This is a genomic window from Longimicrobium terrae, assembly GCF_014202995.1.
Taxonomy (GTDB): Bacteria; Gemmatimonadota; Gemmatimonadetes; order Longimicrobiales; family Longimicrobiaceae; genus Longimicrobium; species Longimicrobium terrae.
In genome coordinates, this window is sequence record NZ_JACHIA010000009.1 from 173015 (window position 1) to 220278 (window position 47264).

At 70.2% G+C, this 47264-nt stretch carries 43 protein-coding genes, 1 tRNA gene, 2 rRNA genes and 1 pseudogene (1 of these 47 cut by a window edge); 17 read left to right on the plus strand and 30 right to left on the minus strand.

What is annotated here, in order from left to right:
• Together HNQ61_RS15860 and HNQ61_RS15865 are read right to left on the minus strand one after the other, a co-directional pair.
• Positions 1-96, minus strand: the start of a protein-coding gene (locus tag HNQ61_RS15860; protein WP_170034896.1) for a manganese catalase family protein. The gene continues 801 nt to the left of window position 1, outside the view; only the first 96 of its 897 coding nucleotides appear in the window; the start codon lies at positions 94-96; its stop codon lies beyond the left edge, outside the window.
• 176 nt (positions 97-272) lie between these two features.
• Positions 273-746: a hypothetical protein gene (locus tag HNQ61_RS15865; RefSeq protein WP_170034895.1), complete on the minus strand. Its 474-nt coding sequence runs from the start codon at positions 744-746 to the stop codon at positions 273-275.
• Positions 747-1062: 316 nt separating this feature from the next.
• On the opposite strand from HNQ61_RS15865, the gene HNQ61_RS15870 reads away from it, so the two are divergent.
• From HNQ61_RS15870 to HNQ61_RS15880, 3 genes are all read left to right on the plus strand, one after another.
• A tRNA-Gln gene (locus HNQ61_RS15870) sits at positions 1063-1135 on the plus strand.
• Positions 1136-1496: 361 nt separating this feature from the next.
• A complete protein-coding gene (locus HNQ61_RS15875; RefSeq protein WP_170034894.1) occupies positions 1497-3743 on the plus strand; it encodes an Ig-like domain-containing protein in 2247 nt (748 codons plus the stop codon).
• A gap of 323 nt (positions 3744-4066) precedes the next feature.
• Positions 4067-4546, plus strand: a complete 480-nt coding sequence (locus tag HNQ61_RS15880) for a hypothetical protein (RefSeq protein WP_170034893.1) — start codon at positions 4067-4069, stop codon at positions 4544-4546.
• A 222-nt stretch (positions 4547-4768) separates the two neighbouring features.
• Here HNQ61_RS15880 and HNQ61_RS15885 read toward each other — a convergent pair whose 3' ends face one another.
• The 3 genes from HNQ61_RS15885 to HNQ61_RS15895 all read right to left on the minus strand — a co-directional run bounded on the left by HNQ61_RS15885 (position 4769) and on the right by HNQ61_RS15895 (position 6336).
• On the minus strand, positions 4769-5293 hold the full coding sequence (locus HNQ61_RS15885; RefSeq protein ID WP_205761534.1) for a DUF1003 domain-containing protein: 525 nt from the start codon (positions 5291-5293) through the stop codon (positions 4769-4771).
• 131 nt (positions 5294-5424) lie between these two features.
• Positions 5425-5679, minus strand: coding sequence for a hypothetical protein (locus tag HNQ61_RS15890; RefSeq protein WP_170034891.1), 255 nt, complete (start codon positions 5677-5679; stop codon positions 5425-5427).
• A gap of 3 nt (positions 5680-5682) precedes the next feature.
• Positions 5683-6336: a MarC family protein gene (locus tag HNQ61_RS15895; RefSeq protein WP_170034890.1), complete on the minus strand. Its 654-nt coding sequence runs from the start codon at positions 6334-6336 to the stop codon at positions 5683-5685.
• A gap of 129 nt (positions 6337-6465) precedes the next feature.
• Between HNQ61_RS15895 and HNQ61_RS15900 the strand changes: the two genes are divergently transcribed.
• Positions 6466-7176: a hypothetical protein gene (locus tag HNQ61_RS15900; protein ID WP_170034889.1), complete on the plus strand. Its 711-nt coding sequence runs from the start codon at positions 6466-6468 to the stop codon at positions 7174-7176.
• 240 nt (positions 7177-7416) lie between these two features.
• On the opposite strand, the gene HNQ61_RS15905 is transcribed toward HNQ61_RS15900, so the two are convergent.
• Both HNQ61_RS15905 and HNQ61_RS15910 read right to left on the minus strand, forming a co-directional pair.
• The gene (locus HNQ61_RS15905; RefSeq protein ID WP_170034888.1) at positions 7417-7842 is read right to left on the minus strand and encodes an FKBP-type peptidyl-prolyl cis-trans isomerase; all 426 of its coding nucleotides are present in this window, start codon (positions 7840-7842) and stop codon (positions 7417-7419) included.
• Positions 7843-7935: 93 nt separating this feature from the next.
• Positions 7936-8319 (minus strand): hypothetical protein, encoded by a 384-nt coding sequence (locus tag HNQ61_RS15910; protein WP_170034887.1) that lies wholly within the window; start codon positions 8317-8319, stop codon positions 7936-7938.
• Positions 8320-8586: 267 nt separating this feature from the next.
• On the opposite strand from HNQ61_RS15910, the gene HNQ61_RS15915 reads away from it, so the two are divergent.
• Positions 8587-9438 (plus strand): aldo/keto reductase, encoded by an 852-nt coding sequence (locus tag HNQ61_RS15915; RefSeq protein ID WP_170034886.1) that lies wholly within the window; start codon positions 8587-8589, stop codon positions 9436-9438.
• A 386-nt stretch (positions 9439-9824) separates the two neighbouring features.
• Here HNQ61_RS15915 and HNQ61_RS28300 read toward each other — a convergent pair whose 3' ends face one another.
• A complete protein-coding gene (locus tag HNQ61_RS28300) occupies positions 9825-10307 on the minus strand; it encodes an FKBP-type peptidyl-prolyl cis-trans isomerase (RefSeq protein WP_205761533.1) in 483 nt (160 codons plus the stop codon).
• 233 nt (positions 10308-10540) lie between these two features.
• Here HNQ61_RS28300 and HNQ61_RS15925 point away from each other — a divergent pair, with 233 nt between their 5' ends.
• The gene (locus HNQ61_RS15925; protein ID WP_170034885.1) at positions 10541-11011 is read left to right on the plus strand and encodes a YaiI/YqxD family protein; all 471 of its coding nucleotides are present in this window, start codon (positions 10541-10543) and stop codon (positions 11009-11011) included.
• 72 nt (positions 11012-11083) lie between these two features.
• Here HNQ61_RS15925 and HNQ61_RS15930 read toward each other — a convergent pair whose 3' ends face one another.
• From HNQ61_RS15930 to HNQ61_RS15960, 7 genes are all read right to left on the minus strand, one after another.
• Complete coding sequence (locus HNQ61_RS15930) at positions 11084-11287, minus strand: hypothetical protein (protein WP_170034884.1); 204 nt, start codon at positions 11285-11287, stop codon at positions 11084-11086.
• Between the two features lie 564 nt (positions 11288-11851).
• Positions 11852-13906 (minus strand): NAD(+) synthase, encoded by a 2055-nt coding sequence (locus HNQ61_RS15935; protein ID WP_170034883.1) that lies wholly within the window; start codon positions 13904-13906, stop codon positions 11852-11854.
• Between the two features lie 144 nt (positions 13907-14050).
• Positions 14051-14458 carry a hypothetical protein gene (locus tag HNQ61_RS15940; protein ID WP_170034882.1) on the minus strand — a complete coding sequence of 136 codons (408 nt, stop codon included), beginning with the start codon at positions 14456-14458 and terminating at the stop codon, positions 14051-14053.
• A 167-nt stretch (positions 14459-14625) separates the two neighbouring features.
• Positions 14626-15084 (minus strand): c-type cytochrome, encoded by a 459-nt coding sequence (locus tag HNQ61_RS15945; RefSeq protein WP_170034881.1) that lies wholly within the window; start codon positions 15082-15084, stop codon positions 14626-14628.
• Positions 15085-15152: 68 nt separating this feature from the next.
• Positions 15153-15824 carry a double zinc ribbon domain-containing protein gene (locus tag HNQ61_RS29625; RefSeq protein WP_170034880.1) on the minus strand — a complete coding sequence of 224 codons (672 nt, stop codon included), beginning with the start codon at positions 15822-15824 and terminating at the stop codon, positions 15153-15155.
• 40 nt (positions 15825-15864) lie between these two features.
• A complete protein-coding gene (locus tag HNQ61_RS29630; protein WP_170034879.1) occupies positions 15865-16911 on the minus strand; it encodes a tetratricopeptide repeat protein in 1047 nt (348 codons plus the stop codon).
• A 31-nt stretch (positions 16912-16942) separates the two neighbouring features.
• On the minus strand, positions 16943-18079 hold the full coding sequence (locus HNQ61_RS15960) for a tetratricopeptide repeat protein (RefSeq protein ID WP_170034878.1): 1137 nt from the start codon (positions 18077-18079) through the stop codon (positions 16943-16945).
• A gap of 211 nt (positions 18080-18290) precedes the next feature.
• Between HNQ61_RS15960 and HNQ61_RS15965 the strand changes: the two genes are divergently transcribed.
• Complete coding sequence (locus HNQ61_RS15965; RefSeq protein ID WP_170034877.1) at positions 18291-18596, plus strand: hypothetical protein; 306 nt, start codon at positions 18291-18293, stop codon at positions 18594-18596.
• 764 nt (positions 18597-19360) lie between these two features.
• Here the strand turns inward: HNQ61_RS15965 and HNQ61_RS15970 are convergent.
• Both HNQ61_RS15970 and HNQ61_RS15975 read right to left on the minus strand, forming a co-directional pair.
• Positions 19361-20746, minus strand: a complete 1386-nt coding sequence (locus HNQ61_RS15970) for a hemolysin family protein (protein WP_170034876.1) — start codon at positions 20744-20746, stop codon at positions 19361-19363.
• A 102-nt stretch (positions 20747-20848) separates the two neighbouring features.
• Positions 20849-21169: a hypothetical protein gene (locus tag HNQ61_RS15975; protein WP_170034875.1), complete on the minus strand. Its 321-nt coding sequence runs from the start codon at positions 21167-21169 to the stop codon at positions 20849-20851.
• Between the two features lie 165 nt (positions 21170-21334).
• Here HNQ61_RS15975 and HNQ61_RS15980 point away from each other — a divergent pair, with 165 nt between their 5' ends.
• Positions 21335-22204, plus strand: a complete 870-nt coding sequence (locus HNQ61_RS15980) for an alpha/beta fold hydrolase (protein WP_183685703.1) — start codon at positions 21335-21337, stop codon at positions 22202-22204.
• A complete protein-coding gene (locus tag HNQ61_RS15985; protein WP_170034873.1) occupies positions 22201-22995 on the plus strand; it encodes an alpha/beta fold hydrolase in 795 nt (264 codons plus the stop codon). The genes HNQ61_RS15980 and HNQ61_RS15985 overlap by 4 nt, the downstream gene beginning before the upstream one ends.
• 435 nt (positions 22996-23430) lie before the next feature.
• On the opposite strand, the gene HNQ61_RS15990 is transcribed toward HNQ61_RS15985, so the two are convergent.
• The 8 genes from HNQ61_RS15990 to HNQ61_RS16025 all read right to left on the minus strand — a co-directional run bounded on the left by HNQ61_RS15990 (position 23431) and on the right by HNQ61_RS16025 (position 34492).
• On the minus strand, positions 23431-24189 hold the full coding sequence (locus HNQ61_RS15990) for a DUF3108 domain-containing protein (protein ID WP_170034872.1): 759 nt from the start codon (positions 24187-24189) through the stop codon (positions 23431-23433).
• Between the two features lie 2 nt (positions 24190-24191).
• Complete coding sequence (locus HNQ61_RS15995) at positions 24192-25601, minus strand: glycosyltransferase family 2 protein (protein WP_170034871.1); 1410 nt, start codon at positions 25599-25601, stop codon at positions 24192-24194.
• A 3-nt stretch (positions 25602-25604) separates the two neighbouring features.
• On the minus strand, positions 25605-26576 hold the full coding sequence (locus HNQ61_RS16000; RefSeq protein WP_170034870.1) for a lysophospholipid acyltransferase family protein: 972 nt from the start codon (positions 26574-26576) through the stop codon (positions 25605-25607).
• Between the two features lie 96 nt (positions 26577-26672).
• Positions 26673-27800, minus strand: coding sequence for a 3-dehydroquinate synthase (aroB, locus tag HNQ61_RS16005; protein ID WP_170034869.1), 1128 nt, complete (start codon positions 27798-27800; stop codon positions 26673-26675).
• Positions 27797-28948, minus strand: a complete 1152-nt coding sequence (locus HNQ61_RS16010; RefSeq protein WP_170034868.1) for a carboxylate-amine ligase — start codon at positions 28946-28948, stop codon at positions 27797-27799. The genes aroB and HNQ61_RS16010 overlap by 4 nt, the downstream gene beginning before the upstream one ends.
• Before the next feature lie 37 nt (positions 28949-28985).
• Complete coding sequence (gene folK / locus HNQ61_RS16015) at positions 28986-29522, minus strand: 2-amino-4-hydroxy-6-hydroxymethyldihydropteridine diphosphokinase (RefSeq protein WP_170034867.1); 537 nt, start codon at positions 29520-29522, stop codon at positions 28986-28988.
• Between the two features lie 453 nt (positions 29523-29975).
• On the minus strand, positions 29976-31337 hold the full coding sequence (locus tag HNQ61_RS16020) for a RagB/SusD family nutrient uptake outer membrane protein (RefSeq protein ID WP_170034866.1): 1362 nt from the start codon (positions 31335-31337) through the stop codon (positions 29976-29978).
• A gap of 17 nt (positions 31338-31354) precedes the next feature.
• Entirely contained in the window at positions 31355-34492 is a 3138-nt protein-coding gene (locus HNQ61_RS16025; protein ID WP_170034865.1) for a SusC/RagA family TonB-linked outer membrane protein, read from the minus strand.
• A 464-nt stretch (positions 34493-34956) separates the two neighbouring features.
• Here HNQ61_RS16025 and HNQ61_RS16030 point away from each other — a divergent pair, with 464 nt between their 5' ends.
• Positions 34957-35175 (plus strand): putative Se/S carrier protein, encoded by a 219-nt coding sequence (locus HNQ61_RS16030; RefSeq protein ID WP_170034864.1) that lies wholly within the window; start codon positions 34957-34959, stop codon positions 35173-35175.
• Positions 35176-35579: 404 nt separating this feature from the next.
• Here the strand turns inward: HNQ61_RS16030 and HNQ61_RS16035 are convergent, their stop codons facing one another.
• Together HNQ61_RS16035 and HNQ61_RS16040 are read right to left on the minus strand one after the other, a co-directional pair.
• Entirely contained in the window at positions 35580-37148 is a 1569-nt protein-coding gene (locus HNQ61_RS16035; RefSeq protein WP_170034863.1) for an alpha,alpha-trehalose-phosphate synthase (UDP-forming), read from the minus strand.
• Positions 37149-37219: 71 nt separating this feature from the next.
• Positions 37220-37453, minus strand: a complete 234-nt coding sequence (locus HNQ61_RS16040; RefSeq protein WP_170034862.1) for a hypothetical protein — start codon at positions 37451-37453, stop codon at positions 37220-37222.
• A gap of 194 nt (positions 37454-37647) precedes the next feature.
• Between HNQ61_RS16040 and HNQ61_RS16045 the strand changes: the two genes are divergently transcribed.
• The 7 genes and pseudogenes from HNQ61_RS16045 (at position 37648) to thiE (ending at position 44201) form a co-directional block, all read left to right on the plus strand.
• Entirely contained in the window at positions 37648-38043 is a 396-nt protein-coding gene (locus HNQ61_RS16045) for a response regulator (RefSeq protein WP_170034861.1), read from the plus strand.
• Complete coding sequence (locus HNQ61_RS16050) at positions 38040-39053, plus strand: diguanylate cyclase (protein ID WP_170034860.1); 1014 nt, start codon at positions 38040-38042, stop codon at positions 39051-39053. The genes HNQ61_RS16045 and HNQ61_RS16050 overlap by 4 nt, the downstream gene beginning before the upstream one ends.
• Positions 39050-41155 (plus strand): annotated as a pseudogene (ligA, locus tag HNQ61_RS16055) (NAD-dependent DNA ligase LigA); the annotation flags it as partial. The gene HNQ61_RS16050 and the pseudogene ligA, both read left to right, overlap by 4 nt.
• Before the next feature lie 281 nt (positions 41156-41436).
• Entirely contained in the window at positions 41437-41982 is a 546-nt protein-coding gene (locus HNQ61_RS16060) for a hypothetical protein (protein WP_170034858.1), read from the plus strand.
• Positions 41983-42127: 145 nt separating this feature from the next.
• Entirely contained in the window at positions 42128-42583 is a 456-nt protein-coding gene (ruvX, locus tag HNQ61_RS16065; protein ID WP_170034857.1) for a Holliday junction resolvase RuvX, read from the plus strand.
• Positions 42580-43581 carry an endolytic transglycosylase MltG gene (gene mltG / locus HNQ61_RS16070; RefSeq protein WP_170034856.1) on the plus strand — a complete coding sequence of 334 codons (1002 nt, stop codon included), beginning with the start codon at positions 42580-42582 and terminating at the stop codon, positions 43579-43581. The genes ruvX and mltG overlap by 4 nt, the downstream gene beginning before the upstream one ends.
• Entirely contained in the window at positions 43578-44201 is a 624-nt protein-coding gene (gene thiE, locus HNQ61_RS16075) for a thiamine phosphate synthase (protein ID WP_170034855.1), read from the plus strand. Before mltG ends, thiE begins: the two co-directional genes overlap by 4 nt.
• A gap of 410 nt (positions 44202-44611) precedes the next feature.
• On the opposite strand, the gene HNQ61_RS16080 is transcribed toward thiE, so the two are convergent.
• The 3 genes from HNQ61_RS16080 to HNQ61_RS16090 form a co-directional block, all read right to left on the minus strand.
• Entirely contained in the window at positions 44612-46033 is a 1422-nt protein-coding gene (locus HNQ61_RS16080) for a sigma-54-dependent transcriptional regulator (RefSeq protein WP_170034854.1), read from the minus strand.
• A 796-nt stretch (positions 46034-46829) separates the two neighbouring features.
• Positions 46830-46946, minus strand: a 5S ribosomal RNA gene (gene rrf, locus HNQ61_RS16085).
• Positions 46947-47058: 112 nt separating this feature from the next.
• Positions 47059-47264: ribosomal RNA gene (locus tag HNQ61_RS16090) — 23S ribosomal RNA — on the minus strand; the annotation flags it as partial.

The window sequence follows — 47264 nt, forward strand, 5'->3', positions numbered from 1 at the left end:
GCCTCCCAGCAGCTCCTGCACCGCCGCGGCGGCGTTGGGCGAAGCATGCTCCGGATTGGGCAGTTCCAGCGCGAGCTTGTCGATCCGAGTGATCATGGAGAGTCCTTCCCTTGGCGGATGTACGCGGGCCGGTGTGGCCGCGGCGAAAGGAGGGTGCACGTTTGCGGCCATGCCCGGCGCAGCGCCGCGCGGAACGCAACCGCTGATTCTGCTTCTACTTGCAGTGCAGGAGCCCGATCCGGCGCCGTCCAGCCGCGCCGGACCGGTTGCGTTCAGAAGGTGAGGCGCATGGAAACCGCGGTTCCGCCGGCGGGCGCCCGGGACACGGCCACAGGCGCCCGGCTCGACTTCCCACCCGTCGCGATCGCCACGATGCCGCCGATGACCGCGCCCACCCCGGCGCCCGCGACCGCGCCCATCGCCATCCGGTCGTCGGCGTTGAAGTCCAGGAGGCAGTCTTGGCAATCTTCATCGTCGTCGGTCACCGCGAACCGGCCCAGCAGCCCTCCCGCCACCGCCCCGGCGCCGGCCCCGATCAGCACGCCGCCCACCACCCGGCCGGCCCTCACCCGCGACCGTCCCGATTCCCACGCCGCGTCCGTCGCCCGGGCCCCGGACGATACCGCGGGCTGAAGGCTGGCGGAGATCACGGCCGGGGGCGTGTCCATGCGCGTCTGGGCGCCGGCGGGCACCGCGGATGCGGCGCACACGGCAAAGGCGCACGCGGAAAGCAGATAGCGTTTCATGCAGCGAACTCCCGTTTGTGCTCGCTCGCCCGCCGGAAATCGGAGGGCGCTGGCGAATCCCGGTATTCAGGGACGGGGTAAACCTCGGCATCCTTAGTTCCTCCGGCCATCGGTCGATCGGCCTAGTCCGCTTCTCTTGCCGCGCCGAAACGCCGTCCTGGCGGGGCGGGGACGATCCGGAGAAGATGCGAAGTATTGGAATTTCATCCGGAGTCAAACACCATGGCAGCCCCCACTTGCGCACCGGAGCGGAGGATATTACTTTTGGTTGTGAGCCGCCGGGACGGGTTGCTGAACACGAAAACCCGGCGCTTTCTGCCCTCTGGTGTAATTGGCAACACGCCTGACTCTGACTCAGGAAAGTCCAGGTTCGATCCCTGGGGGGGCAACTGGCGAAAGGCCCGGACCGCACACGCGGTCCGGGCCTTTCTGCATTCCCTCTGCATCCGCCGCGCCTCTGGAAAGCAGCGGCCGGTACAAATGACGTCGCGAGCTGCGAGGGCGGAAATCCGTCCCGCGAAATCGTTCGCCTGCAACGTGGACCAGTGGTAGGTTCACTGCGCAGAACCCGGTTCGCCGCATCTTGTTTCATCTTCCCGCGACTCCGGACGCGGCGGATCAAAGCGTATTCCCCTGATCCGCCGGGAACGCCCGCTTCTCCGCGGGCTGCAGCCATCCACCCGTCATCCCGCCCGCCAGGCCATCTCCGGCCCGGCACGGCTTGGTCACCGCATCCGCACAGAAAACGCCATGTCCCCATTCGCCCGACTGTCCCTGCTGGCGGCCTGCCTGTCGCTGGCGGCGTGCGCGGACCAGACGCCGACCGCCTCGCCCGAGACGGACGAGGCCGTAACGCTCGCCGGCGTACGGTGCACCCTGAGCGCGGACCAGTCCAGCGCCACCTGCGGCGCCCCCGCCGGCCGCGGCGATGTGATCCTGGACGGCGACGGGCCGTACGTGCAGATCGCCATGACGGAAGTCACCCGCCAGAACGGCGTGCTGACGGCCAACGTCACCCTGAAGAACCTGACCAACAAGGTCCTGGGCTTCGACGGCACGGAGCACAAGGGCGTCTACGTGTACATGCGCACCCCGCCCACCAACGGCGTGGTGTGGATCGACCCGCGCGGCACCGCCACCTTCGGCTCCGACGTGGCGCGCCCGTACGAGAAGTTCACGAGCGATCTGGCTCCCGGCGCCACCTCGCGCGCGCAGGAGTGGAGCTTCGCGCTGAACGGGGCCACCACCTTTACGCTGGACCTGATGGTGGCCACGCGCGTTCCGCAGGAGTTCGGAAGCATCGCGGCCGACCTGGACAGCATCTTTACCGCCGTGGGGCGCGCGGACGTGCTCACGGCGCAGGGGCTGAACCCCTACGGCTTCCCGGTGGCGGCGCCGCTGCGCTGGACCAGCCGCAACCCGGCCGTGCTGCGGGTGGACGCGGCCACGGGCACGCTCCAGCCCGTGACCCCGGGGCTCACCTGGGTCGTCGTGCAGCACGCGGCTGACCGCGGATTTGCCGCCGACTCCGTGCGGGTGCGCGCCAACCCCGCGGGTCCGTTCACCACCGCCGTCACCTCGGGTGACAACCAGGCCGGCGCGCCGGGCCAGCCGCTGGCCAGCCCGCTGCGCGTGCGCATCACCGACGCCAACGGGGCGCCCATCCCGGGCGTGGTGGCGCGCTGGCGCATTCTGGGCAGCACCGGCGGAAGCCTGTTGAACGTCACCACGGTGACCAACGCCAATGGTGAGGTGGAGGCGTCGTGGACCCTGGGCAGCGGTGCCGACTCAGTGGAAGTGATCGCCCCGTCCGCCGCCTCGCAGAACCGCGTGGTCTTTCACGCGCAGATCATTACCGCCACCCGCGGCTTTACCCGCGTGTGGACCGGCGCCGTTTCCGACGTGTGGGAAACGGCCGGCAACTGGGCCCCGGCGGGCGTCCCCACCGTGCTGGACAGTGTGGTGGTGCCGGTGACGGCGCGCTCCCCCCGGGCCTCGGTGGTCACGCAGGTGCGCCGCCTGGTAGTGAACACCGGTGCCACGCTGGAGCTGAACACCCGCATGTCGGTGCGCTCGGACGCCCTGGTGAGCGGGCAGGTGACGGGCACCGGCGTCGTGCGGATGAACGCCGACACCAGTTCCGTGCGCTACCAATCCTCGGTCGGCTACGTGGCCCGGATCTCGGGGCGCTTTCCCGAACTGGAGGTCGCGACCAGCGTCGCGCAACCCAGGCTGTCGGGCAACGTGCTGGTCGCGCGCGACATCCGGCTCGTGAGCGCGCGGCTGATTCTGGGCGGAAACGACCTGCGGGTGGCGGGCGACGCCTACATCCAGGGCGGTTTCGTGGGCGGGCCGGGGTCCACGGGCGCGGACTCACTCGACGTACGGGGCAACGTTTTCGTGAGCGCGGGCGGGATCGGCGGCGAGCTCGGAGTGCTGCTCGTGGGCGGCGACATTCTGCAGACGGGCGGAAGCGTCCGTCCCCTGAACGCCCACGTGACGGTTCTGAACGGGCCGGCGCAGCAGCGCGTGAACCTGATCGACTCGCGCGAAGGCGACGGCAACCGGCTGGTGAACCTGCGTATTGAAAACACGGGCGGGCTGCGGGTGGACCAGAACCTTCACGTCATCATCGTGGACGTGCTCAACGGCGCGCCCATCACCGGGTCGGATACGCTGTCCACGCGCAACCGGCTCAAGACCAACGGGCTGGTGAACCTGCCCGGCCTGGTGATCGGCACCACCGGCGGCGCCACGCTGACCGTTTTCCCCGGATCGTACCAGGTGCTCCGGACCCACTTCGGGGGCGGCATCATCCCCGCGCTCCCGTACCAGAACCTCACGGTGGGCAACACGACGGCGGGCGCTAATCTGCGCATCATGGGCGACTTCCGCGTGGAGGGGACGTTCAACACCAACGGGTACTCCGTGGTGGTGGACGGCACCTACACCGTGGCGCCGGGCGGCAGCGTCGTGGGCACCGTCACCCACAACTGACGGCGCTCCGGGGCCGGGGAGGGTGCCGCCCCCCATGACGCCGGATCAGCAGTCTGAATGACGAAAAGGGCCCGGGCCGCGTCTGCGGTCCGGGCCTTTTTTCCTCCCCCGCTCTGGTGAGACCGGGCGTGCGGGGACGCACCCGCATCGCCGAAGCCGCCGCCGCTTCCGTTCAGCCCTGGCGGGTGGTCATCGCGTCCCCGGGCGCATCCGCTCCATCCCGCGCCGCACGTCCCCCGCGGCCCGGCAGACGCGCGCCCGGTGGAACGGTCCTCGCAAGAGCCGCCCGCCCACGCATGGCGGGGGAGGACGCGATGGGATGGATGGCGAGATACATCGACGCGCTGCCGGTGAGCGCGAGAGACCGGCTGATCCAGGCGCAGGAGTGGTGTCTGGCCTCGGTGGTGCAGCCTGACGGCTCGCGGTGCCTGGTGGGCCACGCCGAAGACTGGCGCGCGCTCGCCGTGCAGCCCGGCGACTGGCGCCGGTGGATGGACGACGAGGCGGGTGGCGCGGAATGCGCCCCGGCGAACGATGCGCGGGCGCGCGAACTGGAGGAGGTGTGCAGCCCGTACTTCTTTGCCTTCCGCCGCGCGCACCCGGCGGACATGCCGGTGTACCGCGACCGCGTGGCGCGCTGGGGCCTCGCCTCCGAGGCGCGCATCGGCGCGCGCTTCGACCGGCTGTGCGCGCGCCGCGGGCTGGCTTGTGCCATCCGCATGGTCAAGCGGCGCGCGGCCGCCGGTGTCCCCATCCACGCGCCGCCGCCCGCGTCCCCGCGCGGCGTTCCGGCCGCGCACTGACCGGTCGTGCGCCCGTCTGGATGCGGATCGTCGGGCTGGGCAGGATGATCGACGCCGGCGTGGAGAATCGGCGCCCGGAGAAACGTGGTGCCGAGCGAAACGTCACGGTTGCGCGGCTTCGCGGATGCCGCGGTGGATGATCCGCGGACGCGCCTCTCCGGATGCAGAACGGCCCCTCCTCCGCGGCGCGGGAGAGGGGCCGTTTTCCATCCGCCGCGCGGGTCAGGGCAGCCGCGGGCCGCCGTGGCGCGCAAAGTACTGCGCGTTCTTTTCGATGCTGTCCATCACGCGGTTGGGGTGCACGTCGCGCGAAAGCTCGTCCAGTTCCGGATCGACTGCATCCTCAATCCCCATCTTTTCCGCCATCGCGGCGACCAGCGCCAGCGTGCGGGTGATCTCGTGCTCCGCCAGCAGGCTTACCTGAAGGTCCAGGTCGGCGCGCTTGTCGGCCAGCTCCGCCATCCGGTTCTGGCTGATAAGCACGAAGGTGCTGATGAAGATGGCTTCGACGGACGCCACCATCGCCAGAATCACGAAGCTGGGGTCGAACTTGGGCAGCCCGGGAATCCACCCCGTGTTCGCCAGGATCCACGAGCCGAAGATGGCCAGGTGCATGTAGACGAACGGCATGCTCCCGGCGAAGCGCGTAAATCCGTCCGCGATGCGCTCCGAGCGGGTCTTGGCCCGCTCCTCCTCCGCGCGGCGCTCCAGCAGCGCGCGGACGTTGCGCTCCACCACGCGCGCCATGGACCGGCGTCCGCGCGGCGGATACGTGGGGGTGTCCGGAGAGGACGGTTCGGGTTGGTTCAGGTACTCTGCCATGGCACCCCGCACGGGCAAGAGGCAAGCCACGCCCGCCGCAACCCGCTGGCGCCGCGCTACTTCGGCGCGTCTCCGCCGGGCATGCGCGCGCGCAGGTAGCTGTCCAGCTGCGCGTCGGGCACGCCGTACACCTGCTCGCTCAGAAAGCGGCGCGTCTCCACCTCGTTGTGCGTCACCTGCCGCAGCATGTGGCTCAGGCTTTCCAGCGAAAAGCCCACGCGGCGCGCGGCATCCGCCAGCCGGCGGTAGGCATCCCGCCGCGCGGCCTGCTCTTCGGGCGTTTCCGCCTCGTCCCACGGTTCACGCATCATCCGTCATCCTCCCCGCGATCGAACCACCAGGTCCAGCACCACCGCGCGCACCCCGTCCACCACGAACTGCGTGCCGATCACCATCACCAGAAGCCCCATGATGCGCTCGATCACGTTGATCCCCGTGGTGCCCAGCCGCCGCACCAGCAGCGGCGCCAAGCCCAGCACCACCCAGGCAATCAGCAGCACCACCACGATGGCGGCGTAGACGATCAGCCGCTTGGGCATCGTGTCCGCCTGGGCCAGCAGGGTGATGACGGTGGTGATGGCGCCCGGCCCGGCCAGCAGCGGAATGCCGAGCGGGATGATCCCCACGTCCTCCTTCTGCCCGCCCTCTTCCTCTTCCTCCTCCGTGGTGCGCGTGCGCGACCGGCGGGCCTGCAGCATCTCCAGCCCGATGCCGAACAGGATGATGCCGCCGGTGATGCGGAACGCCTCGGTGGTGATGCCGAACAGGCGGAAGATGGCCGTGCCCAGCAGCCCGAAGACGGTCAGGACGACGAGCGCCGTCACCAGCGCGCGGCGCAGCACGGCGGCGCGGTGGGCCGGCTCGTAGTGCGCGGTGTTGCTGATGTAGATGGGGATGGCCGCGACGGGGTCCACCATCACCAGGATGGAGCTTACCGCCAGCAGGGTAAAACCGAACAGTTCCGGCATGCCGCTCCGCGTGGTTGGGGCCCGAACGCCAATCTTCGCTTCCGCGCGGCGGAGAGCAAGACTGTTGGCGGTACGGACGAGTCGCGAGGCCGTTGCCACCTTCCCCGTGCCCGCGATAGCTTCGCCGCCATGCACGATTCCGCACTCGCCGCCCGCTACGACGCGCTCTGGAACGCCGCCGCCCCGGAGGTGCGCGCGGGCCGCGCCGCGCTCGATGCGTGGGCGGCGCGCAAGGACGATGACCATCGCCGCGGCGTCACGCTCCTGGCCCGCCCCTCGGATTCCGTCACGCGCGAACTTTGCGCGCTGATGGATGAACTGCGCGCGCTGGAGCCGGACCAGTACTACCATCCGCCCGCGGACCTGCACATCACCGTGCTTTCCCTGATCTCCGCGACGGTGGACTACGAGGAGCGGATGCATCAGGTGGATGGATTCCGCGCCGCCGTCGCCGAGGCGGTCGGCCGCGCGGCGCACTTCACCATCGACGCCGCGGGCGTGACGCTTTCCCCCGCCGCGGTGCTGGCCCGGGGCTTTCCGCGTGACGACGCGCTGGAGCGCCTGCGCGCGGGGCTGCGGGAGTCGCTGGCCGCGCGCGGGCTGGCCGGCGGGCTGGACGCGCGCTACCGCCTGCGGACCGCGCACACCACGATGGTACGCTTCACTGCCCCCCTGCGCGATCCCGCCCGCTTCGTCGACGCGCTCCAGTCCGCCCGCCAGCGCCCGTTCGGCGCGACGATCGTGGCCACGCTGGAACTGACGCTCAGCGACTGGTACCAGTCCGCCGGCCGCACCCGCCTGCTCGCCGCCTTCCCCCTCCCCGCCGCGCCGCCAGCCTGACCGCCATCGCGCGGCGACGAGCACAATCCGCCGCCCTCCGCACCGGACTGGGGTGTGCTCCCTCTCCCACGTCCGTTTGTGGGAGAGGGTCGTCGCGCGGAGCGCGCGGGGTGAGGGCCCCCGCCGGCGGCCACCCCCACTGCCCGTTCCGCACCATCGTTCTCCCATCCGCTCGTCGTCAAAACGAAAAAACGCATCCGGCGTACCGGATGCGCTTCCGTTTCCCATCCACCCGCCCGCTCAGCCGATGTCCACCAGCGTGAGCCGAAAGGTGAGCTGCTTGCCCGCAAGGTCGTGGTTGGCGTCCAGCAGCACCACGTCGTCGCGCACCTCCGCCACGGTCACCACAAAGGTGTTCTGCCCGTCGCTCATCTGCAGCTTGCGGCCGATTTCCGGGATCACGCCCTCCGGAAACTGCGACCGCGGCACCTGCAGAACCAGCTCTTCGCGGGCCTCGCCGTACGCGTCCGCCGCGGGGATCACCACCGTGCGCTCGTCGCCCGGCTGCATTCCCGTCACGCCGTGGTCAAAGCCGGCGATCACCTGCCCCGTGCCCAGCGTAAACTCCAGCGGCTCGCGCCCTTCGGAGCTGTCGAACACGGTTCCGTCATCCAGCGTCCCCGTGTAGTGCACGCGGACGGTATCTCCCGATTTGGCTTCCGCCATTCTCCTGACTCCTGCCGGGCCGGGTACCGGACCCCTCCCCCGCGGAGGCGTCACGCGGGCGGCGTACGCAAGACAAACGCCCGCCGGTCCGCCCTACGACTGCTTCGCCAGCCACTCCTTGGCGGGCTCCAGATCATCGAACGACTCCATCACCCGGCGGCTGAACAGCAGCACGGCGCGGAACAGCACCTTGTGCACGCCCGCCATCCCCACGACGGCGGCGGCGGTCACGTACGGCTTGTTGTGCACCGTGAGCTTCTTGAGCGCGTCCATCACGGGCGGCGAGTAGCGCGCCCCCGTCACGTTGCTCAGCGTGCGCACCGAGGCGGGCGGCTGCCGCGCGACCAGTTCACGCACGCGCTCAATCTGCTCCAGGATGTCGGCCTCGTTCTGCAGGTGCGACAGGTCGATGAGCAGAATGCGGGCACCGGCGTGCTCGATGAAGCGAACGCGGGGCGGCGTTTCCGCGAGCGGCATGATGGGCGGGGAGCGAGGATGAAAGGGATGCGCGAAAAGAACGTTTCGGGCGTGAACTGAGCGGGACGCAACCTAGTGGCCGGGAAACATCCTTTCAAGGCCCGCGCGCTCCGGCCGCGCCTCCCTGCAACGTCCATCCGGTTCGGTGGATGACGGGCGCGGTTATCGCAGGGATTCGCGGCTTGTTCCGGGCACCCGGCGGCGTTCGCGCAAAGGTGCGGTGCGCGGCCCCGGGCGCATCAACCCCGTGATGATCATCCGCGAGACATGACCAGCATTCCCCGCGTCACGCTCAACAACGGCGTCCAGATTCCGCAGGTGGGCTACGGCGTGTTCGAGATCGAGCCGGCGCGCACGGCGGAGTACGTGCGCATGGCGCTGGACGCCGGCTACCGCCACATCGACACGGCGCAGATGTACGGCAACGAGGCCGAGGTCGGCGAGGCGGTGCAGGCGTCCGGAGTACCGCGCGCCGACGTCTTCATCACCACCAAGCTGGACAACGGGCGCCACGGCCGCGCGGAAGCCGTCCGGGCGCTGGACGAGAGCCTGCGGCGGCTGCGGACGGACTACGTGGACCTGTTCCTGATTCACTGGCCCATCCCGCCGGAAGACCGCTACGTGGAAACGTGGGAAGCGCTTGGGGAGCTGATGGCGGGCGAAAAGACGCGCGCCATCGGCGTATCCAACATGACCGGGGCGCAGCTTGCGCGGCTGGCGGAGCGCTCGGACATCGTCCCCGCCGTGAACCAAGTGGAGCTGAACCCGTTCCACCCGCGGCGCGAACTGGTGGCCTACCACCGCGAGCACGGCATCGCCACGGAAGCGTGGCGCCCCATCGCCAAGGGCCAGGGGCTGGATCATCCCACGCTGGTGAACCTGGCGGAGCGGTATGGCAGGACGCCCGCGCAGGTGATGCTGCGGTGGCAGATTCAGGAAGGGAACATCGTGTTTCCCAAGTCCGTCACCCCGTCGCGCATCCGAGAAAACCTGGACGTATTCGGCTTCCGGCTGGCGGATGACGAGATGGCGTCCGTCGCCGCGCTTGCCGGCGATCCCCACGCCCCCGCGGACCGCACCCCCGAGGCGCTCAAGATCATCGACACCTGGTCCGCCTGATTCGCGTGCTGATCGGAATGTCCCGCGGCGCGGGCACGTCCGTGCGAGCAGGTGACCGCCTGGAGCCTCACCGATGCGGTGCGTCACCGGAGACAACGACGGCGGAACGACCCGCTGCCCGCCCGCGCGCTGAGGTCTCCCCCTCTCCCGCTTGCGGGAGAGGGGGCCGGGGGGTGAGGGCTGCCTGCGGCCGCGCCGGACCGTCCGAAACGTGAGGACGTTGCAGTTCTCCCCTCTCCGTGCGCAGTTTGCACGGGGAGGGGCCGGGGGAGGGGCCTCACAGTCCGGCGATGAGCAGACCCATCAGAACAGCACATCCGCCTGAATGATGAAGAAGGGGCGCGGAGATGATTCTCCGCGCCCCTTCGTTCATCCGGCGAGACCGCTTACTTGACCGAATCCACCAGAACGTTGAAGACCAGGATGGAGTTGCCGGGAATGCCGGGACGCGACGAACGCCCGTAGCCCAGCGAAGGCGGAATGATCAGCTGGCGCTGCCCGCCCTTCTTCATCCCCGCCACGCCCTCGTCAAAGCCCTGAATCACCATGCCGCGGCCCAGGATGAAGGGGAACACCGGCCCGCCCACGTTGGTGTCCACCTGCTGCCCGCTGGCCAGCCACAGGGTGTAGTGCACGTACGCCGTGTCGTTCGCCGCCGCGGCCACACCGGTGCCGGCGGTGATGTCGCGGTAGTACATGCCGCTGCCCGTGCGCGTGCTGGCCGCCAGGTTCACGCCCAGCGACGAAGCGAACTGGGTTTCTTCGATGACGGGAGACGAGTAGGTCACGTCGCCGTCGCAGGCCGCGGCCGCGGCGATCGGAAGCGCGCACGCCAGCAGGGCCAGGGAGCGGCGGATCAGCTTGTTCATGGGAATCGTACTCGGGTCGGGTTCATCAACGGCGCCGCGCGCCGCGGGGGAACGCGCGCGGACGGCGTTCCGGGAACCCCCAACGATAGCACCGCGCACGCCGATCCGTCTACGGTGCACCTGACCGATGTCCGCGCGCCGCGCGGGCTTGCGCCCCCGCACGGGCGGCGGCGCCCCGGCCGCGGTATCTTGCGGCTCGCGCGCGAGGACGGACCTGTGGAACGGGAGATGTCGTGAAGCTGTGGATTGACGCGGACGCGGCGCCGCGGGACGTAAAGGAGATCGTGTTCCGCGCGGCGCGGCGGCTGGAGCTGCAGACGGTGCTCGTCGCCAACCAGCGGCTGCCGCTTCCGCCGGGCAACCCGTTCATCAGCGCGGTACGCGTGGAGGGCGGCCCCGACGTGGCCGACCGCCACATCGCCGATTCGGCGGAGCCGGGCGACGTCGCCGTCACCGCCGACATTCCGCTGGCCGCGGCGCTGGTGGAGAAGCAGGTATTCGTCATCGACCCGCGCGGCGACGAGTACTCGCCCGACAGCATCGGCGAGCGCCTGGCCGTGCGCGACTTCATGGACGGGCTGCGGGGCGCCGGGGTGGAAACCGGCGGCGCCCGTCCCTACGGCGAGCGGGAAAAAAAGGCCTTTGCCGCCGCGCTGGACCGCGTGCTCACCCGCGCCATGCGGGGCGGGCGGCCGGGGCGCTGACGGACTTTGGGGGCGTGCGGAAGAAGGGGCCGCGGCGTGAACCCGCGGCCCCGCTCCGCCCTTCCGTGATGGTCAGGCCTGGGGCGTGCCTGCCGCGGGCTGCCCCGCCAGGCTCTCACGGGCGGCGAGCCCGTCGCGCGTTCCCTGCTCGCGCGATTCGCGGCTGTAGTGGTCCTCGAACAGCCCGGTGAGCAGCGTTCCGATGGACCGGCCGGACTTGCCTTCTACCGCGCGCTGGTACGCCTCCTGGTACGCGGCCTTGTTCTTTACCGACATCAGTTCCTCCTCGTAACGGGTCCAGTCTGCGACCGGCATGGCCGCGCAATCACAAGGTAATGCGGTGGCGCGCGAAATCCTCGAACTTTTTCAGAGTAGTCACTGAATCCTAGCGGAAAGGTTGTGCCCCGCCTCTGCAAACAAACATGCGATTTCGGCCGGTATTTCGTTTGCCAAAGGACGGCGACCCAACGCGGGTCCTCCCACGAGAACGGCGGTGCCGGTCGCGGCCTTGGCTCCGCGGAGAGCAGATCTCTCGGTCGCGCACAGTCCAGCGCGGCGGAAGGGGCGGCGCACGCTCTCTCAGGATGACGCCTGCGGCGTGGTAACTGGCATCCCCGCAACTACATGTCATCCTGAGGAGGCGCCGGACGCACCTGCGTGCACACCGAACCGTGGCGCCGACGAAGGATCTACCTTCCCGCCGAGCCAACGTCGCGACACGCACGACCGTTTCCGCCGGCCCGTTCAGCTTTTCATCCATGCCAAATCACGCGCGACGCTCCTCCTGGACTACAGACAAAAGGCGGGGCCAACCCGTGGCCCCGCCTTTCGCAACCGCATTCAGGGAACCGCGTTCCGCAGTTCATCCAGCCACACCGTCGCCTCCGAGTCGCTGGGCGCCCGCCAGTCGCCGCGCGGGCTCAGCGATCCGCCGCTGCCCACCTTGGGCCCGTTGGGCACCGCGCTGCGCTTGAACTGGCTGATCTTGAAGAAGCGCCACAGAAACACCTCCATCCACCGCTTGATGGTGGCCAAGTCGTACTGGTTGCGGCGCTCCGCGGGAAGCAGTTCCGGCCATCCCCCGCTCTCCCGGTCGCCCCAGGCGTGCAGCTCCAGAAACGCGATCTTGCTGGGCCGGAAGCCGAAGCGCGTCACGTAGAACAGCGTAAAATCCTGCAGCTCGTACGGGCCGATCTTTTCCTGCGTGCTCTGCGCCGGCTGCGCGCTTTCGCCTTCGCCGCCTGGCACCAGCTCCGGCGAAATCTCCGTATCCAGAATGCGCTGCAGCACCTGGCCGGTTTCCGCGTTGAACTGGCCGCTGTGAATGACCCAGCGGATCAGGTACTGGATCATCGTCTTGGGCACGGACGCGTTCACGTTGTAGTGCGACATGTGGTCGCCCACGCCGTACGTGGCCCATCCCAGCGCCAGTTCGCTCAGGTCGCCCGTCCCCAGCACCAGCCCGTCGTGCAGGTTCGCCAGGCGGAAAAGGTGCGACGTGCGCTCCCCCGCCTGCACGTTCTCGAACGTCACGTCGTACACCGGCTCCCCGCTGGCGAACGGGTGCCCGATATCGCGCAGCATCTGCAGGCACGACGGGCGGATGTCGATTTCCGCCGCCGTAATCCCCAGCCCGCGCATCAGATCCCACGCGTTGCCCTTGGTGGATGAACTGGTGGCGAAGCCGGGCATGGTGTAGCCCAGGATGTTTTCGCGCGGCAGCCCCAGCCGGTCCATGGTGCGCGCCGCCACGATCAGCGCCTGCGTGCTGTCCAGCCCGCCCGACACGCCGATGACGATCTTCTTGATCCCGGTGGCCGCCAGGCGCTTCATCAGCCCGTGCACCTGGATGTTGTACGCCTCGTAGCACCGCGCGTCGCGCACGGCCGCGTCGTCCGGCACGTACGGAAAGCGGCCGACCGTGCGCTGAAGCGCGATGTCACCCGCCGGCACCGGAAAGTGGAACGGGATGCGGCGCATGGCCCGCACCCGGTCCGCGTGGTCCCCGGCGGAGTCCTGAAAGGTGTTCATCCGCGAGCGCTCCTGAAGCAGCCGCTCCAGGTCCACGTCCGCGGCGATCATGTGCTCCTCGTCCGCGAAGCGGGGCGATTCCGCCAGCAGGTCGTTCTGCTCGTAGATGAGCGCGTGGCCGTCCCACGCCAGGTCCGTCGTGCTTTCGCCCGGGCCGGCGGCGGAGTACAGGTAGGCGCAGATGCAGCGGCCAGACTGCGTGGCGCACAGGTCGCGGCGGTACTCGGCCTTGCCCACGGTGATGTTGCTGGCGGACAGGTTGGCGATCACCGTGGCCCCCGCCAGCGCCGCGTACGTGCTGGGCGGGATGGGCGTCCACACGTCCTCGCACACCTCCGTGTGCAGCACGAAGCCGGGTACGTTTTCCGCCTCGAACAGGATGTCCGCGCCGAACGGCACCGTCTGCCCCGCCACCGTCACCTGGTCCCACGCGGCGTCGCGCCCGCGGGTGAACCAGCGCGTCTCGTAGAACTCGCGGTACGTGGGCAGGTAGCTCTTGGGGACGATGCCCAGGATGCGGCCGCGGTGGATGGCGACCGCGCAGTTGAACAGACGTCCCTGAAAGCGCAGCGGCGCGCCCACGAGCAGCACCGGCGTCAGCTCCGCGCTTTCCGCCACCAGCCGCTCGATCCCCGCCAGCACCGCCTCCTGCAGCGCGTCCTGCTGAAACAGGTCTTCGCACGTGTAGCTGGAGATGCCGAGCTCCGGAAACAGCGCCACGGCTGCCTTCTGCTCCGACGCGCGGCGCGCCAGGCCAAGGGTATGTTCCACGTTGTACGCGGGGTCCGCCACGCGTACGCTGGGAATGCACACGGCCACGCGAACGAAGCCGTGAGAGTAGATGGAATGGAACGGTGCGCGCATCAGCCTTTTTTCCGCCGGCGGGAGAATGGGTGCACCTCACCATACAAGCAACGTTCCCGCCCGGCCAGCAGATGGCTGCTCCGGTCGATGAAAGACGCCCCGCGCGGAGTTCAGCGCGGGGCGTCTTTCGATCCATTCTCACGATCAGCGCAGGCGCGCCACCAGCCAGCCAATCCCTCCGCCGACCACCGCGCCCGCCGGAACGAAGACGACCGCCGCCAGCCCGCACATGGAGCCCGTTTCGGAGCATCCCGGCTGCGCGAACGTCGCCACCAGCCCCAGCGCGGCGCCTGCCAGGGCGCCGACCCCCACGTGTGTGCCGGTCGACGGACTTCGTGATTCCCCCGCCCGGCGCTCCACGGCCGCGGGCGCGATCAGCCGCGGATCCATCACGCCCGGCTGCACGGCCACGGGTTCAGTCACGGCGGATGGAGCCGCCTCGGCCGCGAGCAGGGCTGGCGCGAGGTCCGCGCGCCTCTGCGCCAGGGCAGGCGATGCGATCACGGCGGCGGCGAGGGCGAGCAGGACGGTCCTGAGATGGATTCGCATCATGGATGTCGATGGATGCTGGTCGGCGCGGAGGCTCCGCGGTGTGGCCGGAAGCAGAACGCGGCTCCGGGGCGGGATGGGACACATCACCGCCGCGCGATGTTCCGGCGCATGTGCGAACGGGCCTCCCACGCGTCTGCGCGGGAGGCCCGTCATCCATCCAATGCGTATTACTTCGCGGCCGGGTGCGCCAGCGACCAGGTGTACGCCGACACCGCACGGATCTGTTCATCCGTAAAGGTGCCGTTGCCGCGCGGCGGCATGGGGACGGGGTGCGCCTCCGTGCCCGCCACGCCCTCCGTCACCACGGCCACGATCTCCTCCAGCGAACCGGTGCCCTTGGTCCACGTGGCGTCGACGATGGAAGGCGCGAGCTGCGTCCCCCCGCCCGCCTCGCCGTGGCACATCACGCACGCCTGCCGGTACAGGCCGCGTCCCGGGCCCGCCTGCTGCGCCGTCACTCCCGGCGGAAGCTGCCCCACCGGCGGGCCCGAATCCACCACGACCGGCTTGGCCTGCCCGTCGCCGTCCTTGGCCGCGCCGCCGCCGCTGCTCTGTCCGTCGCGGTCGCATCCCGCGAACACGGCCAGCGCCACCAGCGCCGCCGCCCATCGTCCCGTCGTCCCCATCGGCTCCGTCCGCCCCGTACCCCGCGCGCCGCCGGGAGGTGTCCCGGCGGGCCGCATTCGGGGCCGCGCTACCGCAAGCGCTGTTCCGGGCGTCCCGGGGGCGGTGCGCCGCCGCTTGCCATGCGGGGTGCGCCGCAGGTGGCGCAGAAGCTCCACTCCGGTTCCATCATGGCGCTGCAGTCCGCGCAGGGCACGGGAACCAGCACCTTGCCGCAGAACGGGCAGAAGCGCGCGTCGCGGTCCATGGGCAGCGGCGAGCGGCACGACGGGCACGGCTTCGGCCGCGGCCGCGGCGCCTCCACCACCGGCTCCGGCTCCGCCCGCGGCGCGGCGGCCACGGGCGCGGAGGCGGATGCGCGGGCGGCCGGCGCGGGCGCGGTTCCTCCCGCCACCACCGGCGGCGCCGTGGGATCGGGCTGCGGCGGCTGGGCGAACGGGTTCAGCTGAACGGGGACGTCCGCGTAGTCGCGGTAGATGCCCAGGATGGGGTTGGGCGCCTGCAACTCGCGGCGAAACTCCTCCAGCACGTCCGCGCGCTCCAGCTCCAGGTACTCGCGCTCGCCGCTCAGCAGGCGAAGCAGGGCGTGCTCGTACTCCGCCAGTTCGCCAAAGCCCAGCTCGGCGCGGATCAGGCGGTACGGCACCACGTCCTGGTACAGGTCGCCGATGGTGAGCGCCCGGCCCGGGTCGCGCGTCAGGGCGACGAACACGCGCCGGTACAGGCGGTCGAGAGCGTCCACGAGGGGGAGTGCGTGAGTGCGGGGTGCGTGAGTGCGCCGGTCAGGGCGCGGAAGATGGAGCGGGCGCGGTGGATGACGATCCCGCGGGAGCCGGGGCGGAGCGCATCAGGGCGCGCAGCTCCGCCGGGGCCTGCTGCAGTTCGCGCTCGGCGTCGGCGGGGCGGCCGGCTTCGCGCAGCGCGCGCACCAGCCCGCCCCGCGCCCGCTGCGCCCCCACCCCCTCGGGATTGAAGCCGAGCGCCGTGCGGAACCGCTCCGCCGCCTGCGCCGGATGCCCGCCGTCCAGCAGCAGGTATCCCAGTTCCGTGTGCAGTCCCGGATTCTCCGGCGCCACGTCCAGCCCGGCCTTGAGCTGCAGGTTGGCGTCCGCGCGGCGCCCGGCCTCGCGGTAGATGCGCGCCAGGTACACCCGCACCTGCGGGTCGCGGGGATGTTCATCCGCCCAAGCGCGGAACCCCGCCTCCGCCTCAGCTACGCGGCCGGCGGCGTACGCGGCCTCCGCGCGCTCCAGCCCCCGCGACGCGCGTCCGTCCGCCCGCATGCGCACCACCACGACCAGCAGCAGCACCAGCACGGCCAGCGCCGCCAGCGCCTGCCAGGGAAAGCGGCGCCGCTCCGCGGGAACCGCGTGTACGGTCTGCGCCGACTCGCCGTGCAGGGGCTCGTCTTCCTCCTCAACCGGGTCTTCCAGCGGCATGGCGGGAAGGGCGCGCACGTGCGCGTCCAGCCCCTCGGCCACGGAAAGAGCCAGCTGCCCGTCGCGCGGCAGCGGCTCGTCCCCCGCGGCGATGCGCTGGGCGGCACCCTGCAGCTCGTGCACCGCCGCCGCCAGCTCCAGCGGCAGGCGGTTGCGGCGGCGCAGTTCGCCCAGCAGGTCGGGCGCGGGGAGGTCGTCGTCGGAAAGGGCGCGCAGACGCAGCTCCACCGGGGCGGTGGGGTCGTCGCGCAGCATGCGGCGCAGCGTGGTTTCCGCGGCGCGGGCCACGCGCACCACCGCGCCGGCGGGCGCCGGGCCGGCGCGCAGCAGCTCCACGTCGGCGGCGCGCTGGTGCAGCGGGCGAAGAATGCTGTCGGGGGCGAAGCTCACGGGCGGCCGGCGGGGGACGGGGAGCGCGCCATCAACGCTCGATGCGCAGCAGCCCCATGCGGGCGCTGGCCTTGAGAAACGCTTCCGCCGAGTGGGACGGAACGTCGCGCCCGGTGCGTTCGTGAATCTGCCGCGCCGCGCGCCGCATGAAGGTGCCCAGGCTGAGCGCCGGCTCGCCGCACGCATCGCGCATTCCGCCCACGATGTCGTCCCACGAGCCTTCGAACACGCTCCCCTCCGCGGTGCGGATGCGGTGCGCCGCAGCCTCCGGCTCCGCCACGGGGACCGGCGCGTTGGGGCCCAGCACCTTCATCATGAAGTCCATCTGGGCGCTCAGCTCCAGCGCGGCGGCGGCCTGCTCGTCCACCACGCCCTCGAACGACGCCTCGACTTCGGCCAGGAGATGATCGACGTCATCCGGCTCGTCGTCCAGCTCCGCAAGCGTGTCGCGCCAGGGAGCGAACCAGCCGTCGTCCTCGGTCACGCCGTCCAGCTGCGTCTTGAGCTCGATGTAGCGCCAGATGCTGAGCGTGTCCCAGTGCTCCGCCGGGGGCACCTGCTCCAGCTCCGTGAGCGCGCCGCGCAGGTCGCCGCGGTCGTGCAGCAGGTGCGACAGGTAGATGCGGGCCTCGTGCAGCTCAGCGTCCAGCTTCAGGGCGCGGCGAAGCTCGCGGCGCGCGCCCAGGTCGTCGCCCAGGGCGTGCAGCGTGTATCCGCGCGCGGCGGCCAGCTCGGCGCTGTCGGCGTGCGAGGTGCTGAGCGCGGCAAAGCGGGCGCGCGCGTCGGTGAACAATCCTTCGCGGTACAGCGCGCGGCCCACGGTGAGGCCGAGCTCCAGGTCGTCGCCCAGCCCCATCTCGTCGATCTGGGCAAAGCAGCTGAGCGCGTCCTCTACCCGGCCGAACTTGAGCAGCGTTTCGCCCAGGCCCACCCACGCGTCCTCGTACTCCGAATCCAGCTCCAGCGCACGCTCAAAGCACTGGCGCGCCCAGGCGTACTCTTCGCGCGCGATGCGGGTGTAGCCGAGGCCCACCTGCAGCAGCACCGAATCCGGGTACTGGGCAATGCCGTCCCGCAGCACGTCCAGCGCCTGGTCGTAGTCGCCGGTGTCGTAGTACTTGTGGGCCAGCTCGTCGTACTCTTCGGAGCTGAGAAATGACGTTCCCATTCAGCCTTCTTTCTGATCTTCCAAAAAGGCGGGGGATGGGCCGCGGCCCGGAACGGGGGCGCGGGGAAACCGACGGGCAAGGTGCACGGGCCGCCGCACGAATATACACCGGACCGGGCTCACTCTCCAAGGCCCGGCGCGGCCTTGCGGGTGCGCGGGAGGGCGGCGAGATTGGTACCGACGCCCCACGTGAACCGGACCCCGAGGAACGATGTTCGACTGGCTCCGCCGCCGCCGCCTGAGCAACGAGGCCAAGCGCAAGCTCCTGATCGCCGCCGCGCGCGCGGAAGAGGCGATCGTGGAGACGCACGTGGCCAACGTGCTGGATCTCATGCAGCTCCTGGGCGGCGAGGTGGACGTGGACCGCGGCCTGGAGCTGTATCACGAGATGCTCCCCATGGAGGAGCATATCTCCACGACGGTCACCAACCGGGTCCTTGCCCGCTACGAGTCCGCCGCCGTTCCCTCCGCCGCGTCGGGCCGGCGGTTCGAGAACGTGTTTCGCGACGGGCGGTAGAACCGGCACGCCCCGCGCCATCATCCCACGCCGCCCCGCCCGGGGCGGCGTTTCTGTTTCCATCCCCCGCCGGCGGTCCTCAACCGGCTGCGCTGCATACCCCGGAGCCCCGGCCGCGTTCGGTGTGCGGGTCGGGGTTCGGGGATGGGGATGGGATGGGGATGATGGGGGGGATGATGCGCGGTGGATGGTCCGGCCCGGCTGGGCCCTCACCCCGCGCGCTGCGCGCGACGACCCTCTCCCACAAACAGCCGTGGGAGAGGGAGCACACCCCAGATCGGTGCGGATCGGACGGGTTCGGCGCGCACCGAGGCCGGCCCCCATCCCCGACCCTTCCCCCAAAAACCCCTGGGGGAAGGGAGACCTCAGCGCCGGGGCTGGTTCGGTGCGCGACCGGCGGCTTCGGCCCGGCGGTCGGAATCGCGCCTCGAACGGCGCAGATTCGACTCCGCGGATCGTGCCGCCGGTGGCGTCGCGAGTCCCATACGCAGTTGAAGCCCCGAACGGCGCCTGTGGGCGTCGTGTCGGGGCTTCCCGCTGTTCGAGCGGCGGATTCATTCGCTCAACGGCATTCGCTCACGCCTGGCACTTGCCGGTACGCGCCGAAGCATCCGCCCCGACAACCCTCCCCCAGTCTTTTTTGGGGGAGGGTGGGCCGGTGGTGCCGGCCCGGGTGGGGGCCGCTCGTGGAGCCCGCCCGCCGCACCGAATCCCTCCGCGACCTCCGCGCTCCCCGCGGCCTCCGCGTGAGGGCAGTTGCCGGACTACTCCGCCGCCGCTTCTTCCGCCATCTGCGCCGGCGCGGGATCGGAAAGCCGCAGGCAGGTCACGCGGCGCTCCTCCGTCTCTTCCACGCGCAGCGTCATGGGCCCGTCCTGCCCGCGGACGAGCACGGAGTCGCCCACCTCCGGCACCCGCCCCAGCGTGCCGAACACGTATCCGCCCACGGTGTCGAATTCCTCCTCCGGAATCCGCAGCCCGAACCGCTCGTTCACGTCGGAAATCAGCACGCCGCCGTCAATCAGCACGTCGCCCTCCGGCGTCGGCTCGAACTCCGGGTCCGCCTCGTCGAACTCGTCCGTGATCTCGCCCACGATCTCCTCCAGCAGATCTTCCAGCGTTACCACGCCGTACGTGCCGCCAAACTCGTCCAGCACGATGGCCAGATGGACGGACGCGGCGCGCAGTTCGGAAAGCAGTTCATCCACCGGCTTGCTGTCGGGGACGAAGTACACGGAGCGCAGGATCTCGCGCACGTCGAACGGACCGGCCAGGTCGCCCGCGCGCTCGTGCACCACGCGCAGCAGGTCCTTGGTGAGCACCACGCCCAGCACGGTGTCGATCGTCCCCTCGTACACGGGCAGACGCGAATGCCCTTCGACGGTCGCGATCTCCAGCAGCCGCGCCAGCGACACCTCCACCGGCACCGCGACGACCTCGGGACGCGGCGTCATCACCTCGCGCACCACGGTTTCGCTGATCTCAAAGACGCCGCGCAGCATCTCGCGCTCGTCCTCTTCCATCTGCCCCGGCGTGCTTTCCGACTGCGGCTGCGTGACGAGCAGGCGAAGCTCCTCCGGCGTCTGCACCAGGGGATGGAACCCGGTGGAGGTCACGCCGAACAGCCGCACGATGCCGCGCACCAGAAAGTTGAGCGGCCAGGTGACGGGGGTGAGGACGAGCGCCAGCAGCCGCAGCGGCGCCACGGCCAGGTTGGCGGTGATCCACTCCGCGCGATGCACGGCGATCAGCTTGGGCACTTGCTGCCCCAGCGTGGCGTGCATCAGCGACACCCCCAGCAGCGCCAGAAAGACGGCGACCGCGGTGGTGGAGCCGATGGCCAGGCCCAGGATGCGCACCGTGCCGCGCCCCATCACGGGGAGCAGATAGGTGTGGGCGAGGCGGACGGAGTAGAAGCCGAGGGCCACGGAGGCCAGCGAGCGCGCCACCTGCGCGGCGAACACGAGTTCCTCCAGCCGGTCGAGCGCGGGAAGCACGCGCGCCGCCTGGGCGTTCCCCTGGCGTACGGAGCGCTCGATGCGGATGCGGCGAACCGCGATCAGGGCAAATTCGGCCGCCACCAGAAAGGCGTTGGCCGCAATCAGCCCAAGAATGTAGAGAAGGGAAAAACTGCCGGGGTCGGAATCCATGCGGGGGACCGGGGTAAGTGCGCCGTGGCGCAGAGCCGCGGCGCGCGGCGGGCCGAACGGGAGGCGGACCGCGCCGCCTCCCCTGCCCCGCCGCGAACGCCGTCAGGCCGCGGCGGGCTCCTGCTCCTGCTCCGCGTCCTCGTGGGTTTCCGCGACCGCGGGCTCCACGTCGGCGGCGTTGGAGATCACCGGGCTGCAGAAGCGCAGGCCGATCGTCTCCAGCTCCTTCAGCTCGCGCTCCGTAAGCGCGGAATGGCGTTCCTTGAGGAACTCCACCGTATCCTTCATCCACTCCTGCTGCTGATCGGGCGAAGCCTTCATCACGCCGCAGCGGTGGATATGTCCGAACAGTTCGTTGCGCGCCTCGTCCAGCGCGGTGGGGCGGCTGGTGCGCTGGGGCGCGCGGTCACGATTACGGCTCAAATGTGCCTCCTGGGTAGATGAGTCACCGTCCCTCCGCGGAGGGACCGGACACGTGCATTTGTGTATAGCCCGGAAAGATAGCGGATTTCCGCCCCCGGCGAAACGGCTGCCGTGCGGCGGGTCCGGTGCTTGCCTGCCGTTGATTGCATCGGTTGCGCGGCTCTGGTGAGCCGAACGTTTCCTTATACCCCGCGGCGCCCGGAAGTGCCCCTTCGCACCCTGCCCCAGCTGATTCGCCAGGAGCCCGGCCGCCACGTCCGCTGGCGCGACCTGGACCTGCGCACGCACCAGGCGGAGCTCGGACCCTATCGCATTCACTGGGCCGAGGCGGGAGCAGGGGAGGAGGCGGTGGCGCTGCTGCACGGGCTGAGCGGTTCGTCGCGCTGGTGGGCGCGCAACATCCGCGCGCTGGCCGACCGCTACCGCGTGCTGATTCCCGACGTGATCGGCTTCGGGCGCAGTCGGCACTCGGCGTTTTCGCTCCCGGACGTGGCCACGGTGGCCGGCGTGCTGGCGGAGTGGATGCACGGCGCGGCGGGTGAGCCCGTCCACCTGGTGGGCCACTCCATGGGCGGACAGCTGGCCATTCACGTGGCCGCGCGCCATGGCGAGAGCGTGCGCCGGCTGGTGCTGGTGGATGCGGCCGGGCTGCCCCGCCCGCTCACGCCGCGCCACGTGATGCGCTTTGCGTACGAGGTGGCGCCCCCGCGGCGGTGGGGCGATCCCACCTTTCTGCCCATCATCGTGGGCGACGCGCTTTCGGCCGGGCCGTGGCGGGTGATGCGCGCGCTGCGCCACATTCTGCGGGACGACGTGCGCCCGCTGCTTCCCCGGATCCGCCACCAGACGCTGCTGATGTGGGGCGGGCTGGACACCATCATCCCGCTGGAGCACGGCAGGGAGATGCGCGCCGCGATTCCCGATTCGCGGCTGCTGGTGCTGGACGGCGCCTTTCACAACCCCATGGTGGACCGTCCGGCGGACTTCAACCAGGCACTGCTCGCCTTTCTGGCGGGAACGGAGGTCGGCGAGTGACGGATGGAGCCCGGTTGGGCGCCGCGGCGGCGCAGTGGGCGGGGACGCACCGGGTGCAGGCGGGGCCGTGGTGGATGCGGTACCGGGACGCGGGAGAGGGGCCGCCGCTGGTGCTGGTGCACGGGCTGGGGTGCTCGGCGGACTACTGGGTGCGCAACGGGGCGTGGCTGGCGGCCGCGGGCTATCGCGTGCTCGCGCCGGACCTTCCCGGCTTCGGGCGCACGCAGGGGCCCAGGGCGGGGTTGAGCATTCCCGCGCAGGCCCGCGCCATCCGCAAGTTCGCCGAGGCGCTGAACCTGGGGCCGGCGGTGTACCTGGGGCACTCGCTTTCGTGCCAGGCCGTGCTGGAGTTCGCGGGGGCGGTGCCGGAGCGCGTGGCGGGGGTGATCCTGGCCGCGCCCACGGGAGACCGGCGGCGCAAGCGGCTTCTGCACGAGGCGCTCGGCTTCATGCAGGACATTCCGCGCGAGCCGTTTTCGCTGGTGCCGTTCATCGCCGACGCGTACGTGCGGGCGGGGCCGGTGCGGTGGGCGCGCACGTGGCTGGCGGGAAAGAGCCACGACGCGTTTCGCGCGGCGGGGCGGGTGCGCGCGCCGGGGCTGGTGCTGGTGGGCGAACGCGATCCCGTGGTGTCCAACCACTTCGCCACGTCCATCGCCCGCGCGCTGCCGGATGCGCGGGTGCAGATGGTGCCGGACGCCGCGCACGCGCTGATCTACAACCAGTCCGAGCGCTTCAACGCCGCCGTCATCCGCTTCGCGGACCACTGCCACGCCGCGGTGGGCGCCTGATGCTCGACCAGAGTTTGTCATCCTGAGCGAAGCGCGGCGCCGTCTCTTCCGACACGCCGGACCGTAGCGCGAAGTCGAAGGATCCTGCCACGGTGGATGCGGATCGCGCGGCAGATGGGGAACGGATCAGACTCGAACCTGGGTGCGCGCGGCTGGCGATGTGGCAAGATCCTTCGACTCGCTGCATGGTCTGGCGCACCCGGAAAGTACGGCATCGCCGCTCGCTCAGGATGACAAACGGGGGCGCGTCTCGTCTCCCCGCGCGCATTCCGTCCGTCCTCCGTGTCCTCCGTGCATCCTCCGTGACCTCTGTGCGAAACGGCAGTTGGCAGACTCATCCGCGGCACGGAGCACACGGATAAACGAAAATCCGCCTCGGGACGTGCTCCCGCGGCGGATTCTCATCATCAACAGAATTGGGACGTTCGTGGCGGCTCAGGTGCCGGGGCGGAACGTGCGCAGAAGCATGGTCAGCGACCCCACGATCGGCACGCGGCTGCGGATGAGCACCGGAATGCGGTGCTCGTCATCCGAAAGGAACACCTCCGCCTGCCCGCCTTCGCCGAACAGCCCGTCCGTCTTGATCACCGGCTGCACCACGATGGTGCGGAAGCGCCCCGCGGGAACGCTCACCGTCTCACGGCGCACGACGCGCAGCACCACCGGGTTTCCGCTCGCCTTGAAGTAGCGGGGCAGCGTGTACACGGCGCCGACCTCCAGCGGCAGCGTACGCGCGTAGTACAGGAACGACAGGTCGTCCAGCGGCTGGTTGGTGGGAATGGTTCCCGTGCTGCCGTTTTCGCGCCGGTACGTGCGGTTCTCCGGAAAGAAGTCGTACGTGCGGTTCCGGCGATAGCGGACTTCGTGCAGGTTCTGGTGGAACCGGCGCGAGAACAGCCCGTCGGTGTCGATCCAGCTTTCGTACACGTCTTCCACGCGGGCCAGCGTCACGCGGCCGTTGATGGTCATGCGCGTGTGAAAGGTCTGCTCGCCGCGGATGGTCTCCAGCCCCACCACCTGCAGCGTGCCCTGCCCCACCGAGGCCCCGGCCAGCTTCACCTGGTACGTGGCCAGCTCGCCCGCGCGGAACGGAAGGCGGGCCTGCTGCGCGGACGCATCCGCCGCGCCGGCCGCCAGCACGGCGGTGAGCGCAACGGCCGCAACGCCGCGCAGGGAACGGATATATGACTTCATCTCTACCCTTCGCTTTCAGGAACGGGGGCCGGTGCCCCCTCCGCCGCGTCCCCACCTTCGCGGGAGGCGGCGGGCTTTCTGCGGCGCGGCCGCCGGGGCCTGCGCCGTGCGGGCGCTGCGCCCTCTTCCGGGGCCGAGCCGTCGTTCAACGCCGCAGCGGAGTCCATCGCGACACCCTCGCCGCCCTCCGCCCGCGGTCCACCTTCCTCCGAACGATCCACGCCGGACTCGTCCGCGGACGACGGATCCGCGCCGGACGCATCCATCTCGCCGGGCGATCCCTCCGCCGCGGCCGCCCGCGCGCGCGCCGACTTGCGCCGCCGCGGCTTGCGCTTGGCCTTGCGCGGGGCGTCTTCCGCTCCGTCCACGGCCGGAGCCGCGTCCATCTCCTCGATCTCCGCCACCGGAGCCGCGATCGCGTCCTCATCCACCGCGACGGCATCCACGGCCGGCTCGGGACGGGGCGGCTTTTCGCGGCGGGGGCGCGGCTCGCGCGGCGGGCGGGCCTCCGGTGCCGCGGCCTCGGTGGACGGCGGCGGTGAGGCCGCGCGCGTGCGGGGGCGCGCATCGCGGGCGTCGCGCGCGGCGCGCAGGTCCGCGGCGGACATGCGGTCCGGCGTGGCGGCGGGCACTTCGCGCTCCGCCAGCGTGTCGCGCTCCTCCGCGGGGCGCACGGCGCGCGAACGGCCGGGCGCCAGGCGAGCCAGCGCCCACGCCTCGCGCACGGCGTCCCACGGGCGGAAGCGCGATTCGCGGTCGCGCCGCGTGTAGCGCAGCCCCACCTCGGCCTGCTCGGCGCGGCGCACGTGCGGCGCCACGCGCACCAGCAGTTCGGCGTTCGCCGCCCATCCAGCCCGCGACAGCAGCGGCTTGCCTTCCACGTCCGCCAGGGCGCGCTTCAGCACCTGCAGCCGGTACGCGCGGAACCCGCTGAACGGGTCGGTGATCTCCCGCGGAACGGCGCTGCGCTTGAGCAGCCAGGGAAGCCCGGCGCGGGACCAGCGCATCCCGCGCGTGACCTCACCCTCCACCGTGCTCACGGCGGAGCCCACCACGTCCGCGCCGCCCTCGATGCGCCGCACCAGCGCCGGAATCTCTTCCGGCGGCTCGGTGAAGTCCGCCTGCAGAAAGACGGCGGAATCGCGCTTGGGATGCGTGCTGCGGGCGACCGCCTCGCGCGCCAGCGTCTCGACCGCGGCGGCGTATCCCCGGTTGCGCTCGTGGCGCACCACCGTAAGCGGCAGCACGCGGGCATAGGGGGCCAGGACCTCGGCCGTGTCGTCGGTGCTGCCGTCGTCCACCACGAGCAGGTGGTAGTCCCGCCCGAACTCGGCCATGACCTGCCGGATGCGCCACAGAAGGACGCCCACGGTCTGCGCCTCGTTCAGCGCGGGGATGCAGATGTAGATCAAGCCTCAGCTCTCGTGGTCGGGGTCGGGCCCATCAACCTCAGCGATACCCTGTTCGCGCGCGGCGGGTTCCGGTTTCGGCCGGGTTTTCCATCGGCGGTGGAACCAGAAGTACTGCTCCGGGGCCTCGCGGATGCTGCCTTCCAGCCGCAGCGCCAGCTCCGCCGTCAGCGTCTGGATGTCCGCTTCCAGGTCTCCCGTGCGCGTCACCGGAACGCGCGTTCCGCTTACTTCGTAGCGCACGCCGGGCCCCGGAAGACGGCGCGCGACACAGGCGAACACCGGCGCGCCGAAGCGCACGGCAAAGAGCGCCGGGCCGCGGTGCGTGGATGCGGGCGTGCCGAAGAAGGGGACAAAGACGCCGGAGCGGCGCGCGTCCTGGTCCGCCACGATGCCGACGACGCCGTTCTTGCGCAGCGCGCGCGGCACCCGGAGCGGCGCCTCCTTCTGCAGGATCGTCTCGATCCCCAGGCGCTTGCGCGTCTCATCCAGCCGCGCGTCCACCATGCGGTTGCCCTGCCGGCGGACGATGGCGGAGATGGGGATCCCGCGCGCGGCCACGGCGGCGGCGGCGATCTCCCAGTTGCCGTAGTGCCCGGTGACGAGCATCACGCCCTTGCCCTCGGACAGCGCTTCTTCCATCTCGTCCCACCCGCGCGTGACCGTCCGCTCCACGACCGCGGCGGGGTCCAGCCGGCTCAGCCGCAGCATGGCCGCGGCCTCCCGGCCCAGGTGCTGGTAGGAGGCCCGCGCCAGCCGGGTCCGCTCCCGGTCGGAAAGCTCGGGAAAGGCGAGGCGCAGATTGTCCATCACCACGCCGCGGCGCAGGCCCAGGCGGTAGATGGTGCCGCCCAGCCGCCGTCCGAAGGCGTCGGCCATCCCCTCGGGAAGGGTGCTGACCGCCCGCTCCAACGCGCGCGCCAGGCCGTATTCAAGGCGGCGCCGCGCCGGGCTCCGCCGTCCTTTGTTGTCCGCCAAACCCGTTTCCGTGTGAAAGCCGGTCCGGAGCAGCGCCCCGGACCGGTCATGAACCCGCCGCTTTCCGCCCGCCCGCCGAAAAGGACGTTGGATGGATCAGCCCCGGCTGCCCACCCCGGCCAGCACCTCGGCGACGGTTTCGTCCGCCACCGGGTGTCCCCATACGCCGGCAGGGCCGATGAAGGGCCGCCCGAAGTCCTGGATGAGGGAATACTCCACCCGGCCCGCGCGCGCCTTCTTGTCCAGCCGCGTGTGCTGCACCACCGCGTCCGCGCCAAAGTCGATGGGCAGCGACGTCGGCAGCCCCAGCCGGGTAAGGACGCGCCGCAGCCGCGCGGACGTCCCCGCCGCGGTCACCCCGGCGCGCTCGCCGATGCGCGCTTCCTCCACCATCCCCACCGCCACCGCCTCGCCGTGCAGCAGCGCGTAGCCGGAGAGCGTTTCCACCGCGTGGCCGATGGTGTGGCCGAAGTTGAGCAGCTTGCGCGGCCCGCACTCCATCACGTCGCTGGCCACGATCTCGGCCTTGATCTCCACCGACCGCATGATGAGCCGGCTGAGCGCCTGCGGGTCCGCGGCCAGGAGGGATTCGACGTTGTCCTCGATCCAGTCCAGGTACTCCGCGTCGGCGATGGCGCCGTGCTTGACGGCCTCGGCCATCCCCGACCGCAGGTGCGCGTCGGGCAGCGTCTGCAGCATCTCGGGGTCGATGAGCACGCACTGCGGCTGATGGAACGCGCCCACCAGGTTCTTGCCCGCCGGCGTGTCCACCCCCGTCTTGCCGCCCACGGAAGCGTCGATCATGGCCAGCAGCGTGGTGGGCACCTGCACCAGCGGCAGCCCGCGCATGTACGTGGCCGCCACGAAGCCGCCCAGGTCGCCCGGCACGCCGCCGCCAAAGGCGATGACCGCCGTGTCGCGCCCGCATCCGGACTCCATCATGGCGTCGCTCACCAGCGACCACGTTTCGCGCGTCTTCTGCGCCTCGCCGGAGGTGAAGGCGAAGACGTCGGTGCGGTGCCCGGCGGAGTGCAGCATGCGCGACAGTCGCACGGCGTACAGCTCCGCCACGCGGTCGTCGGTGACCACGGCGTAGCGGTGCGCCGGACAGAACCGCGACAGCGCGGTGGCCAGGCTGGCGAACAGCCCGGAGCCCACCAGCACCTCGTAGCCGCGCGAGTTGGCTTCGGGAAGAGAAACTTTGACCCTGTGGGGCGTGCTCATACCGTATCCTCGAGTCTCAGCCGGGCGCGGCGGTCCATCCCCGCGCCCAAGACGGTCTCATCCGCCAGCCAGTGCGTCACCGCGGCAAGGTCGCCATCCAGCGACTGTGCCCGGGCGCGGATCGCGGCGGCCGCGCCGCCGTCCCGCAGCAGCGCCGGCAGCCGCGCCAGCTCCTCCCCTTCTCCCAGTTCCTTCGCCACCCCGGCCAGCCGCTCCGCCAGCCGCAGCGCCGCGTCGGCCGCGGTGATGGTGCCCGGCTCCGCGCGCTCCACGTCCGCCAGCTCCGCCGTGGGGCCGTGCCGGCTGGCGCGCCATCCGTTGTCGCTCATCAGCGGCTGCAGAAACGACTCGGGGAGCGGCGACTCCCTCAGCACGCCCTCCGCCGCGCCCGCGACAATGACGCGCGCCAGCGAGGCGATAAGCACCGCGTCCTGCAGCCGGGGCGTGCAGTCCGCCACACGGATCTCCACCGTGGGATAGACGTGGTGCGGGCGCAGTTCCCAGTAGATGCGCCCGGGCCCGTCGATGCGCCCGGAGTCCGTCAGCCACCGCACCAGCGCCGCGTACTCCGCGTCGTCGCGAAAGCGGGGCGGCGCGCCGGAGCGGGGCCAGCGGCGCCACAGCACGGAGCGGTACGAGGCGTGTCCCGTGTCGTCGCCCACCCACAGCGGCGACGAGGCGCTCAGCGCCAGCAGCACGGGCAGGTGCAGGCGGACGATGTTGCACACCCGCGCCCGGTCCGTCCCCGGCGGCAGCCCCACGTGCACGTGCATGCCGAAGATGGCCTGCGACTCCGCCAGCCTGCGGTACTGCGTCCGGAGCGCCTGGTACACCGGCGCGGGGTTGAAGACGTGCCCCTCCGCCGGGCTGAACGGGTGCGTGCCGGCCGCCACCACGCGGGTGCCCTCGGCCTCCGCGGCGATGGCGGCGGTGAAGCGAAGGCGGGCCAGGTCGTCGCGGACGCAGCTGGTTCCCTCGCACACCCGGGTTTCCACCTCCACGGTGTGCTCCTGCATTTCCGGCTTCAGCTCGCCCGTCCAGTCGGTGGCGATCACGTACCGCGCGCGGCTGCGCAGTTCCGCGGAACGCGCGTCCACCAGCTGGTACTCTTCCTCCACCCCGACCGTATACTGCTCTCCGGCTGCCATCCTGCGTCGCGAAAGGGGGATCGCCGGCGAGGTGAGCTTAGCCGGACGGGGGCGCGGGGGCAAGCGGGTGCCCCGCGTGGAACAGCGCACCGGCCCGCTCCACGCGCTCCAGTGCGGAGGCGCAGGAAAGCAACTCCCGCGCCGTATGTCCCTGCACGGGATGCCGCCACTCCGGCGCGATCTCCACCAGCGGATGGAGCACGAATCCGCGCAGGTGCATGCGCGGATGCGGCAGGATGAGGGCGGGCGTGTCCATCACCACTTCCCCGTACGCGAGCAGGTCCAGGTCCAGCGTGCGCGGCGCGTTTGCGAAGGTGCGCTCCCGCCCCAGCGCCGCCTCCACCGCCTGCAACTGCGCCAGCACCGCCTCGGGGGCGAGCACCGTACGCGCGGCGAGCACCAGGTTGTGAAAGTCCGGCTGGTCGCGGTGCCCCACCGGCTCCGTGCGGTACAGCGAGGAGATCCGGTGGATGGCGATCGTCCGCGCCAGCATCTGCACGGCCTCGCGAAGCTGCCCCACCGGGTCGCCCAGGTTGGCCCCCGCGCCGATCAGGATCTCCGCTTCTTCCGCCATCGCATCTCCAAGGTCAACAATCGATCGTACGATCCTGGCCCGGACGGCTCGGCGCGTCAACTCCGGCACGGTGCGCGGGCCGGTTTCTACGGCAACACCGTTTCACGCGGAGGCCGCGGGGGTTCGCGGGGGTCGCGGGGAACAGCAACAGATGGACATCACACAGAGTTAACAGAGTCAACAGAGAGGACTGAAACAAAGAACGAAATGGGAGGAAGGTCCCGCCTTCATCCATCCGCCCGTTCTTTCTTTTAACTCTGTTGACTCTGTGTGAGGCCATGTCGTTGAATCCGTTGATGTTTGTGCGATCGCGCCTGTCTTTCGCTTTTCCCCCGCGACCTCCGCGAACCCCCGCGGCCTCCGCGTGAAACGGTGTTGCCGTAAAAGCTCGCAAAAAAAAGCGCCCCCTCTCGCGAGGGGGCGCCTTTCGTTCATCCATCCACCAGCCCTGAATCAGTACCCGGGGTTCTGGGTCAGCTCGGGGTTGGCGTCCAGGTCGCCCTGCGGAAGCGGGAAGTACAGGCGGAAATCCGCGCGGTACTGGTCACGCACCAGGGTGCCGATCTCCGGAAGCGCGTCGCGGAAGCGGCGCAGGTCAAAGAACCGGTAGCCCTCGCCCACGAACTCGCGGCGGCGCTCCTGCAGGTTGGCGCGCAGCACCTGCTGCGCGCTCACCACCGCCTCGGCGTCCAGCGGAGCCAGCCCGGCGCGCTCGCGAACCGCGTCGATGTCGGCACGCGCCTGCGCCAGGTTGCCGTCCAGCCGGGCCTCGGCCTCCGAACGGATCAGGTACATTTCCGCAAGCCGCAGCATGACGTAGTTGTCGTCGCCGTTGCTGATGCGGAAGTACTTGCCGATGAACTGCGAGCCGTTCAGGAACGTCACCAGGTAGCGCGAGTCCAGCTCCCGGTCTTCCACGGCGTCGCCGTAGATGGAGCGCAGCGACTGCGAAGCCACGAAGCTGCCGCGGCCGCCCTCGGTGTCCGGAAGGAACCACCCCGCGAACGGGCCCGGATCGTTCACCGTGTACTGCAGCTCGAAGATCGACTCGTCGCTGTTCTTTTCGTTCCAGATGTCGCCGTAGTCCACCAGCTCGTAATCGCCCGAGCCGATGACCTGCGACGCAAAGGTGCGGGCGTCCGCCCAGTCGCGGGCGTACAGGTTCACGCGCGCCAGCAGCGCGGTGGCCGAGCCCCAGGTGGCCCGCCCGCGGCGGCTGGGACTGTTGTTGAGCAGCAGGCGCTGCGCCTCGCGCAGGTCCGTCTCCACCAGCGCGTACGTCTGCGCCTCGGTGGAGCGCGGAACGTTGTTGCCGGCGCTCACCGCCAGGGTGGGCTCCGTCACCAGCGGCACGCCGCCGAAGAACTCGGCCAGCACGAAGTACAGATGCGCGCGCACGTAGAGCGCCTCGCCGCGGTACTGCGCGGCCTCGTCCTCGTCCAGCCCGTCCACGCCGTCCAGCGCGGCCAGCACGTTGTTCGCGCGGTTGATGCCCACGTACGCGCCTTCCCAGATGTCGCGCACGCCGGTGTTGGTGGACCGGATGGTCTTGATCGACACCTCTTCATCGGAGGTGTACGTGTCCTGGAATCCGAAGTTGTCGGAGTACAGGTCCGGAAACACCAGCAGGTTGCGGTCAAGGTCGCCGACGGAGTACGCGTCGTACATGCCGTTTACCGCGACACGCACCTCTTCCGGGGTGTCGAGCGCCTCGCCCGAAGGGATCGAAGCGGTGGGATTCGTGTCCAGCGGGTTGTCGCACGCGGCCAGCGCCGCGGCCGCGAACAGCCCGAGGGAGATCTTTCTGATTCTCATTCCACTCTCTCCCATTCTCACAGGCCCAGGTCGAAGCCGACCGAGATCGTGCGCGCCTGCGGAAGCGTGTAGAAGTCGTAGCCGCGCGTAACGCTGTTGTCACCCGCGTAGTTCACCTCGGGGTCGAAGCCCGAGTAGTTGGTCCACGTCACCAGGTTCTGCGCCTGCACGTAGATGCGCGCGCGGCTGGTGCCGGCCCGGCGAGCCAGGGCGTCCGGCAGGCGGTAGCCCACCACGACGTTCTTGATGCGCGCGTACGAACCGTCCTCGACGAAGCGGCTGCTGTTCTGGCCGTTGCCGTTGGGGTCGTTGATGGTCAGGCGCGGCTGGCGGCCGTCCGGGTTCTCGGCCGAGTACGCGTCCAGCACGCGGGTGGACAGGTTGTCGCCCGAGCCGCCGGGGCTGTCGGTGTACTGGCGCACGCCGTTGAACACGCGGTTGCCGCGGCTGAACGACAGGAACACGGTGGCGTCGATGCCGCCAAAGGTCAGCGTGTTGGTGAAGCCGCCCTGGAAGTCCGGCCACGGCGAGCCCACGTCGGTGCGGTCGTCGTCGTTGATGATGCCGTCCGGGCGCCCCGTCAGCTTGCCGTCGGCGTCGCGGCCGTTGACGTCGCGGAAGCGCACGTCGCCCAGCTCGGTGCCGTCGCTCTGGTAGGCGTGCAGCCCCTCGGCAAGGCACTGCTGGCCGCTGGGGTCGCGGCAGATCTCGGACTCGTCGCGGAACAGGTCATCGGCGCGCAGGGCGTAGAAGTAGCCCAGCGGCTTGCCTTCCTCGATGCGCACGAAGCTGCCGATGGCCTGGCCGCCGTACAGCTTGGTGACCTCGTTGCGGTTGTGCGAAACGTTCAGCTCCGACGTCCAGTTGAACGCGCCGGGGCGCGCCCCGCGAACGATCTGCGCACGCGCGGCCAGCTCTACGCCGGTGTTGCGGATGGCGCCGATGTTCTCGGTGATGTTGGCGAAGCCGGTGCTGAACGGAACCGGACGGGCCAGCAGCAGGTCGGTGGTGCTCTTGCGGTACCAGTCCAGGCTCAGGCCCAGGCGGTCCTCGAAGAAGGCGATGTCGCCGCCCAGGTTGAGCTGCGTGGTTTTTTCCCAGCTCAGGTCCGGGTTGCCCAGCTGCGACGGGCCGATGCCGGCCTGGTCGTCGTACGCGTAGCCGCCGTTGAACAGCGCCAGCGACGCGAAGTTGCCCAGCCCTTCCTGGTTGCCCGTCAGGCCGTAGCTGGCGCGCAGCGCCAGGTCGCTGATGGTGTTCTGGCGCTCCAGCAGTTCATCGCCAAAGCGGTACAGCACCGCCGCCGAGGGGAAGATGCCCCACTGGTTGTTGGCGCCGAAGCGCGACGAAGCGTCGGCGCGGGCGTTCAGTGTGGCGGTCAGGCGGTCGTTGTAGGTGTCGGACAGGCGGCCGAACACCGACGTCATTCCGTACTCCGTAACCCCGTTGCCGCCGGCCGAGATGACCGAGGCCGAGTTCAGGAAGCGGAACGCGCTGGTGGGGAAGCCGGAGCCCTGCACGGAGCTGCTCTCGGTGTCGTTGTCTTCGTAGCTGGTGCCCACCAGGCCGGTGAAGGCGTGGCGCTCGCCGAAGTCGCGGGCGTAGTTCAGGGTGCCCTCGAACAGCACCTTGCTGGCGGTGGTGTTGGCCGACACGCTGCTGCCGCCCGAACCGCTGCCCGGGGGCAGAAGCGGGCTGTAGTACAGGTAGGAATTCAGCGCGTACTGGTCCAGGCCGGCCGTCACGCGCGCGGTGAGCCCGTCGGCCAGCGTGTAGTTGGCGAACGCGTTGCCGATCACGTGGAAGTTGCGCTCTTCCACCTGGTGCTGGCGGAGCGCCACCGGGTTGGTGTAGAAGAAGCCCTCGTTGAACTGCCCGTTGGCCAGGCGCACCGGCTCGATGGGCGCGGAGGCGATGGCGTTGGGGAACGGGGCGTAGATGTTGTTGTCCGACGCGGCGCGGTCCATGACCGAGCGGGTCAGCGCCACGCTGGTGCCCACGTTCAGGCGCGAGCTGGCGGTGAAGTCCAGGTTCAGGCGGCCGTTCAGGCGGTCGTACGCCTGCGGCTTCACGATGCCGTTCTGCTGGAACATGGTGCCGCTCACGAAGTAGCGGGACCGCTCCGTGCCGCCGGCGATGGAGGCCGAGGTCTGCGAGATGGGCGCGGTGCCCAGGACTTCGTCCAGCCAGTTGGTGTCCACCGACGGGTCGATCTCGTAGCCGTAGAGGTCGAACAGGGTGGGCGCGCCGTAGTACTCGTCCAGGCCGTCGTTGACCCACGCCGTGTTGTACGCGTTCACGTACTGCTCGGCGTTGGTGAAGCCGGGGCGGCGCCAGGCTTCCTGCACGCCGTAGTAGGCGTTGACGTTGATTTCGGGGCGCTCGCCGGCGCGGCCGCGCTTGGTGGTGATGAGCACCACGCCGTTGGAGGCGCGCGAGCCGTAGATGGCGGCGGCCGACGCGTCCTTGAGCACCTCGATGGAGGCGATTTCGTTGGGGTTCAGGTCCGACAGCGCGTCGGTGCCCTGGCCGCCCAGGAAGTCCTCATCGAAAGGCGAGAAGTCGCCCTGCAGCAGCGGCACGCCGTCCACCACGTACAGCGGCTGGTTGCCGGCGGAGATGGAGGAGGCGCCGCGGACGCGCACGCTGATGGCCGAACCGGGCGTGCCCGAGTTCTGCTCCACCTGCACGCCGGCCACGCGGCCCTGCAGCACCTCGGCCACCGTGGGGGTGGGCAGGTCCTGCGTCACTTCCGGGCGGATGGAGGCCACCGCGCCGGTGGTGTTGCGGCGCTCCGTCTGGCCGTAGCCGATGACGACGATCTCGTCCAGGCCCAGCACGTCCGTCGACAGCGTAAAGGAAACTTCCATGGGCTCGGCGCCCACGGTTACGGTGCGGTTCTGGGCCCCGTAGCCGAGGCGGGTGGCGCGCAGCGTACGCGCGCCGGCCGGAATGTTGTTGAGGGCAAAGCGGCCCTCCTGATTGGTGACGACGGTCTGGGTTCCCCCGACCACGCTCACCGTGACACCCTGGAGCGGGTTGTTCGAGCCCTGCTCGACCACCCGGCCCCGGATGCTTCCCGCCTGCGCGGACGCCGCGGCCGGCGCAAGCGCCAGCGCGAGGGCCGCAACCAGCAGCACACGAAGTTTAGTCATCCTGCCATTCTCCTGGTTTTTACGCGCGCCTCCAAGTAGGCCCGCGAAACTCCATGACCCACACCTGCCCTGCCCGCGTTCCCCGCCCCCGCGCCGGGGCCGTGAACGCCCGATCTCCTCCTCTTTCACTGTCGTGAAAGGCGCGACACCGCGCACCGCCCGGAGGGGGCGGCACGCCTGTCCCGGCGGCCAGTCCGCACGGGGCAGTGTGCAAGGACACACGGGACGCCCGAAGTGTTAGACGCGCGAGCGGGACGAAGCTTGACATGCTCCCGCTTGCGCCGGGCCGCCCCGCCGCCCCACCATCCCCGGATGACGGGGACGACAGATGCGGCCCGGGGCTGTCGCCGGGCCGCACACGATGGGGTCGCTTTCGAGGTGCGAGGAGTGTAACCGCCGATGTTGCGCAACGCAAGACACCGCCGCGATTTGCAAGCGCATGTTCCCGTTTCCGGACGCGAACCATGACGCCCGTCTTTACCTTTCAGACCACGCACCACGCGCTCTGGGCCGAGGAAGTGGCGGCCGCGCACGGCGTGCCGGTGGAGGTCATTCCCGCCCCGCCCGCGGCGCGCGCCCGGTGCAGCCTGGCGCTGGAAACGCTGCCGGAGGAAGTGGAGCCTCTTGCCGCGCTGCTGGACACGGAGGGCGTGCCCCATGCCCTCTTCACCCCCGTCCACTGACCCCCTCCCGCGGCCGCTCCGTCCCGCTCCCTTCCGCCCCCCCGGCCAGAAGCACCGGCCGCCGGGCTCCGGCCCCTCCCGCCCCATCACCCCTGATCCGTCTCCCTCGATCCGTCTCCCCTCGATCCGTCTCCCCTCGATCAGTTCCTCCGCGACCTCCGCGTGAGGGCAGTTGCCACGACCGGCGAAGACGAACAGAGCGGCGTTCCGCGATGAAAGCCGCCCGCACCTCATCCGCAGAACCCGCCGTCAATCGAGAGAACACCCGTCGATCAGTCCGCAGCTTCATCGCGCGGCGCTGATGGGGAGGAGGAACGAGAAACGGCGGGAGGACGGGGATTGCTCCCCATCCTCCCGCCGTCATTCTTTTCATCCTCCATGTGACCCGAAGCCGACCCGGGCGGTCAGGTTCGCTCCGAGGCCCAGGCGCCGGCCGCGAACGGGCCGTCGTTCTCGAAGTCGTCCCCGGACGCAGCCCTGGGAGGACGCGCGGCCGCCGACCCCGCCGCGGCGCCTCCCCACGCGTGAAAGAGGTCGTCCATCCAGTCGTAGATCCCCGTGAGCGCCTCCTGCTGGCGCCGCATTCCCGCCTTGCGCAGCTCCGCCGGGAGGGTGAGCGCGTCGCGGATGCGCAGTGCGCACCCTTCGGGATCGTACGGATTGATGTGCGTGGCCTCCGTCATTTCCTCCGCCGCGCCGGCAAAGAGGGAAAGAAGAAGGACGCCGTTGCCATCGATCTGGCTGGCCACGTACTCCTTGGCCACCAGGTTCATGCCGTCCTGCAGCGAGCTGATCATGCACACGTCGGCCGTGCGGTACAGGATCGCGAGACGGTCCACCGGCAGCGACTGCTTGATCAGGTGAATGGGGCGCCAGTCGCCGGTGCCGAAGCGCTCGTTGATCTCGCGCACCTGGTTGTCCACCTTCTGCGAAAGGTCGTCGTACGCCTCGATGTCGCTGCGGCTGGGCACCGCCACCTGGATGAAGGTGAAGCGCTCGCGGTACTCCGGGTACCGGTCCCACAGGAACTCCAGTGCCTTGAACTTCTCCGGCAGCCCCTTGCTGTAGTCCATGCGGTCCACGCCGATGCCGATGGCGCCACCCTTGGGCGCGTAGCGCTGGCGGATGCGCTGCATCTGCTCCTCCACCCCGTCGGCCTGCGCCGCCTGCCGGAACTGGTCGATGTCGATGCTGATGGGAAACGCGCCCACCTGGCAGGTGTGGCCGTCCAGCGTGGCGGTGCGCGCCTCCCAGTCCACCTCGGCGCCGGCCAGCCGCTTGGCGCAGCGCAGGAAGTTGTCGGCGAAGATGGGGAGGTGAAAGCCCATCAGGTCGTTGGCCAGCATGCCGCGCAGCAGGTACCCCGCCTGCGGCGCCAGGCGAAAGATGTCGATGGGCGGAAACGGAATGTGCCAGAAGTGCGCGAGCGTCAGGTCAGGCCGGCGGGCGCGCACCAGCAGCGGCGCCAGCGCCAGGTGGTAGTCCTGAAACCAGATGGCCGCGTCCTTTCCCTGCACCTCTTCCAGCACCGCGTCGGCAAAGCGCCGGTTCACGCGGCGGTAGCGCTCCCAGTAGCGGGAGCGCACGCGGGTAAGGTCGGGGCGCAGGTGGCACAGCGGCCACAGAAACTGGTTGCTGAACCCCAGGTAGTAGCGGTGGATGTCGTGGTGCGTGAGCCACACCCGGCGCAGGGTGTAGCTGGGGTTCTCGGGCGGCACCTGCACGCGGTGGTGGCTGTCCACCGCCGCGGCGTCGGCCTCGCCGGAGCCCCAGGCCACCCACATGCCGCCCAGCGCCTGCAGCAGCGGGTCCAGCGCCGAGGTCAGCCCGCCGGCGGGGCGGCGCACTTCCATCTCGCCCACTTCCTGCGACCACTTGTGCTCGTACGGCTCGCGGTTGGAAACCACCACGAACCGCCGGTCGGGAAACATCTCGCGAAACAGCGGGCCCAGGTCCTTGGGATCGGTCGGCATTCAGGGTCTGGCGCGGTGACTGGGGTCGGGTCCGCCGGAGGTGCCCGGCGGGGGAATGCCGTTCCGGGCGGCTACAGCCGGAAGCGGGAGCGGGCCATGCGTCCGGCCGCGCCGCGGGTGGCGGCGCGCTCCGGCCGCCCCTGGGCCGCGGGGGCGCGGATTCCGCGGGCGCGGCGCACGGCGGCGGAGTGCGCCCCGGCGTCGCCGCGCGGCCGCAGCACCAGCCCCACGCCGGCGCCGAACGCCACGCCCAGGGCAAAGCCGCCCAGGATGTTCAACCGCCGCGACTGCTCTTCGTAATGCATGGGTGACGAGGAAGGAGTTGAGCGTGCGCCGCCGGGCGGCAACGCGCGTGCCATCCGGGTACGGGACACGACTTTGCCCGCGCGGGCCGGGCAGGCTTGCCACGCCCCCGCATGGGGGTATAATTATCGTCTGGCCCGCGAAGCGCCACGGCACGCGGACAGCGGGCTGCAAACTGGACAGGAGGCACCTTCGGATGGCGGATTCCAGCAAGACGGTCCTGCTCGTGGAAGACAACGAGGATAATCGGACCGTCTACCGCACGATCCTCGAGCATTTCGGCTACCAGGTCATCGAGGCACGCAACGGCGAGGACGGCGTGCGCATGGCGCGCCAGGACCATCCGGACCTGATCCTGATGGACATCAGCATTCCCCTGATCGACGGGTGGGAGGCCACGCGCATTCTCAAGGGCGATGCGGCCACGTCGCAGATTCCCATCATCGCGCTGACGGCGCACGCGCTGGCCACGGACCGCGCCAAGGCGCAGGAAGTGGGCTGCGACGGCTACCTGGCCAAGCCGTGCGAACCCCGGCGCGTGGTGGCCGAGGTGGAGAAGTTCATCGGCTCCGGGCGGGAGGCCACGGCTTGACGGCTGCACCCGAGGCGCCTGAAGGCGGCGCCATGCGCATTCTGGTGGTGGACGACGTGGAGGACAACGTCGAGATCCTGAACGCCCGCCTTTCGTCGCGCGGGTATCAGGTCATCACCGCCATGAACGGCCCGCAGGCGCTGGAGCGCGTGGACGAGCAGCCGCCGCACCTGATTCTGCTGGACGTGATGATGCCCGGCATGGACGGCCACGAGGTCGCCCGCCGCATCAAGGCCAACGGGGCGCTCCCCTTCATTCCCATCATCCTGGTGACCGCGCTGACGGAAACCGAGGACGTGGTGCAGGGGCTGGAGTCGGGCGCCGACGACTACATCAGCAAGCCGTACAACTTCAACGAGCTTGAGGCGCGCATGCGCGCCATGCTCCGCGTGAAGCGCCTTCAGGACGAGCTGGACCTGAAGAACCGCGAGCTGGAAGACGCCAACATCCGGCTCAAGAAGCTGTCCATCACCGACGGCCTCACGGAGCTCTTCAACCACCGCCACGTGCACGAACTGCTGCACGACGAGTTCGAGCGCGCGCGGCGCACCGAAGAGCCGCTGGCGGTGGCCATGATCGACCTGGACAAGTTCAAGTCGGTCAACGACACGCACGGCCACCCCACGGGCGACGTCATCCTGTACGAGACGGCGCGCATCCTTCGCGAAACGGCGAGGGAGATCGACATGGTGGGGCGGTACGGCGGCGAGGAGTTCATCGTCATCCTTCCCAACACGGACGAGGAAGAGGCCGCGAAGTTCGCCGAGCGCGTGCGCGCCGCGGTGGAGGAGCACGTGTACCGCGACGGGCCGGTCATCGTTCGCATGACCACGTCGTGCGGCGTGGCCGCGGCGGCCGGTGGCGTGGCTTCGAGTCCCGAGGAGCTGCTGAAGCTGGCCGACGAGGCTCTGTACCAGGCCAAGCACGGCGGCCGCAACCGCGTGGTGCGCGCCACGCAGTCCGGCGACGTGCAGGCCGAGTCCGAAGCGGCCGCCGCCCCGCCTGCATGAACACCGCCCCGCCGCAGGCGGCCGCCCGGGCCGCCGAACTGCGCGAAACGCTGGAGCGGGCCAACCACCAGTACTACGTCCTGGACGCGCCCTCGCTCCAGGACGCGGAATACGACCGCCTCTTCCGCGAGCTTCGCGAGCTTGAGGCGGCGCATCCCGAACTGCGCACGCCGGATTCCCCCACCGGCCGCGTGGGCGCCGAGCCCGCCAGCCGCCTGGAAAAGACGGTGCACCTGGCGCCCATGCTGTCGCTGGACAACGCCTTTGACGAGGCGGAGCTGGCCGCGTGGGAAACGCGCAACGCCCGCATCGTGGACGAGGTGTGCACGGCGGGGTACGTGGCCGAGCCCAAGATCGACGGGCTGGCCATTGCCCTGACGTACGAGGACGGCGTCCTTGTCCGCGGGGCCACGCGCGGCAACGGCACGGTGGGCGAAGACGTCACCCGGAACCTGCGCACCATCCGCGAAATCCCCCTGCGCCTGCGCACGGACGGCCCGCCCGCGCCCGCGCGGATGGAGGTGCGCGGCGAGGTGTACATGCCGCACTCCGGCTTCGAGGCGCTCAACCGGCGCCGCGCGGCCGACGGGCAGGCCACCTTTGCCAACCCCCGCAACGCCGCCGCCGGCAGCCTTCGCCAGCTGGACCCCGCCATCACCGCCGGGCGCCCGCTGCGCTTCTTTGCGTACGCCGTGCAGATGGACGGGCGCGAGTCTCCGCCCTTCGCCACGCAGTGGGAGCTGCTGGAGGCGCTGCGCGCGTGGGGCCAGCCGGTGAACCCGCTCGCCCGCCCCTGCGCGGGGATGGACGAGGTGACCGCCTTCGTGCGCGAGTTCGAGGGCAACCGCGCGCACCTGGACTACGAGGTGGACGGCGCGGTGGTCAAGGTGAACCCGCTGCGCCTGCAGGACGAACTGGGGATCGTCGGCCAGCGGGACCCGCGTTGGGCGATCGCGTACAAGTACGCGCCGGACCTCGTCGTCACCACGCTGAAGTCCATCGAACTGAACGTGGGGCGGACGGGCGCGCTGAACCCGTACGCCGTGCTGGAGCCGGTCGAAGTCGGCGGCGTGGTGGTGAAGCTGGCGACGCTGCACAACGAGGACGACATCCGCCGCAAGGACATCCGCGCGGGCGAAAAGGTCCTCGTAAAGCGTGCGGGCGAGGTCATCCCGCAGGTCGTGGGGCCCGTGCTGGAGGAGGGGCAGGAGCGCGCGGCGGAGTTCACCATGCCGTCCGAGTGCCCCGCGTGCGGCACGCCGGTGGAGCGGCCGGAGGGCGAGGCGCTTCTCTACTGCCCCAACAGCGCCTGCCCGGCGCGCATCTACTGGGGCGTCGTGCACTTCGTCTCCCGGTCCGCCATGGACATCCGCGGGCTGGGCGAGCGCACCGTGCAGACGCTCCTCGATCGCAAGCTGGTGGAAGACGTGGGCGATCTGTATCGCCTGACGCTGGACGACCTGCTTTCGCTGGACGGGTTCAAGGAGAAGTCCGCGCAGAACCTGCTGGCCGGGCTGGAGGAGTCCAAGCAGCGCGGGCTGGGGCGCGTCCTCTTTGGCCTGGGCGTGCGCCACGTGGGCGAGACGGGCGCCATGCTGCTGGCCCGCGCTTTCGGCTCGATGGACCGGCTGATGGCGCCGGAAACCACGGCGGAGCAGTACGCCACCGTGCACGGCGTCGGCAAGACGATGGCGGAGGCGCTGCGGGCCTGGTTTGACCAGGAGCGCAACGTGCAGACCGTCCGCAAGCTGGCCGATGCCGGCGTGGTGATGACGGAAGAAGCCGCGGAGCCGGTGCAGGGCGCGTTCAGCGGCCGCAGCTTCGTGGTGACCGGCACCCTGCCGACCATGACGCGCGGCGACGCGGGCGCGTTCATCGAGAGCCATGGCGGTCGCGTGGCCGGCAGCGTCACCAAGAAGACCGATTACCTGGTCGTGGGCGAGGACGCGGGCTCCAAGCTGGCCAAGGCAAAGGAGCTGGGCGTTCCGCAGCTGACCGAGGCGGAGCTGATGGACCTTCCCGCCGCGCTCGCCACGGCGGCGGCCGAAGCGGCGGTCGCGGCGGCCGAAGCCGAGGCCAACGCCGAAGCCGAGTCCCTCCTCCCGGCGGAACCGGCGAAGTCGAAGAAGGCGGCCAAATCGCCGAAACCGAAGAAGGCGGCCAAGTCGGCTGACTCTGTCGGCGCGGCTGACTCGACCGGCTCGGCTGAGGCGGCCGGGCCGGGCGAACTGATCGAACCGGCCGGATCGGATCAGCCGGCGCAATCCGAATCCGCCGAATCCGAATCCGCCGAATCCGGCACCGCCTCGGCGGACGCGCCGCCCATCGACCCCGCCCCCGTGGATGCCGAGTCCGCGGACGGAATCCCCGAACTGGACCACCCATGAACACGATCGCCGCGCCCGCGCGCTTTCTGCAGGTACCCGCCTCGCTGCTGGCCTCGGTGCGCACCGCCGTCGTGGGCGACCGCGAGCCCATGGAGGCGGTCACCGTGCTTCGCCAGTTGGGCTACGAGCTGGGCGAGGAGGTGTACGGCGCGCTGCAGGAGCGCGTGCAGCGCGACTTTGCCGGTGTGTCGTGGGCGCACCTTGACCCGGCGGAGTTCTGGCGCGCGGCGGCCAGCTTCTTCAGCGACCGCGGCTGGGGGACGCTGGAGTTCCGCGATCTGCACCCGGCCGTGGGCGCGCTTGAACTGGCGGGATGGGTGGAAGCGGAAGCCGGCGGCGGCCCGCGCGGCAGCCACCTGTCCACGGGACTCTTCACCGCGCTGCTGGAGCGGCTGGCGGGCGGCGGCATGGCGGTGATGGAGGTTCCGTCCGGCACGGCGGACCGCACGCGCCTCCTGTTCGGCCGCGGCGACGTGCTGGGGCAGGTGTACGAGGGAATCCGCACCGGACAGCCGGTGGAAGCGGCCCTCGCCGCGCTCTGATCGTCGGCCAAGCGAGTGACGACGGCCCGCGCCCCACGGCGCGGGCCGTTTCTCTTTCCGCCGCCAACGTGTACCTTCCCCGTTCACGCGCGGGTTGCGGCGGCGCCGCTTCCCGATCGCGCGGTTCCTCTCCATACGAAACCGAATGTCCCGCATCATCGCCCTGGACTATGGCGAACGCCGCATCGGCGTGGCGCTCAGCGACCCCACGCGCACCATCGCGTCGCCGCTGACCACGCTGCAGCGCCGTGCCGGCAAGCGTCCGCCCTGGCCGGAGATCGGCGCGCTGATCGCTGAGCAGGAGGTGACGGAGGCGGTCATCGGCCTGCCGCTGCCGCTGTCGGGGTTCGAGAACGAGTGGGTGGCGGAGGTGCGCGCGTTCGGCGCGGAACTGGAGCGGCGCACGGGACTTCCGGTGCACTGGATGGATGAACGGATGTCGTCCGTCCAGGCGGAACGGGCGGTGCGCGGCTCCGGGCTGCGCAAGGGACAGCGGGAGGAAAAGGGGCGGGTGGATGCGGCCGCGGCGGCCGTCATCCTCACCACGTACCTGGCGCTGCGGCGCAACCAGCAGATCAACGAGGCGGGGGCGGAAGAATGAAACGCGGCGGACGGATGTGGATGGTCGCGGCGGTGCTGTCGCTGGCGGCCTGCGGCGGTGGGGCGGGCGAAGGCACCCCGGTGCGCTTCACCGTGGCGCGCGGGAGCGGCCTTTCGGCGCTGGCGGACACGCTGGCGCATCGCGATGTGATCAACTCGCCCACGGTCTTCAAGCTGTACGCGCGGATGAAGGGCTCCGCGCCCAGGCTGCAGCCGGGGATCTACGAGATGAAGCCCGGGGCATCGTACGCGCTGATCCTGGACCGCATCACCCGCGGCGACGTCATCAAGACGCGCATCGTGATCCCGGAAGGATGGGAGCTTCGGCGGATGGCACCGCGCCTGGCCCAGGCCACGGGGATGAACGCGGACACCGTGCTCGCCCGGCTGATGGATCCGGCGATGGCGGCAAAGTACAACGTCCCCGGACCCACGCTGGAGGGATACCTGTATCCCGCCACCTTCGTGCTCCCCGCCGGCTCGTCGCTTGACCAGGTGCTGCGGCAGATGACGGCCCGCTACCGCCAGGTGTGGACGCCGGCGCTCCGCCAGCGCGCGCAGGCCGCGGGAATGAGCGAGCGCGAAGTCGTGACGCTCGCCTCCATCGTCGAGAAGGAGGCCAAGACCTGGTCCGAGCGCCCGACGATCGCCCGCGTGTACCTGAACCGCCTCAAGAAGGGGATGCGGCTGGAGGCGGACCCCACGGTGCAGTACGCCCTGGGCGAGCACCAGAAGCGACTGCTGCTCAAGCACATCCGCGAGGTGGCGGACGATCCGTACAACACGTACCGCAACGCGGGGCTGCCGCCGGGCCCCATCGCGTCGCCCAGCGCGGGCGCGATTGAGGCCGTGCTGAATGCGCCGGAGCACGACTACCTGTTCTTTGTCGCCCGCCCCAACGGGACGCACGTCTTTACCAGGAACTTCGCCGAACACCGCCGCGCGGTGGCCGCCGCCCGCGTCGAGACACGCGCCGCCCGCCCCCCCGCGCCGCGATGACGAACGGGCTCGCGGAACGGCTGCGGCTGATCGTCGTCACCGACCCGGAGTGCGGCGGGCGTCCGCTGATGGACGTCGTACGAGCGGCGCTCCAGGGCGGCGCGCCGGCCATTCAGCTGCGCATCAAGGACGGCGATGCGCGGCCGATGGCGGACCAGGCGCGTGCGCTGCTGGCGGAGACGCGGCGGGCGGGCGCGCTGCTGTTCATCAACGATCGCGTGGATGTCGCGCTCGCGGTGGGTGCGGAGGGCGCGCACGTGGGCCAGAGCGACCTCGCCGCGACGGATGTGCGGCGCATCTCTCCCCCCGGCTTCCTGATCGGCGTCTCGGCGGAATCGGCGGAACTGGCCCTCGCCGCGCAGGCGGACGGCGCGGACTACGTGGGCGTGGGTCCGGTTTACGCCACCGGGAGCAAGGCGGACGCGGGCCCGCCAGTCGGCACGGAGCGGATCGGCGCGATCGCGGCCGCGGTGCGCATCCCCGTCGTCGGCATCGGCGGGATCACGGTGGAGAACGCACTTCCCGTCACCCGCGCCGGAGCCGCGGGCGTAGCGGTCATCAGCGCCGTGATGCAGGCGAATGATCCCGAAGCCGCCACGCGCGCGCTACTGCGCCGCTGAGCGTCAGGAAAGCTGTCGAGGACGGAAAGGCCGGAGCCGCAATCCGCGGCTCCGGCCTTTCCGTGAGTCGAACAATGGCGGATGATACGACAAGACCGAAGGTTCGGCGCATCGGAGGCGGACGATGAGATCCATCTGCCCATGCAGTTGAAGCCCCGAACCGGACGCGCCAGCGGCCGGTGTCGGGGGTTCCCGCTGTTGGAGCGGCGGATTCATTCGCTCAGGGATGCAGGCGCTCCGCACCAATCCCGTCGACGGAACCGCTGCCCTGCTGATCTTCAAGCGGGGAGAGTTCCAATCGGTTCGGGAGGGTTCCGCCTTTGTTGCGCTCTGCAAGCGGAATTTGATGACTGACAAAGGCCGGAGCCGCGATGCGCGGCTCCGGCCTTTTCGTATCAACCGACCTCTGACTACCAGGTCAGATCACGCCCCTCGAGATCGTACTTGGTGAGCATGCGGTGGATCGTCTTGCGGTCGATGCCCGCCGTGCGCGCCGCCTGCGAGATGTTGCCGTTGTGCCGCTTGAGCAGATCGCGCAGGTACTCCTTTTCAAAGTGCGTGATCGCGTCGTTCTTGGCGTCGTGAAACGGCAGATCCGCGGAGTACGACGCCACGGGCCGCGCGCTGGTGGGCACGGCCGAAAGCTCCTCGGGCATGTCCTCGGGATGAATCTCCTGATCCGGCAGGCAGAGCGAGACGATTCGCTCCATCAGGTTCTGCAGCTCGCGCACGTTGCCGGGCCAGGCGTAATCCACCATCAGCCGCATGGCGTCCGGCGCGAACCGCAGGTTGCCGCGGTCGTACTCCTGCGCGTAGCGGCGGAGAAAGTGCTGGGCCAGCGCGGGGATGTCCTCGCGGCGCTGGCGCAGCGGCGGAAGCTTCACGGGGACGACGTTCAGCCGGTACAGGAGGTCCTGCCGCAGCACGCCGTCGCGCACCGCCTGCTCCGGATCGCGGTTGGTGGCGCTGATCCAGCGCACGTCGATGGGAATCTCCACCTCGCCGCCCACCCGCCGGATGCGGCGCTCCTGGATGACGCGGAGAAGCTTGGCCTGCAGGTCCATGCTCATCTCCGACACCTCGTCCATGAAGAAGCTGCCCCCGCCCGCCACCTCCAGCAGCCCGCGCTTCAGGTTGTCGGCGCCGGTGAACGCGCCCTTCTCGTGCCCGAACAGCTCCGATTCCAGCAGATGGTCGGGGAGCGCGGCGCAGTTGATGGCCATGAACGCGCGCCCGTTTCGCCGGCTGTTGGCGTGAAGCGCACGGGCGATGAGCTCTTTTCCCGTCCCGGACTCGCCGGAGATGAAGACATTCGCATCCGTCGGCGCCACCCGCGACACCACCGAGAACACCTTCTGGATGCTCTCGCTGGTGCCGATGATGTTCTCGAAGCTGTAATGCTTCTTCAGCTGGTCGCGCAGATGGGCGTTGTCGCGCACCAGCTGCACCTGCGTCCCCGCCCGCCCGATGAGGATGCGCAATTGCGTGGCGGTGAACGGCTTGGGGATATAGTCGTACGCGCCGGCCCGGATCGCCTCCACGCTGCTGTCCACCGTGGCGAAGCCGGTGATCATCACCACCAGCGTTTCCGGCGCCATCTTCTTTACTTCCTTGAGCAGCGCCAGCCCGTCGATGTCGGGCAGGTTCAGGTCGGTAAGCAGAATGTCCGGGCGATGGCGGCGAACGGTCTCAAGCGCGTTGCGGCCGCGGTGCTCGGTGAGGATGTGGTATCCCTCGCTGGACAGGATCTGACCGCAGCTCTTGACCAGCAACTCCTCATCATCGCAGATCAGAACGCTGATCGGCGAGTCGGGCTGTGCGTCGTTGCTCATGAGATTGCTCAAGAGGAGCGGGCGGAAGCGGCCCCGGAAGGTCAAACAGCATCAGTGGGCGAGGGCCAATCTATGTTCCACAGGCGAGTGGGGCAACTGTGCCGCATTGGGGCGCCATTCTCCTCCCGCCACGAGACGCACGCGAGCGCATTTTGAGAGCGGGAATAACGCGCGGAAACGTGAAGGATGGCATCGCCGCCCTGCCCCCCAAGTCTCCCTCCGAGACGACACCCGACCGTGCTCCCTCAAAGTTTCCGGCGCACAAAGACGGCCTTGCTGGCCGCGCGCTCCTACGCACGAGCGAACGGTTGACAGTAGGGCGCCCGGCCTAGCCCGCTCCCACGCCCGTTCTCGCGCGGAAAGCAGATCCTACGTCGGCGCCCAGCTCCGGGCTGGCGGAGAGTACGGCCGGCGCCGCCTCAGGATGACGCTGTGGGGCGCCCGACGAGAACGATGGTGCTCTCGAAAGGTGCGCGAGCGTGCACGAGGTCCGCGGCCGCAGTCCGCGGAGGCGGACTTCGCGTGTTTCGAGGCGCGGTTTCAACCGCCGGACTGATCTCCGCCCCGCCGACGCTGTTGCTTGAATGTGGCGTCTGCGTCCATGTGCGCAACGGCTGCGGACCACGTGCCGGTTCGTGTGCACCACGCATGCACCGCCCGGGACGCTCCGGACGCACCACTTTCGTACTCTCGCACTAACGCACTCACGCACACCGCACTCACGCACTTCGTGTGGTACAAACGCAGAAACGCCCGCCCCGAGCGTGAAGCTCGAGACGGGCGGTTCTGAAGATAAGGCCGGCGGCGCCGTACTCTCCCACCGGGTGGCCCCGGCAGTACCATCCGCGCAGCGGGTTTTCACTTCCGAGTTCGGGATGGGATCGGGTGGATCCCCCGCGCCATAGCCACCGGCCAAAGTGGTCCGGGTCGGGTTGGGTTAGCGAGTTGTCTTTGCGTTTTCACATCAGCACCCGGGCAAAGCACCCGTGTGTGACGGTTCATGTTGGTGGACCAGTCAGAAAAGACCGGTCAAGCTTCACGGGCCCTTAGTACGGCTCGGCTTTAGCGCTCACACGCCCTGCACCTGCCGCCTATCAACGTGGTGGTCTCCCACGGCCCTTCAGGGGAGTCAAGCTCCCAGGAAGATTCATCTCTGGAGGGGCTTCCCACTTAGATGCGTTCAGCGGTTATCCCTTCCCAACGTAGCTACCCGGCACTGCCGCTGGCGCGA

Excerpts from the sequence above, each read along its gene's own strand:
- HNQ61_RS16020 (WP_170034866.1), bottom strand. The coding sequence starts at position 31,337 with ATGAGAATCAGAAAGATCTCCCTCGGGCTGTTCGCGGCCGCGGCGCTG.
- HNQ61_RS15940 (WP_170034882.1), bottom strand. The coding sequence starts at position 14,458 with ATGATGCGAATCCATCTCAGGACCGTCCTGCTCGCCCTCGCCGCCGCC.
- HNQ61_RS15885 (WP_205761534.1), bottom strand. The coding sequence starts at position 5,293 with ATGGCGCGCGTGGTGGAGCGCAACGTCCGCGCGCTGCTGGAGCGCCGC.
- aroB (WP_170034869.1), bottom strand. The coding sequence starts at position 27,800 with ATGAGCACGCCCCACAGGGTCAAAGTTTCTCTTCCCGAAGCCAACTCG.
- HNQ61_RS16045 (WP_170034861.1), top strand. The coding sequence starts at position 37,648 with ATGGCGGATTCCAGCAAGACGGTCCTGCTCGTGGAAGACAACGAGGAT.
- HNQ61_RS16025 (WP_170034865.1), bottom strand. The coding sequence starts at position 34,492 with ATGACTAAACTTCGTGTGCTGCTGGTTGCGGCCCTCGCGCTGGCGCTT.
- HNQ61_RS15935 (WP_170034883.1), bottom strand. The coding sequence starts at position 13,906 with ATGCGCGCACCGTTCCATTCCATCTACTCTCACGGCTTCGTTCGCGTG.
- HNQ61_RS28300 (WP_205761533.1), bottom strand. The coding sequence starts at position 10,307 with ATGAACAAGCTGATCCGCCGCTCCCTGGCCCTGCTGGCGTGCGCGCTT.
- HNQ61_RS15970 (WP_170034876.1), bottom strand. The coding sequence starts at position 20,746 with ATGGATTCCGACCCCGGCAGTTTTTCCCTTCTCTACATTCTTGGGCTG.
- HNQ61_RS15895 (WP_170034890.1), bottom strand. The coding sequence starts at position 6,336 with ATGCCGGAACTGTTCGGTTTTACCCTGCTGGCGGTAAGCTCCATCCTG.
- HNQ61_RS16035 (WP_170034863.1), bottom strand. The coding sequence starts at position 37,148 with ATGCCGACCGATCCCAAGGACCTGGGCCCGCTGTTTCGCGAGATGTTT.
- mltG (WP_170034856.1), top strand. The coding sequence starts at position 42,580 with ATGAAACGCGGCGGACGGATGTGGATGGTCGCGGCGGTGCTGTCGCTG.
- HNQ61_RS15990 (WP_170034872.1), bottom strand. The coding sequence starts at position 24,189 with ATGAAGTCATATATCCGTTCCCTGCGCGGCGTTGCGGCCGTTGCGCTC.
- HNQ61_RS15910 (WP_170034887.1), bottom strand. The coding sequence starts at position 8,319 with ATGCCGCTCGCGGAAACGCCGCCCCGCGTTCGCTTCATCGAGCACGCC.
- HNQ61_RS16080 (WP_170034854.1), bottom strand. The coding sequence starts at position 46,033 with ATGAGCAACGACGCACAGCCCGACTCGCCGATCAGCGTTCTGATCTGC.
- HNQ61_RS15915 (WP_170034886.1), top strand. The coding sequence starts at position 8,587 with ATGACCAGCATTCCCCGCGTCACGCTCAACAACGGCGTCCAGATTCCG.
- thiE (WP_170034855.1), top strand. The coding sequence starts at position 43,578 with ATGACGAACGGGCTCGCGGAACGGCTGCGGCTGATCGTCGTCACCGAC.
- HNQ61_RS16010 (WP_170034868.1), bottom strand. The coding sequence starts at position 28,948 with ATGGCAGCCGGAGAGCAGTATACGGTCGGGGTGGAGGAAGAGTACCAG.
- HNQ61_RS16060 (WP_170034858.1), top strand. The coding sequence starts at position 41,437 with ATGAACACGATCGCCGCGCCCGCGCGCTTTCTGCAGGTACCCGCCTCG.
- HNQ61_RS15930 (WP_170034884.1), bottom strand. The coding sequence starts at position 11,287 with ATGTCGGTAAAGAACAAGGCCGCGTACCAGGAGGCGTACCAGCGCGCG.
- folK (WP_170034867.1), bottom strand. The coding sequence starts at position 29,522 with ATGGCGGAAGAAGCGGAGATCCTGATCGGCGCGGGGGCCAACCTGGGC.
- HNQ61_RS16040 (WP_170034862.1), bottom strand. The coding sequence starts at position 37,453 with ATGCATTACGAAGAGCAGTCGCGGCGGTTGAACATCCTGGGCGGCTTT.
- HNQ61_RS16030 (WP_170034864.1), top strand. The coding sequence starts at position 34,957 with ATGACGCCCGTCTTTACCTTTCAGACCACGCACCACGCGCTCTGGGCC.
- HNQ61_RS15865 (WP_170034895.1), bottom strand. The coding sequence starts at position 746 with ATGAAACGCTATCTGCTTTCCGCGTGCGCCTTTGCCGTGTGCGCCGCA.
- HNQ61_RS15875 (WP_170034894.1), top strand. The coding sequence starts at position 1,497 with ATGTCCCCATTCGCCCGACTGTCCCTGCTGGCGGCCTGCCTGTCGCTG.
- HNQ61_RS15900 (WP_170034889.1), top strand. The coding sequence starts at position 6,466 with ATGCACGATTCCGCACTCGCCGCCCGCTACGACGCGCTCTGGAACGCC.
- HNQ61_RS15905 (WP_170034888.1), bottom strand. The coding sequence starts at position 7,842 with ATGGCGGAAGCCAAATCGGGAGATACCGTCCGCGTGCACTACACGGGG.
- HNQ61_RS15880 (WP_170034893.1), top strand. The coding sequence starts at position 4,067 with ATGGCGAGATACATCGACGCGCTGCCGGTGAGCGCGAGAGACCGGCTG.
- HNQ61_RS15960 (WP_170034878.1), bottom strand. The coding sequence starts at position 18,079 with ATGGGAACGTCATTTCTCAGCTCCGAAGAGTACGACGAGCTGGCCCAC.
- HNQ61_RS15965 (WP_170034877.1), top strand. The coding sequence starts at position 18,291 with ATGTTCGACTGGCTCCGCCGCCGCCGCCTGAGCAACGAGGCCAAGCGC.
- HNQ61_RS15945 (WP_170034881.1), bottom strand. The coding sequence starts at position 15,084 with ATGGGGACGACGGGACGATGGGCGGCGGCGCTGGTGGCGCTGGCCGTG.
- ruvX (WP_170034857.1), top strand. The coding sequence starts at position 42,128 with ATGTCCCGCATCATCGCCCTGGACTATGGCGAACGCCGCATCGGCGTG.
- HNQ61_RS15890 (WP_170034891.1), bottom strand. The coding sequence starts at position 5,679 with ATGATGCGTGAACCGTGGGACGAGGCGGAAACGCCCGAAGAGCAGGCC.